Source organism: Streptomyces sp. NPDC088746 (assembly GCF_044751065.1).
Lineage (GTDB): Bacteria > Actinomycetota > Actinomycetes > Streptomycetales > Streptomycetaceae > Streptomyces.
In genome coordinates this window covers 164,777-222,447 of sequence record NZ_JBIVLA010000004.1, presented here as the reverse complement: position 1 = coordinate 222,447, position 57,671 = coordinate 164,777, and the positions used below count along the sequence as shown (strand labels likewise).

Here is a 57,671-nt window from a genome sequence, read left to right as displayed (position 1 = left end):
CACATGCTTCTCCCGGCTTGGTGGGTACGGGGTGTCGCAGTGGTGCAGGCCGAGCAGCGGCCCCCCGGGCCCGCGGTGAGGAGCGCAGCGTGGGACGCGCACATCCGCGGAGCTGGATCACAGTCGCGGACGCGAACCGGAGCCGACGGCGGTGAAGTCTATGATCACTCCGGGAAAGCTTCAACAGGCACGTGTGTCACGCGTGTTACCGATTCCCGGGACCGGGCCCCGCCGTGATCACGGCACCCCCGCCTCGTCCTACTCGTGGCCGGGGGACCGGGTGGCGTCGGTGACGCGGTCGAGCCGGTAGTAGTCGGCGACGCACCCCCCGGGCCAGTACGAGCGCCCCTGTCGGCTGAAGGGCTCCAGCATCTGACTGATCACGAGCCGTTCGTACGGGAGGACCCTGGCGCCGGCGCGCGCTCCCTCGCGCAGTCGCCGGTCCTGGGCGTCCCACTCCTCGGCCCGGGCACGCATGTTCGTGTCGAGGTCGAGCAGAGCCACGGCCGGCCCGAAGCAGACCAGGACGCAGAGCACCGCGCACGCCGCCTGAAGGGGGCCGGTCCTCCGCGCCCGCTGCCGGGCCGCCAGCCCCAGGAGCGCACCGGCAGCGACGAGCAGCGCCACGTAGACCAAGAGGTAGTCGTTCCAGAGCCGGTTGGCGCTCGGATCGCTCACCCGGTCCTGGAACACCGGATAGGTCACGACCGTGCAGAGGAAGCCGGACACGAGAAGCGCGGCCACCGCCGCACAGCCCGTCAGGAGCCGGTGAGCGGGCGGGCGGGGCGGGCTCCCGTCCGGGCGACGGCACAACAGCCCCAGGAGCATCCCCACCGCGACCGCGCCGACGTACTGCCATGTGGTGGCCACGGTCAGCGCGATCTCCGCGAACCCGCGCAACGAGGCGCCGAGCGACTCCGGCGCGACCATGGACGTCGTACCCGCACCGAACCGGTCACGCCGGGTGTTCGAGCCGGGTGAGGTGATCAGCACGAGGGCCCCGGCGACGACCCCGGTGATGCCCGCCGCGCACCCGAGGCGGAGGAAGCGCCGGAAAGGGCCGGCGGCAGCACGGCCGCTGAGGACGAGGACGGTGACCAGCAGCACCGTCACGACGATCGCCGTCTCCTCCGAGAGCGTGCCGACCGCCAGGCCTGCGACGAGGGCGACGGCGAGGGCCGCACCCCTGCCACGGGGCGAACGGGCCACCAGGAACGGGAGCAGCGCGGCACAGGCCAGCACCGGTGGCATCGTGTGCGAGACGGACGCGGCCGGCCAGTAGAACGTCTTGTACGTGTTGGGCGTGACGAACAGGAAGAGCGCGGTCGCCATGGCCGCGACCAGCAACGGCAGCCCGCGCGGCACGGTGAGCCGGAGACGCCGCAGCGCGAGGACCGCCGCAGCCCAAAGCACCGCCAGTGTCAGCACGCCGGTGACCAGGCCGAACCACTGGTGGCCCGCGACCTGGAACTTCGCATAGGCGCCGACCAGTACGGCGTTGGCGACCCGCCCGTTGTCGTCGAAGTAGAACCGGCCGATCAGGCCGGTGACGCCGTGGTCCCGCACCGTGGGCAGGAAGCACCAGTCGTCCGCGCCGGGCCGGACCGACCGCCCGAACCACGCTGCCGCGGCGAGCAGGGCCAGGGGCGGGAGTGAGAGGGCGGTCAGCCAGAGCGAGGCCCGCGAGCCGTCCTGCGGACGCCGGGCCGGGCCCCCGGGGTCGTGCACCGTGGCATCCGGCCGGTCAGGGGCCGTCGACTCCGGTGTGCTGTCGGACATCCGCGATCACCGGTCCTCGGAGGCGCGGAGGGGGAGGTCGGGGACCGGCGCGCCCACGGGCGGCTCGGGCTGCTGGGCGGACCGGCCGGCCGGAGCGGGGGCCTCGCGGCGGCCCGACATGATCGCCCACCGGGCCAGCAGGAAGGAGACCGGGGTGACGAGGACACCGGCGACGAGCGCGGCCAGGTTCTTGTCCATACCGAGGCCGCTGACCGCCCCGTAGAGCAGAGCGCCCGAAGCGACGAGGTTCACCAGGCTCGACACGGGATAGCGCACGAAGGCGCGCCATGTCGGCTTCGTACGGCAGGTGACGTAGGAGTTGAGCAGGAACGAGCACACGATGCTGACCGCGTATCCGAGGACATGGGCGACCAGGTAGGGGATCCATCGGTTCAGGACGGCGTAGACACCCAGGTAGACAGCTGTGTTCACGCATCCCACCAGGACGAAACTGGCGAACTGGCGTGCGGTGCGGCCCCGGGGGGAGTCGGTCGCGGTCATGGCGGGCGGAGTGCGGTCCGACGGCGCCGGACAGCTCTCGTCGGTCTCACGCACCACATAGGGCGGCCGGTGTTTGGCCTCGTGGTAGATGCGCCCCACGTACTCGCCGATGACTCCGAGGGTCACCAGCTGGATGCCGCTGAGGGCCACCACCGCCGTGAGCAGCGTGGCATAGCCCGGTGTGTCCGCGCCGTGCAGCACCACGGTCACCACCGTCCACACCGCGTAGGCCAAAGCCGAGAGGAAGACCCAGAAGCCGGTGTAGATGGCCAGACGGAGCGGGCGGTTGTTGAAGGACAGGAGTCCGTCGATGCCGTAGTTCAGCAGCCGCCGGCTGCCCCACTTCGAGCGGCCTGCCACGCGTTCGCTGTTCCGGTAGCGGAAGCTGACGGTGTCGAAGCCGATCCAGGAGAAGATCCCCTTCGAGAAACGGTTGCTCTCCGGCATGGACAGGACACTCTCCACCGCCCGCCGCGACAGCAGCCGGAAGTCCCCGGTCCCGTCGAGGAGCTCCACGTCCACACAGCGGCGCACGACCGCGTAGTAGGCGTGGCTGAGCGTGCTGCGCACCATGCCCTCGCCCGAGCGGTCGCGACGCGGGATGACCTGGTCGTAACCGTGCCGGTGCAGTTCGAGCATCCGGGGGATGAGCTCGGGAGGGTGCTGGAGATCGGCGTCCATGATCACCACGGCGGCGCCCCGCGACATGCGGAGCCCCGCGAGCATGGCGGCCTCCTTGCCGAAGTTCCGGCTGAACGCCGTGTAACGGGTCCTCTCGTCCTGGGCGGCGAACGCGTTGAGCAGCAGCCGTGTGCGGTCCTTGCTGCCGTCGTCCACGTAACAGATCTCGAAGGTCTCCTCGAGCCCTTCCAGGACGCCGATCAGCGCCGCGTGGAAGGCACCGATGCCCTCGGCCTCGTTGAAGCAGGGCACGACGACCGACAGCTGAAGGCCGGTCACGCGACACCTCCGGACGTGCGGGGACCCGGAGCGGCAGGTTCGGCGCGCTCCGTCCCGCAACAGTCGCGCATCCGGTGGAGAAGTCCTCCTCCTACCGCTCCGGACGCGCGAGCCGTCGGCCTCTTTCGCACGAACGGCGCATGGCCGGGCGGGCTACGTGGCGTCCGGCGGCCGGATCACCGGTGGCCCACGACGTTGACGACGCGGCCGTTGGGGTCACGGACGAAGAACCGGCGCACACCCCACTCCTCGTCCTGGAGGGGATGCACGATCTCGGCGCCGTTCGCCCGCATCACCGCGTAGGCCGCGTCCACGTCGTCCACCTCCACGCTCACGTCGGGCACCACCGGTGCCGCCTTGTCGTGGCTCATGAAGGTGATCTGTGCCGTGGGGTTCGAAGGAGAGGCGAGCGTCATGACCCACCCCAGGTTCATGACCTCCTCGAACCCCAGGAGTCCGTAGAACCCCCGGCTCTCCTCCATGGCCTCTGAACGGATGTCCGGCACGACGCGGCGGATGGACACGGTGGACTCCTGCTGACGGACGGCGGCGGATGTGCCTCCTATTCTGTCGGCGAATCCGATACCAGGTGTCGAAGAGGATCCGTCCCTGCGGGTTCCGGCGTGTCAGACCGCTTGTCGCAGCCCCGCCACCAGGAGCCCGACCAGTTGACGTGCGTCGTAGCCGCGGTTGCCTCCGGCGCCCGCGCAGAGACCCCCGACGCCACGCATGAGGGAGTAGGCGTCCATGCCCGGACGGATCTCACCCGAAGCGGCCGCTGCCGCGAGCAGTTGGCCGCACACGGGTACGAGCCGCTCGACGAAGTAGGAGTGCAGGGGGTCGAAGCAGGGGTCGTCGGACTGCAGCACGGTGGCCAGTCCCTGCTTCGTGACCACGAAATCTACGAAGAGGTCGATCCACCGCCCGAGCGCGTCGTACGGGGACGGGCCGGTGGCGAGGAGGGAGGGGCCGGCCTCGGCGAGCGCCTCGACCTGGTGGCGGTAGACGGCGACGATGAGGTCCGCCCGCGTGGGGAAGTGGCGGTAGATCGTGGCTGTCCCCACGCCTGCCTGGGCGGCGATGTCGCGGATCGGCGCCTCCACGCCCGAGGTGACGAAGACCGACGCGGCCGCGTCGAGCAGGACCCCCTCGTTGCGCCGCGCGTCCGCCCGCTTCGGCTTGGACGCACCACCGGTGCCCTGCTGGCTGCCGCCCACCACACTCGCTCCTCCGCTGTCGCTCGCTAAACGGGACAGTGTCCCGTATGTTTTATCCGGGACGTTGTCCCGTTTTCCATGATGGCAGATCCGATCGAAGGAAGACCATTCCATGGCTGCTTCAGACATGGCGACGACCGCCGACGCGTCCACACCCGTCATCTCCGTGAAGCCGGTGGTGCTGGAAGCGCCGGGGCGGGGTGAAGACCTGCGGGTGAGGGTCTCGGCGCCGGCGACCGGCAGCGCACTGCCGGTCATCGTCTTCGCCCACGGCTTCGGTTCGTCACTCGACGGCTACGGCCCCTTGACCGACTTCTGGGCCGCTCACGGCTTCGTGGTGATCCAGCCCACCCACCTCGATTCCAGGACGGTCGGCTTGTCCCAGGACGATCCCCGTATACCGCGGCTCTGGCGCTTCCGTGTCGAGGACATGAAGCGCGTCCTCGACGGACTCGACGTGCTGGAGGCCGCCGTACCCGGCCTCGGCGGCCGCCTCGACCGCAGCCGGATCGCCGCGGCGGGCCACTCGTTCGGCGGCCAGACGGCGGGCAACCTGCTGGGCCTGCGCGTCCTCGACCCGGTGAGCAAGCAGGAGGAGGACCTGTCCGACGCGCGGATCGGAGCGGGGGTGCTCCTCGCCACCGCAGGGAAGGGCGGCGCCGACCTGACGCCGTACGCGGCCGAGCACTTCCCGTTCATGAATCCGAGCTTCGCGAACATGATCACGCCGACCCTGGTGGTCGCGGGCGATCAGGATGACCTCCCCCTGTCCGTCAGGGGGCCGGAGTGGCTTGCCGATCCCTACTTCCTGAGCCCGGGGGAGAAGAGCCTGCTCACCCTGTTCGGGGGTGAGCACTCGCTCGGCGGGATCACCGGGTACGAGGCCAGGGAGACGACGGACGAGGACCCGGGACGCGTGTCCTTGATCCAGCGGGTCACCTGGGCCTACCTCCGTCACGCGCTCGACGTCGAGCACGCGAGCTGGGAGGCGGTGCGGAAGGCTCTGGCGGAGAGCGCCGATCCCATAGGGCGGATCGAGTCGAAGTCCTGAGAGGGGAACGCCCGACGCCGGCGAGCGCCCGGTCCAAGCCGTACCCCAGGGCCGCTACGGCAACCCGGCGGAGCGAGGCTCACCTGCTGAGCAACGGGGCCTCATGGGACGTTCGTTGAGGGGCCGGCGCCCGGTCCCATGCCGCGCGCTATCGACAGCTCCGGAAGATGAGCTTAGGCTCACCTAAATTGCAGCGGGCCGCTCCGTCCGGTGTGCCCGGCCCTCGGCACCCCGCGCCTTCGGGCGGTTTCCCCGCACGATGGGAGTGACATGTCACAGGTTCGGCCTGGCGGCGCACCACAGGTCCACGACCTCATCGGCATCGGTTTCGGACCGTCCAACGTGGCGATGGCGATCGCCGTCGGCGAGCACAACGCGGGGACGGGCGCGCACGAGCCGGTCACCGCCCGCTTCTTCGAGCAGCAGCCGCGCTTCGGCTGGCACCGCGGAATGCTGATCGACGACGCGACCATGCAGGTGTCCTTCCTCAAGGACCTGGTGACGCTCCGGAACCCGGCCAGCGAGTACAGCTTTCTCTGCTACCTCAAGAGCAGGGGCCGGCTCGTCGACTTCATCAACCACAAGAACCTCTTCCCCCTCCGGGTCGAGTTCCACGACTACTTCGAGTGGGCCGCGGCCAAGGTCGACGCCATGGTCTCCTACGGCCATGAGGTCGTCGGCGTCACGCCCGTCGTGGGCGACGGCACCGTGGAGTACCTTGACGTGACGGTCCGCTCGGCCGGGGAGCTCGTGGCCCACCGGGCCCGCAACGTGGTCATCGGGACCGGGCTGCGGCCGCTCATGCCCGAAGGGGTGGAGCGCGGTGACCGTGTCTGGCACAACTCCGACCTGCTGGCGAAGGTGGACGGCCTGAAGGGCACCTCGCCCTCCCGGTTCGTCGTCGTGGGCGCCGGGCAGAGCGCGGCCGAGAACGTGGCCTACCTGCACCGCCGCTTCCCGGAGGCCGAGGTCTGCGCGGTCTTCTCGCGCTACGGCTACAGCCCCGCCGACGACAGCGCGTTCGCCAACCGGATCTTCGACCCCGGGGCCGTCGACGACTACTTCGCCGCACCCGGGAGCGTCAAGCGCAGACTGATGGACTACCACGGCAACACCAACTACTCCGTGGTGGACATCGACCTGATCGACGACCTGTACCGGAAGACGTACCAGGAGAAGGTCCTCGGCACCGAGCGGCTGCGCTTCCTCAACGTCTCCCGGCTCGCCGCCGTCGAGGAGGGGACGGACACGGTCCGTGCCACGGTGAAGTCCCTCGTCACAGGCGAGGAGACCGTCCTGGACGCCGATGTCGTGGTGTTCGCCACGGGCTACAGCCCCGTCGATCCCCTCGGCCTGCTCGGCGAGGTCGCGGACCGCTGCCTCCTGGACGCGGACGGGCGTGTCCGCGTCGAGCGCGACTACCGCATCGCGACCGGTCCCGGCCTGAACTGCGGCATCTATCTGCAGGGTGGCACCGAGCACACGCACGGCATCACGTCGGCCCTGCTCTCCAACACGGCGATACGGGTCGGCGAGATCCTGGACTCGCTGCTCGGCCGGGGCGTCAAGGAAGCACCCGACGAGGCCCGGCTGGTCGCGGAGGCTGCCGGGGGCACCACCCGCTAGACCGCACGCATTCACCTCCCGGCCCGCGCCGGGCGCCCAACTGCCCACGCGTACCGCGTAGATCAAAGGGATATCGTACGTCGCCATGAGCACGACTGCAGTGGAGCGGCCCGCTCCCAGGGGCACGACAGAGGCCCGCCGAAGACGGGTGGTGGGCTTGGCCGCTCTGGTGGCGATCCTCGTGATCGGGTTCGCCGCGTCGCTGGCCGTCGGGGCGCGGTCGCTGAGCCCCGCGGAGGTGTGGCACGGGCTGTTCGCCGCGCCCGACCCCGACCAGCGCCTCACCGAGATCAGGCTCATCGTGCGCACCGTGCGGGTCCCCCGGACGGTGCTCGCGATCGTCGCCGGCGTCGCGCTGGGCATCGGCGGGGCGCTGATCCAGGGGTACACCCGCAACCCGATCGCGGACACGGGGTTGCTGGGCGTGAACTCCGGGGCCTCGTTCGCCGTGGTGACCGTGATCGCCGTCTTCGGCTTCGCCGACCCGTTCCAGTACGTCTGGTTCGCCTTCCTCGGCGCGGCGGTCGCCGGTGTCGTCGTGTTCGGGCTGTCCGGTATCGGCCGGGGGGCCGGCAATCCGCTGACGCTCGCGCTGGCGGGCCAGGGGGTCACGGTGTTCCTCGCGGCGATGACCACGGCGGTCGCGCTGTCGGACCTGAAGTCGCTGAACGCGCTGCGGTTCTGGAACGCGGGCTCCGTGGCCGGCGTCGGCTTCGAAGTGATCTGGCCGGTCGCGGCGTTCGTCGCGGTCGGCGTGGTGCTGGCCCTGACCACGCTGCCCTCCCTCAACCTGCTCAACCTGGGGGACGACGTGGCGCGGGGGCTGGGCGTGAACATCGCGCTGAGCAGGACCGTCGGCATCGTCGCCATCACCCTGCTCGCGGGAGCGGCGACGGCGGCATGCGGCCCCATCGCCTTTCTCGGGCTGATGGTGGCCCACGTCGCCCGGTATCTGACCGGGCCGGACTATCGCTGGCTGGTGCCGTACGCGGGTCTCCTCGGAGCGGTGGTCCTTCTGGTCTGCGACATCGTGGGACGCGTGGTGGTGCGGCCGGGCGAGTTGGACGCGGGTATCGTCGTGGCCCTTCTCGGCGCCCCGTTCTTCGCGGTTCTCGTGTGGCGAGGAAAGTTCAGGAGCACATGAACGGGACCGATGTGGAGCGGCGGGTGACGCCCGGCGTGCGGCTCGGCCAGGTGTCGTTCGTCTGGCGGCCCTGGATGGTGAGCGTCACCCTGCTGCTGGCGGCGGTCACCTTCCTGGTGTTCTGTCTGTCCATCGGGATCGGCGACTTCCCCATAGGCCTCTCCCGGGTGATCGCCACGATCCTGGGCCGGGGCGAGCAGGTGGACGAGTTCGTGATCATGGACCTGCGGATGCCGCGCGCCCTGGCGGGGCTCCTCGTGGGAATCGCTCTGGGGGTGTCCGGCGCCATTACACAGTCCGTGGCCCGTAACCCACTGGCCAGCCCCGACATTCTGGGGATCACCGGGGGAGCCAGTGCCGTCGCGGTGTTCCTGGTGACCGTGTCGGGAGGGACCGCCGCCGCGGTCGTGAGCACCGTGGGCCTGTCGGCGGCGGCGCTGGCGGGCGGCCTCTGCACGGGGCTGCTGGTCTACTTCCTGGCGTGGCGGCGCGGGATCGACGGCTTCCGGCTCATCCTCATCGGCATCTCGGTGACCGCCATGACGGAGGCGATCACCACCTGGCTTTTGACCGCGGCGGACATCAGGGACGTGGCGCGGGCACAGGCGTGGCTGGTCGGGTCGCTGGACAACCGGTCATGGGACGAAATCCGGGTGGTCTTCTGGTGCACGCTCGTCCTCCTGACGGTCGTCGCGGCCGCCGCGTTCCAGTTCAAGCCCATGCACCTCGGCGACGAGGTCGCCGCGGGGCTCGGCGTCCGCTTCTCGAGGGTGCGGGCGGTCCTGCTCCTGTGCGCCGTGCTGCTGGCCGCCGCCGCGGTGAGCGCCGCCGGCCCGGTCCCCTTCGTGGCCCTGGTGGCGCCGCAGGTCGCCATGCGCCTGACCAGATGCCCGACACCTCCACTGGTCGCCTCCGGCCTGGTGGGCGCGTTGCTGCTCATCGGCTCGGACCTGGCCGCCCGCTCGGCGCTGCCGGTCACCCTCCCGGTCGGCGTGGTCACGGCCGCGATCGGCGGGCCCTTCCTTGTATATCTGCTGGTGCGGGCGAACCTCAGATGACCGACGAACACGACCGGACGAACCGGGCAACGGGGGGACCTGTGGGTACTGAGCACATGACGAGGACCGATTCGGCGGTCGGCGACGTCCCGCGGCTGGCGGCGAGGAGCATCACGGTCGGCTACGGCGGCCGGACCGTCATCGACGGGCTCGACGTGACGGTCCCGCCCGGACTGATCACCACGATCATCGGCCCCAACGGCTGCGGGAAGTCGACCCTGTTGCGCACCCTCACGCGGCTGCTCAAGCCGACAGCGGGTGCGGTCGTGCTGGACGGCGAGGACATCGCCAAGCTCAGGACCAGGGACGTCGCGAAGAAGCTCGGTCTTCTGCCGCAGGCCCCGGTCGCGCCGGAAGGGCTCACGGTGGCCGACCTGGTGGCCAGGGGGCGCCACCCGCACCAGAGCTGGCTGCGGCAGTGGTCGTCCGACGACGCCTCCGTCGTGGAGCGCGCGCTGGCCATGACCGGTGTCTCCGAACTGGCCGACCGCCCCGTCGACTCGCTGTCCGGCGGGCAGCGCCAGCGCGTGTGGATATCGATGACGCTGGCTCAGGGCACCGACCTGCTCCTGCTGGACGAGCCGACCACGTACCTGGACCTCGCCCACGCGATCGACGTGCTCGATCTGGTGGACGACCTCCACGAGTCGGGCCGTACGGTGGTCATGGTGCTGCACGACCTCAATCTGGCCACCCGTTACAGCGACAATCTGGTCGTCATGCGGGACGGGGCGATCCTGGCGCAGGGTCACCCGCGTGACGTGATCACGGCGGATCTGCTGCGGGAGGCGTTCGGGCTGCGGGCCAAGGTGATCGACGACCCGGTGGGGGACCGCCCGCTCATCGTGCCCATCGGTCGCACGCACGTGCAGCTCAACTGAGGTTCCCGCCAAGGAAATACGTCAGTTAGGCTAGGCTAACCTCACCTCGTATGGATAAGGTTTGCCTGCCCTTGTACGGGGTGAAGCGGACAGCGCGAAAGCAGGGGATTCTCGGATGCTCTTCCACAGATCGACGTTTCGGAAGCCATGGCGGCGGCTGGCGGCGACCCTCACCGCCGTGACGCTCGGCGTCGGCCTCCTCGCGGCATGCGGTTCCGACTCGGAGGAAGGGACGAGCGACAAGGCTCCGGCCGCCGCCGGCGGTGCGTTCCCGGTGACGGTGGAGCACGCGTTCGGGTCCACGAAGATCGACAAGGCTCCTGAGCGGGTGGTCACCGTCGGCTACACGGACGACCAGGCGGTCCTGGCCTTCGGCATCAAGCCGGTGGGCATGGTCGACCAGTACCCGAACCCGGCGGGCGAGTCCCCCGACATCAACACCCAGTGGCCCTGGGTGAAGGACAAGTGGGGCGACGCCCGCCCCGAGGTCGTCATGAAGAACGGCGACGCGGGCCCCAACTACGAGAAGATCGCGGCTCTTCGGCCCGACCTGATCATCGCCGTCTACTCCGAGATCGACGAGGCCGCCTACGGCAAGCTCTCCAAGATCGCTCCCACCGTGGGCCGCACCAAGGGCGAGAAGGATCTGTTCAGCGCTCCGTGGCAGGACAACGCGGTCCACATCGCCAAGGCGCTCGGCAAGGAGGACGAGGGCACCGAGCTGGTCAAGGGCATCCAGGACAAGCTCGACGCCGCGCGTGAGGCGAACCCGGAGTTCGGGAAGGAGACCGCCGTCGCGGTGTCCTGGTACAAGGACTCGATCTCGGCCTTCACCACCACCGACGTACGCGGACGGCTGCTGACGGGAATCGGCTACAAGGGCGCGACCCAGATCGACGAGGTCGCCGGCGGCCAGTTCTCCACCGAACTCTCGCCCGAGCGCGTCGACCTGATCGACGTCGACCGCATCTTCGTCATCAACGACAAGGCGGACACGGAAGCGCTGAAGAAGTTCGAGCTGTTCAACAACCTGTCCGCGGTCAAGGACGGCAAGGTCTCCTACCTCCTGGACAGCGAGGGCCCGGCGGTCGGTGCGGCTCTCTCCCAGGGCACCCTGCTCTCCCTGCCGTACGCGATCGACGAGCTCGTCAAGTCGGCCGGCCGGTGACACACGCCGCCCGGCCCCGTCGGCGCCCCGGACCGGTGCCGGGGTGAGCGCCACCACCACTCGCGTCACCCCGGCGGCCACCCTGCGCACGGCGGCCGGGGGCGAGTCCACCCGCTGGGTCGCCGCGCGCTGCCGAGAAGTGCCGTGGCTGACGGCCGCCACCGTGCTCACCACGGTGGCCGGGGCGGCGCTCCAGGTGCTCCCGGTGCTCCTGCTCGGCCGGGTGGTCGACGGCGTGGTCGAGGGCGACGGACGCTCGGTCCTGGTCACGATCGGGGTCCTCATGGGAGCCGCCGCGCTGCTCGGCGCGGCGGTCACCGCCGTCTCGACCTATCTGATCGGGCGGCTGGGCGCGGACCTCCTCGCGCGGCTGCGGGAAGCCGCCGTGCGGGCGGTACTGGGGATGCCCAGCGCACGGATCGAGCAGGTCGGCCGGGGCGACGTGCTGTCCCGGGTCGGCGACGACGTCGCCGTGCTGTCCAGGGGCATCCGTACGGCCGTCCCCACGGTGTTCTCGGCCGGCGTGCTGGTCGCCATCGCCACGGTCGGGATGTTCGGGCTCGACTGGAGGCTCGGCCTGGCGGGCGCAGGCGCGCTGCCCGCGTACGCGCTGGCGCTGCGCTGGTATCTGCCCCGGTCCGCCCCGCTGTACCAGCAGCAGCGAGCGGCGCAGGCCGACCGTGCGCAGGCGCTGATCAGCGGACTGAACGGGATCGACACCGTACGGGCGTACCGCCTCGAGGGTGCCTTCCGCGAGCAGGTCACCGTCAAGTCCTGGCGCGTACGGGACCTCGGCATCGACGTCTTCCGGATCTTCGGCCGGTTCGTCGGCCGGGAGAACCGTGCCGAGTTCATCGGGCTGGTCCTGATCCTCGTGGTGGGGTACGCCCTCCTGGAGGCCGACGCCGCGAGCCTGGGCGAGGTGTCGGCGGCGCCGCTTATGTTCCACCGGCTGTTCACGCCCCTGGGCGCCATCATGTTCACGTTCGACGAGGCGCAGAAGTCGGGCGCGAGCCTCACCAGGCTGGTCGGGGTGCTGGGGGAGTCCACCGAGGACCGGCTGGTGGGCGATGCCTCCGTGGCGTCGGCGGACGCCGCTGATCACCCGGTGACGGTGGAGGGACTGACCTTCACCTATCCCGGTGCCGAGGAGCCGGTCCTGCGGGACGTCAGCCTGACGATCCCGGCAGGTGGCTCCCTCGCCCTGGTGGGGGCCACAGGAGCGGGCAAGTCGACCCTCGCCGCCCTGATCGCCGGCATCGGGAGCCCGCAGGCCGGTTCGGTGCGCGTCGGGACGCACGACCTCTCCGGTATGGACGAGGCGGGAGCGCGCGCCCTGGTCAGCATTCTGACGCAGGAGACGCACGTGTTCTCCGGCCCGCTCGCGGAGGACCTGCGGCTGGCCGCCCCCCGAGCGACCGACGGGGAGCTGATGAACGCCCTGCGCACCGTCGGCGCCGAACCCTGGGTCTCCGCCCTCCCCGACGGGCTGGACACCACGGTCGGCGAGGGCGGCGAGCGCCTGGACGTCACGAAGGTCGCCCAGATCGCCCTGGCCCGGCTGGTGCTGAACCGGGCACCGGTCGTCGTGCTCGACGAGTCGACCGCGGAGGCGGGCAGCGAGGGTGCCGCCGAGCTGGAGAGGTCCGTACGGGCCGCCTGCGCGGGCAGGACCACGCTGTACGTGGCGCACCGGCTGACCCAGGCGATGGCCGCGGACCGGATCGCCGTGCTGGACGAGGGGCGCGTGGTGGAGCAGGGGACCCATGAGGAGCTCGTGGCCCTGGGCGGACGGTACGCACGACTGTGGCGGGCCTGGCGCGAAGGCAGTTGAACCATCCCTGAGTTGAGTTGGTCCCACTTTCATACGCTGGAAGGACGATGGGTCTTCGATGACGGATCCCACAGCTCGCCCCGTGTCGCTCTCCCCGACGAGCCTGGACGGCGTACGCCGGCGAACCGGTGACCATTCCGACAGGACCATCACCGAGGCCTGCGCCATCGGTCTGTCGTACTGGGCGACGGGCCGCAGCCCCGACGGCATCGATCTCACCCCGGGCACCCTCTTCCCCGACGTCCTCCGGTGGGTCGACAACGGGGGTTCCGCACCCGTCGGCTGGGAGGTGGGCGCCGACGGCCGGAGCATCCACGTCCCCGCAGGCGTCGCGCCCGGCGACGCACAGCTCGCGCTGGACGACCTGGCCGACTTCCCGGACCGGCCCCTCGGCACCATCGGCCCCTTCGGCCCGGCGGCGAGGATCAAGGCCCTGACCGAGTGGAACGACACCGAGGCCGACCGGATCCGCCCGACCGTCGTCGAGATGTTCCGCGAGCAGGCACGGGCCAGGCCGGACGCCGTCGCGATCGTCGACGAGCACCGGTCACTGACGTACCGTGAGACGGCCGAGCTCTCGGGCCGGCTGGCCCACCATCTGATCGGACGCGGGCTCACCGCCGAGCAGGTCGTCGGCATCTCGCTGGGCCGCTCGGCCGACATGGTGATCGGCCTGCTCGGCGTGCTCCAGGCCGGGTGCGCGTTCGTGCCGCTCGACCCGCAGTGGCCGGCCGAGCGCCGGGCCGTCGTCATCGAGGACGCCCGGGTCGTGCTGCAGCTCAACGACTCCGGTGAGTCCCCGGCGGGCGAACCCGCGGCCGTGGCCGTCTCCATCGGGGCCTGGCGCTTCGGATCCGGTCCCGCCCAGGGGCCCGAGGTCACCGTCCCCGGGGCCGCTCTGGCGTACGTCATCTTCACGTCCGGTTCCACAGGCCGGCCCAAGGGGGCCATGATCCGCCACGAGGCGATCAGCGAACGTCTGCTGTGGCAGTCCAGGGAGATCCTGGGCTTCGGCCACGACGACGCGTCACTCTTCAAGGCGCCACTGTCCTTCGACATCTCCATCAACGAGATCTTCCTGCCCCTGGTGTGCGGCGCCAGACTCGTGGTCCTGCGGCCCGGCGGCGAACGCGATCCCCACCATCTGCTGAGTGTGCTGTCCGAACAGCGCGTCACCTTCACCTATCTGGTGTCGTCCATGCTCGACGTGCTGCTGGAGATGGAAGGCGGCTCCGGGCAGCTGGACAGCCTGCGGCACGTGTGGTGCGGCGGCGAGGTGCTGACCCCGGAGCTCTACGAGCGTTTCCGTACCCGGCTCGGCATCCCCATGTACCACGGGTACGGCCCGGCCGAGACGACGATCGGCGTCTCGCACGTCATCTACCGCGGCGCGGCCGAGCGCCTGTCGACATCGATCGGCAAGGCGAACCCCAACACCCAGCTGTACGTGCTCGACGACGAGCTGCGCCCGGTCCCGGTCGGGGTCGGCGGCGAGCTGTACGCCGGAGGACTTTTGCTGGGACGCGGGTACGTCAACGCGCCCGGCCTGACCGCGTCCCGCTTCGTCGCGAACCCCTTCGCCTCGGACGGATCCCGGCTGTACCGCACCGGTGACCTCGCGCGCTTCGCCCCGGACGGTTCGCTGGACTTCCTCGGCCGGGCCGACAACCAGATCAAGATCCGCGGCATGCGGCTGGAGATCGAGGATGTCGAACTGGGCCTCGCGGAACATCCTTCCGTACGGCACACCTGCGTCGTCGCGAAGAAGAACACGGCGGGCGGCACCTATCTGGTGGCCTACGTCATCGCTTCCACCGGCGGCGAGGAGCTGCACGCCGACGAGGTCAGGGCGTGGGCCGAAGAGCACATGGTGGAGTACATGGTGCCCGCCCATGTCGTCGTCCTGGAGGCGTTCCCGCTCACCGCGAACGGCAAGGTCGACCGGGCCGCGTTGCCGGACCCCGTCACAGCGACCGGCTCGGTCGTGGCGCCCGTCACCGTCAGCGAGCGTCTGGTGTGCGCGGCGGTCGCGTCGGTCCTGGGTCTCGACGAGGTCGGCGTCGACCAGGACTTCTTCCGGCTCGGAGGGGACAGCATCCTGGCGATCTCGCTGCTGCGTGCCCTGCGCGCCGCCGGTCTCCACGTCACGGCCGGGCAGATCTTCACCCACAGCGTCGTGGGCGCGCTGGCGGCGGTCGTGAGCGGTGAGGACGTCTTCCGCGCGGAGGACGGGGACGAGGCGACCGGCTCCGTCGTCGGTTCACCCGTCGTGCAGTGGCTCGGCCGGACGACGGACGCGATCGACGGCTTCGTCCAGTCGGTCGTGCTGAACACCCCCGCGGGCCTCACCCCCGGCGCCCTCGACACGATCCTCACCGCCGTGGCCCGGCGCCACGACATGCTGCGCGCCCGACTGGTGCGCGGCGACCGCTGGGGATTCGACATCCCGGAGGCGGACGGAGCCGTCGTGGGATGGCGGGAGAGCGACCTGCCGGCGGACGCCTGTGCGGCGCTCGCGGCGGAGGGGCTCGGCCCGGACCACGGTGCGATGCTGAGCGCCGTCTGGCGCCGCGAGGCACGGCAACTGGTCGTGGCCGTCCACCACGTGGTCGTCGACGGCGTGTCCTGGCGGATCCTCATGGAGGACCTGGCCACCGCATGGCGGCAGTTCACCTCAGGCAGGCCCGTCGAGCTGCCCCCGGTGGGCACCTCGTTCCGGCGCTGGACGCAGCTGCTGGCGGGTGCCGATTTCGAACGGGACCGCGCTGCCTTCCGGCGCTCCCTCCCGGGCCCGGACGGACCGCTGGGCAGGCGGCCGCTGGCCGAGACCGACACCGTCGCCCGGGAACGGAGCCGGACGGTGTCGGTGGGCGCCGGGGCCACGGCCGCGCTGCTGGGGGAGATACCCGCGAGGTTCCACGCCGGCGTCAACGACGTACTGCTCACGGCCCTCGCCGTCGCCCTCGCCCGGTGGCGCCGCGACCTCGGGCAGGACCAGTCGTTCGCGCACATCGAACTGGAGGGTCACGGCCGCGAGGGCCGGTTCGTGGCGGAGACCGCCGGCTTCGAGCCGGACCTCTCCCGGACAGTGGGCTGGTTCACCACCCTGTTCCCGGTGGTCGTGGACCCCGGTGCGGCGATCGACCCGACCGCCCCCGCGTATCTGTCCGCCGCGCTCAAGGCGGTGAAGGACGACCTCCGCCGGGTCCCCGCCAACGGGCTCTCCTACGGCGTCCTGCGGTACCTCACCGACACCGGCCTCGACACCCCGGCACCGCAGGTGCTGTTCAACTATCTCGGCCGCCTCGACTCGGGCACCACCGGTGACTGGCGGTTCGCCGGGGCCGCAGGGCAGTTGGGCGAGAAGCGCGACCCGAGGATGCGCCTGCCGCGCGCCCTGGAGTTCAACGCGGTCGCCGAACCCGCCTCGAACGGCGAGTACGAGCTGGTGACCACCCTCTCCTGGCCCGACGGGATGTTCACCGACGACGACACCGCCACCATCGGCGCATATCTTCGCGAGGCCCTGACCGGGCTCGCCGCCCTCGGCCACGGTGGTCACTCTCCCGGCGACTTCGCCCCCGTGCCGCTCACCCAGGCCGACGTCGACGCCCTGGACGGACCGGCGCTGCGGGACATCCTGCCCCTGACCCCGCTGCAGGAGGGCCTCTACTTCCACTCGGTCTTCGACGACGACGCCGCGGGCAGCTACGTCGAGCAGCAACTGCTCACCCTGGAAGGCGAGGTGGACGCGGACCGGCTGGCATCGGCGGCGACGCGTCTGCTCGCCCTGTACCCGAATCTGGCCGCACGGTTCGTGGCCCTCGCCGACGGCCGGGTGGTCTCCGTCCTGGAGAGCGGGGTGGAGGTCCCCTTCACCACGCTGGACCGCCCCGGCATCACCGACGCCGAGATCCGCGACCACGCCGAACGGGACCGGCGCGCGGGATTCGGCCTGTCCACCGGTCCGTTGATGCGGTACACGCTCATCCGCGCGGGCTCCGGCAGGAACGTGCTGGTGCAGACCGTCCACCACATCGTCGCCGACGGCTGGTCGGTGCCGCCCATGCTCCGCGCGCTGCTGGCCGAGTACCACGCGCCGGGCTCCCGGTACCCGCTCGGCGGCTTCCCCGATCACGCACGCCGGATCGCCACGGCAGACGACGACGAGAGCGACCGGGTCTGGCGCGACCAGCTCACCGGCCTCCCCGGCCCCTCCCTGGTCGCCGAGGGGCACACCCCCTCCGACCGCTTCGCCGACGCCACAGCGGAGCCCGAGGAAGACATCGACGCGGCCGTACGGGCGGCGGGCATCCCGCTGAGCGTGGCGGTGCACAGCGCCTGGGCCGTGACACTGGGCGGCATCCTGCGGAGCAGGGACGTGGTCTTCGGCTCCACGGTGTCCGGCCGCGACGCCGAGGTGCCCGGTATCGAGGACATGGTGGGCCTGTTCATCAACACGATTCCGCTGCGCGCCCGTTGGGACGGGGACAGCACGGCCCGCGACCTGCTCGCCTCCGTGCGGGAACACCAGGGAGCCGTGCTGGCGCACCAGCACGGCTCGCTGGCGCGGATCGGCCGCCAGGCCGGCGGCGGCGCCCTGTTCGACACCCTCGTGGTCTTCGACGTGGCGACCGACATCGGGACACTGCGGCGTCCCGGCGACGAGCTGGTCATCACCGGCATCGTCAACGAGGGCGCCCCCCACTACCCGCTGACCCTGGTCGTGGAACGCACACCCGCCGGGCGCCCCCGCTTCAACCTGATCCACGACAGGGGACTGCTCCGCGAGGAGAGCGTCCAGGCGATCCTTCGTACGTTCACCGCGACGCTCACCGGCCTGCTCACCCGGCCGGACGCCCTGGTCGACGAGCTGGCGCCCGAAGGGTCCCGGCGCCCCGCGCGGATCGCGCCGACCACCCTTGGCCAACTGTTCGACGCGGCCGCGAGCCGTGCCCCGGAGGCCACCGCGGTCACCCACTGCGCACTCGACGGCGAAACCAGGTCCCTGACGTACGGTGAACTGGCCGGCGCCAAGAACGCGCTGGCCTCGGCCCTGCGCGCTGCCGGTGTCGCGCCGGGCACGCGAGTCGCCGTGGCCCTCCCGCGCTCCGTGGAGCAGGTCGTCGCCCTGGTGGCGATCGTCACCGCGGGCGGCGCGTACGTACCCCTGGACCTGGCCTACCCGGACGAACGGCTGGAGTACATCGTCACCGACGCCGCTCCGCAGGCCGTCCTCGTGGACCGTGAGCGGCGGGACCGCTTCACGGAACTGCTGAGCCGGGGACCGGGCGTGCCGCCCCGCGTCATCGTGCTGGGGGAGGAGCTACCGGAGGAGCCCGCGCCCGTCACCGCCCGGGCCGGATGGCACGACCCCGCGTACGTGATCTACACGTCCGGCTCGACCGGCAGACCCAAGGGTGTCGTCGTCCCGCACTCCAGCGTGGTGACGCTGCTCGCGAACACCCGGCCCGTCATGGACTTCGGCCCCCAGGACGTGTGGGTCCAGTTCCACTCGTACTCCTTCGACTTCGCGGTCTGGGAGCTGTGGGGCGCGCTCGCGCACGGCGGTGAACTGCTGGTGCCCGATCACGGGCTCACCCGCTCCCCGGTGGACTTCCACCGGCTGGTCCGAGAGCGCGGAGTGACCGTGCTCAACCAGACCCCCTCGGCCTTCTACCGGTTCGTCGAGGCGGACCGGCATGCGGCCGAGCCCCTGCCCGCCCTGCGCCGGATCATCTTCGGCGGCGAAGCGCTCGATCCCGCGCGGCTGCGCGGCTGGGTGGAGCGGCACGGCACCGGCTCGCCCGAGCTGGTCAACATGTACGGCATCACCGAGACCACGGTCCACGTCACCCACCGGGTGCTCACCGACGAGGACTTCGAGGCGGACGTCAGCCCCATCGGCGGCCCGGTCCCCGGGCTAACCGCCTACCTCCTCGACGACCGGCTCCGCCCCGTGCCGCCGGGCAGGGTGGGTGCCATCTACGTGGCCGGTGACCAGGTGTCGCTCGGCTACCTGGGCAGACCGGGTCTGACGGCGGGCCGGTTCGTGGCGAACCCCTTCGCGGACGACGGCTCCCGGATGTACCACACGGGCGACCTGGCCCGCCGCATCCTCGACGGGGAGCTGGAGTTCGCCGGGCGCGCCGACGACCAGGTGCAGCTCAACGGTTTCCGTATCGAGCTCGGCGAGGTGGAGGCCGCCGTCAGGGCGCTGGACGGAGTGGTCGACGTGGCCGTCACCGTGGCCGGCAGCGGTGACCACCTGGTCGCGCACGTGGTGGGTGAGGTGCCGGGCGACCTCACCGGCCGCCTGTCCGCGAAGCTGCCCGCGCACATGGTTCCGGGCCGGGTCCTCCGGGCCGACGCCCTGCCGCTGACGGTCAACGGCAAGCTGGACCGGAAGGCCCTGACCGAACGCGCCGCGGAGGATGCCCCCGGGGTGGCCGCGAGCGGCTCCGCGCCCGCCGCGACCGGTTCCGCGCTCGCCGCGCTGGTGCAGATCTTCGCGGAGACGCTGCCCGGCTCCCTGGCCGTGGACGGGGATACCGACTTCTTCTCCGCCGGGGGCGACAGCATCGTCGCCATCACCGTGATCAACCGTGCGAGGGCGCTCGGCCTGTCGATCGCGCCACGGGACGTGTTCCTCCTCAGGACACCCCGCGCGCTCGCCGAGCACCTCAAAACGCATACACAGCCGGCCGTGGTACCCGCCCCCGCCCTCCGAGCGGACGGTCCGCTGACACCCACACCGGTCATCCTGCGCCAGCGGGAACTGGGTGGCTCACTCGCCCGGTTCGCCCAGGCCAGGACGGTGGTGGCGACCGAAGGCACCGGGTTCGCCGACGCCGAGGCCGCGGCGAACGCGGTCGTGGCCGCCCACCCGGCGCTCAGACTGCGGCTCCACGTGGAGCACGGCGTGTGGGCGCTGCGTACCGAGCCCGCCCGCGACATCACCGTCGTCCGGACGGACACCGCGGACGCGACGGCGGCGGCGGAGGAGGCCGCCGGGCGCCTCGATCCCGAGGCCGGTGAGGTCATCGCGTTCTCCTGGCTGGAACCGAGCCGGACCCTGGTGGTCACCGTCCACCACCTCGCCGTCGACGCCGTGTCCTGGCTGGTCCTGCTGGACGACCTGGCCACCGTCATGCGCGGGCAGACGCTGCCACCGCCGACCACCCCCTACGCCGAGTACGCCGAAGCCCTGAGCGCCGGGTCCGCCCGGGTCACCGGCGGTCTGGGCCACTGGATCACCACGCTCCAGGCGCCCCCGCTGCTGCCCGCCGCCGAACGGTTGCGGCACACGACGGTCGTCCTCGCGCCCGGGGCGAGCGACCGGGTGACGCGCACCGCGCCCGCCGCGCTCGGCGTGGGCCTGACCGAGTTGCTGTGCGGCGCGCTCCGGACCGCGCTGACACACGTACAGCCGACGCCCACCGACCTCGCGGTCGACCTGGAACGGCACGGCCGGGTACCGGCGCTGGAACACCACGACTACACCCGCACGGTCGGCTGGTTCACCTCCATCGCCCCCGTACGGCTGACCGCGCACACCGACCCCGTGGCGGCGGCCCGCGAGGTGGCCGAACGCCAGCCCGACGCGTACGGACACGTCGCCTACGGCCAGCTCCGGTATCTCAACCCGCAGACGGCCCCGTTGCTGAGGGCCCGCCCCCAGGTGCTGTTCAACTACCTCGGCCGGGGGAGCGAGTCCCAGGTACCGCACATCACCGGCGGAGACCAGGGCAGCCCGTACGCCGTCGAGGTCAACGCCTGGACCGACGAGGCGAGCGGAAGCCTGCACGCGGCCTTCACCCTTGCCGACGGCATTCCCGACGAGCTGACCGGGCACTGGCTCGACGCACTCGAACGCCTCGCGGACGCCTCCGCCACGGCCGAGCGCACGGCACCGGTCACCCCGCTCCAACGAGGCCTCTTCTTCCAGGCCCAGATGGCCGGCCCGGCCGGACACTACGTCGCGCAGAGCTACTTCGGCTTCGACCGGCGCCTGGACACCGACGCGCTGTCCGAGGCGATGGCGCACGTCATCGCGCGGCACCCCGGCGTGGGCGCCGGCTTCACCACCGACGACGACGGCGACCCCGTCCAGGTACTCGCCGCGGGCCGGCGTGTCGACGTCCGTACGGCCGAGCTGCTGACGGACGCGGACGTCGAAGCCCTGTGTGCGCGGGACCGCGACACGGGATTCGACCCCGGCGAGCCGCCGCTGATCCGGATGACGGTCGTACGTCTGCCCGGCGGGCGCGACGGCCTGCTGCTGAGCTACCACCTGCTGCTGTGGGACGGTTGGTCCCGGGAGATCCTGCTGCGGGACCTGTTCGACGCCTACCAGGCGGTCCTCGCGGGCGAGGAACCGGACTCGGCCCCGGCAGCGCCGAGCTTCGAGGACCACGCCCGGGCCCTCGCCGCCCGGGACCCCGAGGTCTCGGAGCGCTTCTGGGCGGAGCACCTGGCCGGACTGACCGGTCCGACGCTCCTCGCAGGCCCGGACCCGTCCCTCCCGGACACCCTGCCGCGCGCCCTCGTACACACCTTGTCCGACGGGGAGTCGGACCTCCTCCGGGAGACGGCGAAGACGTACGGCGTCACGCTGAACACGGTGCTGACCGGGGCGTTCGGCCTCCTGCTCGGCGCGCACACGGGCCGGAGCGACGCGGTGTTCGGCGTCACCGTCTCCGGCCGCGAGGGCGAGGGGCTCTCCGGCATCGTGGGCGTGCTCCTCAACACCGTTCCCCTGTGGACACGGGCACGGCCCCAGGACACGGTCGAGCAGTACCTCTCGGGCGTCCAGGCGGCCAGGGTCGAGGCGATGGAGCACGAGCACCTGGGGCTCGGGGAGATCCAGCGGGCCAGTGGGCACGGGAACCTGTTCGACAACCTGTTCGTGCTCCAGAACTTCCTGGACATGGACGCGTTCGCCGCGATGAACGCCCGGCACGGCATCACGTCGGTGAAGGCCGACGACTCGACGCACTATCCGTTCACCTGGGTCGTCACACCCGGGGAGCGGCTCACGGTCAAACTGGAGCACCGGGACGAGGACACCGGGAGAGCCCGGCGTCTCCTCGACGACTACGTACGCCTGCTGGACGACCTGGCGCGGCAGACCGGACCGATCGGCGCGCTGCGCGGCCCCGGCCCCGAACCCGAGCCCGCCGGACGCACCGACATCGGCACGGACACCGTCGTCGACCGGTTCGACCGGGCGGCGGGCCGGGATCCGCAACGGGTCGCCCTCGTCGCCCACGGTTCGGCCATGACCTTCGCCCAACTCCGCGACCGCAGCCGCGCGGTGGCCGGGGTGCTCGTCCGGCGGGGCATCGGCCCGGAGACGACGGTGGGCCTCGCCGTCCCGCGCTCCCTCGACTCGATCGTGGCACTCTTCGCCGTACTGCGGACCGGAGCGGCCTACGTGCCGCTGGAGCTCGACCACCCGGACGAACGGATCGCCGCGATCGTCGACGCCGCACGCCCGGATGTGATCCTCACGGTCGGTGCCGTGTCGTCACGGCTGACCGGTGACCTGATCGAACTCGACCGGCCCCTGCCCGACTCGGAGCCGTACGTGACGTTCGCGCCGGACGACCCGGACCGCCTGCGGCACCCCGCGTACACGATCTACACCTCCGGATCGACCGGGAAGCCCAAGGGCGTGGTGACCGAGTACGCAGGGCTGACCAACATGCTGATCAACCATCAGCGCCGCATCTTCGAACCGGTGCTCGCCGAGCACGGGCACCGGACCTTCCGGATCGCGCACACCGTGTCGTTCGCGTTCGACATGTCCTGGGAAGAGCTGCTGTGGCTCGCCGACGGCCACGAGGTGCACATCTGCGACGAGGAACTGCGGCGTGACGCGCCCCGGCTGGTCGAGTACTGCGCGGAGCACGGGATCGACGTCATCAACGTGACCCCGACCTACGCACAGCAACTGGTCGCCGAGGGCCTGCTCGACGATCCCGCGCGGCGCCCGGCGCTGGTGCTGCTGGGCGGGGAGGCCGTCACCCCCACCCTGTGGCAGCGGCTCGCGGAGACCGAGGGGACGGCCGGCTACAACCTGTACGGACCCACCGAGTACACCATCAACACCCTGGGCGTCGGCACCTTCGAGTGCCAGGACCCGGTGGTGGGCGTGGCGATCGACAACACCGACGTGTACGTTCTGGACCCCTGGCTGCGGCCGCTGCCGGACGGAGTGCCGGGTGAGCTGTACGTGTCGGGCATCGGTATCGCGCGCGGGTATCTCGGGCAGCCCGCCCAGACCGCGGACCGGTTCGTCGCGTGCCCCTTCGGCGAACCCGGCGAGCGCATGTACCGCACCGGGGACCTGGTCTCCCGACGACCCGACGGGAATCTGATGTACCTCGGCCGGACCGACCAGCAGGTCAAGATCCGGGGCCATCGGGTCGAACCGGGCGAGGTCGAGGCCGTGTTCGCGGCTCACCCGGCGGTGCGGTTCGTCGCCGCGGTCGCGCAGCCCGACCCGCAGGTCGACGGCGCCTACCGGCTGGCCGCCTACCTCGTGCTGAGCGGCTCCGACCTGGCCGCGGTCGCCGCCGAGGCCGGCGCAGGACTGCCGGACTTCCTGCGCCCCACGCACTACGCCCAGGTCGACGCCATCCCGCTGACCGTGAACGGGAAGGCCGACACCAAGGCCCTGCCGGAGGCCAAGCCGCTCGGCGTGCTGACCACGGGAGGCGAGCGCGCGCCGGAGACGGAGACCGAGACACTGGTCTGCGCGTTCTTCGCCGAGGCGCTGGACCTGGACGACGACGAGGTCAGCGCGGTGAGCGACTTCGTCTCCCTGGGCGGGCACTCCATGCTGGCGGTGCGGCTGATCGGGCTGCTCCGCCGGGAGTACGGTCCTGTGATCACGATCCGTGATCTGCTCACCCTTCGAACCCCGGAAGCGATTGCCCGCCACCTTGATGACAACACCTGACGTGCGCCGCCCCCGCCCGGGCGCCGACATCCTCCGGACCGCCCTGCGCCGCAACGCAGGCGCGGTGGTCCGCGGCACCGTCCTCATGGGCCTGTACCAGGCGGGCGAGACCGCCTTCCCGATCGCGCTCGGCCTGATCGTCGAGCACACGATGCGGGACCGGAGCCCCGGCTCGCTCGGCCTGTCGATCGCCGCACTGGCCGTGATCATCACGACCGTCTCGCTGTCGTGGCGGTTCGGGATGCGTGTCCTGCAGAAGGCCAACACGACCGAGGCACACCGCTGGCGGGTGCGGGTGGCGGCCTGCGGCCTCCAGCCGGTGGCCAGGGACGTCGGCCTGAGGTCCGGCGAGGTACTGACCATCGCCACGGAGGACGCCGACCAGACGGCCGACATCGTGGAGGTGGTGCCGCTGCTGGTCAGCTCGCTGGTCGCGGTGGTCGTCGCCTCGGTCGCGCTGGGCCTGGCCGACCTCCGGCTCGGTCTGCTGGTGGTCGTGGGGACGGTCGCGATCCTGTCGGTCCTGAGCGTCATGTCCAAGCGGATCGGCGCGAGCACCCGCGAACAGCAGGCCCGGGTGGCCCGGGCGGGCGCCAAGGTCGCCGACCTGATCACCGGCCTGCGCCCGCTGCACGGCTTCGGCGGCAACCACGCGGCGTTCCGGTCCTACCGGAAGGTCAGCACGGAGGCGAGGCGCCAGGCGGTCACGGTGGCCAAGGTCAACGGCGTGTACGCGGGTACCGCGCTGGCCCTCAACGCGGTCCTCGCCGCCGCCGTCACCCTGACGGCGGGCTGGCTGGCGTACGGAGGCCGCATCACCGTCGGGGAACTCGTCATGGCCGTGGGACTGGCGCAGTTCGTGATGGAGCCGCTGAAGATGTTCTCGGAGATGCCGAAGTACGTGATGATGGCGCGCGCCTCGGCCGAGCGGATGGCGCTGGTGCTCGCCGCGCCGCCGCTGACGGCCCCGGGCCGGGGCAGCCCGGCCACCGGCGGGGACCTCGAGGTCGACGGCGTGCGCCACGGGTCTCTGCACGGGCTCACGTTCCGGGTGCGCGCCGGAGAGTTCGTCGCCATCGCCCCCTACCAGCCGCGTGCGGCCGCCGATCTCGCCTCGGTCCTGGGGGCGAACGTCCCGCCCCAGGCGTACGAGGGCGCGGTGCGGGTCGGCGGGCGGGAGATCGCGGAGCTGTCCGTCGAGGCCCTGCGCGAGCACATGCTGGTGAACCCGTACGACGGCGAGATCTTCGCGGGCAGCCTCCGCACGAACATCGACCCGTCGGGCACCAGCCGGATGGTTCCCGAGGCCGTGGAGGCGTCGCTCCTGACCGACGTCGTGGCCCTGCACCGCGAGGGGCTCGACCACGGGGTACGTGACCGCGGCGCGAACCTCTCCGGGGGGCAGCGCCAGAGGCTGTCCCTGGCGCGTGCCCTCGCCGCCGATTCCGACGTACTGGTTCTGCACGACCCGACGACAGCGGTCGACGCTGTCACCGAACAGCTGATCGCCCGTAACATCGCGAAACTGCGCAAGGGCCGCACCACCGTCGTGATCACCAGCAGCCCCGCTCTCCTGGACGCCGCCGACCGGGTGCTGGTCCTGGACGACGGTGCCGTCACGGCCGACGACACCCATCGCCGCCTCCTGGCCACCGACGAGGCCTACTGCAGGGCCGTGGCCCGGTGACCGCTACCGGGCGAGCGCCCAGGCGACATCCCTGACGAGGGCGTGCCGCCAGCCCGCCCGGTCGTGTCCCGAGGCCGACCGTGAGACGCGTACCGCCGCACCGGCCTGCTCGGTCAGGGTCTCGGCGAGCTCGCAGTGGGGGAGCATCCCGGCCTCGTGTTCTCCCACGTCGAACGCGACCCTCAGCCCGGACAGGTCGGGGCGCTCCCGGAGCCGCGCGGCGATGGCGCCGCCCACGGGGCCCTCCATGAGGTCCGTCCGGTCCAGGGCCCCGGGCGCCCACCAGAACGACGGGGACTGGCAGGCGAGGCGGGACACCAGGCCGGGGAACTCCAGCGCCGCGTACATCGCGCTGAGCCCGCCGAGGCTCTGTCCGGCGACCACCAGCCGGTCCCAGTCGGCGGGCACACCGGATTCCGCCACCAGCCGGGGCAGTTCGTCCCGGACCGCCTCCCACAGCCCGGGGCTGCACTGGAACTCGGCTGCCCTGTCCTTGGCGGGCAGGAAGACCAGGGTGACAGCCGGCATCTCGCCGGCTTCGAAGGCCGAGTCGAACGCGGTCATGGCCGGGTGGAGATACAGCCAGTCGTCGCCGTCGAGCAGCAGGACCACCGGACCGCCGCCGCCCACCGGGTGGACCCGCACGGTACGGCGTCCGCCGAGCCGTCCGCCTGCCCAGCGGATACGGGCCTTCGGCACGGGCAGGACGTCGTCGGCCCCCACGGCGGGCCAGTGCGGGTGGTGAGGGGCGTCCGGCGTCGCGGCGATGGACCGGTCACCGCCCGCCCCGACCGGGTTCAACGGATCGGCGTACACCGCGTCGTCCACGAGGAACCGATAGGTCACCCGCAGCCGCGGGGGCATGCGCACCTCGGCGTACCAGCAGTCGGTGTCGCCCCATCGGCGCAGGGGGAGGGGCTTCGACCAGCTCTCGAAGACGATGGTCGCGGGCGACCGGCGCCACAGGAACAACGTCACCCAGCCGCCGTCGTCGCCCGGTACCGACGAGGGCGACCGCGCGGCCGCCCAGAACGCGTCGGAACCAGGGCTGCCGGACAGTCCGAACGCGCCGAACGCGCTCTCCGAGCCGGCCGCGAGGGAGGACGCGGGCTCGCTCATGGCCGGCCCGCCGGAGCAGCTGTGGGGCATGAACGTCTCCTTGGGAGAGGGAAGTTGCGGAGATGAGCCCGCAATGATTAGGTGAGCCTAACCTAATCATTGCCTTCGCTTCCATCCTCCGTCCACCTCCGAACGGTCCCGCCATGTCCTGTCGAGCAATCCGTCCGCGACCGGTAGGGGAGCGGCTTTGATCACGGTCACGCCGCGCTCTCCCGCCTTGCCGCATGAGCTGCGTGCGACGCGGCCCCGCCTGCGCTCCGGCCTTGGGGCGGACGCAGCCGCACTCGCGGACCTGGCCAGGCCGTTCGTGCACTCGGGGGCCTTGCGTGAGCGGCCCGTCGCGCTCTACGCGGCCCGCGCGGCGGACTTCCTGGTGGCGGAGGGCGCCGGAGGCTCCCTCGAAGGCTGCGTCGGGCTGCGGGTGTACCCGGACGACGCGGGGGGCCAGGGCCCTGCGGGCGTGCTGTACAACTTCTGCGTGGCCGGGCACCGGCAGGGCCGAGGGGTGGGAGCCGGCCTCCTGCGTGCCGTGCTGGCCCGGTCGCACGGCCAGGGCGTCGGAGCCCTGTTCACCGCGACGACCGGTGACGGCGCGCTCTTCCTGCGCCACGGGTTCACGCCCGCTGCCGCGCGTTCCGCACCTCGGCCGTGGGTGAAGTCGCTGGATCCCGGGCGCAACGCGCAAGTGCTCGCGCTCACTTGGTGAGCGCGAGCCGTCAACTCCGGTCGGTGGCAGGGATGGACTGTACAACCCGGGCCGGCCACGCGGTGTTGTTCCCGTCGGGTGCGGCCGTGGCCATCGGCCCGGTCGCGTGGGGTACGACCGTGGTCCTCGGTTCGGCGCTGTCCGGTACGACGACCGTGGTCCTCGGTTCGGCGCTGTCTGGTACGACCGTGGTCCCGGGGCTGGTCGCGTCGAGCGCGCCCCGCAGCACCGCGTGCGGCACGCGGCCGTCGAGCACGTGCGCGCTGCGCACGCCGCCGCGGACGGCACGCAGGCAGCCTTCCATCTTGGGCAGCATTCCGCTCGCCAGCCCCGGCAGCAGTTCGTGCAGTGCGTCGGCGGTCACCCGCGCGATCACCTCGGAGCTCTCCGGCCAGTTCGCGTAGAGCCCTTCCACGTCGGTGAGTATCACCAGCCGCTCGGCGTCGAGGGCGACCGCCAGGGCCGACGCCGCGAGATCGGCGTTGACGTTGTAGACGTGCCCGCCCTCACCGCGTGCGACGGGGGAGACCACCGGGATGTGTCCCTGGTCCAGAAGTGTGCGCAGCATGCCCGGGTTCACGTCCACGACGTCACCGACGAGACCGATGTCCACGGGCAGGCCGTCCACCCATGCCGGCCGCCGGACTGCCGTCATGGTGTGTGCGTCCTCGCCCGTCATGCCGACGGCGAACGGACCGTGGGCGTTGATGTGGCCCACCAGCTCCCGCTGCACCCCGCCCGTCAGCACCATGCGCACCACCTGCATGGTCTCCGGCGTGGTCACCCGCAGACCGGCCTCGAAGCGCGTCTCGAGGCCGAGGCGGTCCAGCATCGCGTTGATCTGCGGCCCGCCCCCGTGCACGACGACGGGGCGCAGCCCGGCGCGCCACAGCTCCACCACGTCGTGTGCGAAGGACCGTTGGAGGTCCGCGTCCACCATGGCGTTGCCGCCGAACTTGACGACGACCACGTCCATGGGTGAGCTGCCTCCGTCGTTGGCACACGCGTCCCTGGGAAATCCAAGGATTAGATAGCTTAGCCTAACCTAATCTGCTGCGTCGGTTCTCGGTTCTGCTCAGGTGGCCGGCAGAACCGAACTGTGGGGCGTGAGTGGGTCGGCGAGCGACCTCCTCTGACGGCCGGTCAGCAGCTCGACGGCGTGCGTCGCATCTCGTACCAGCCGTTGCGGCGGTGACCTCTGTGGAACTCCGGGCGAATCGGGTGTCGGTGACGGGCGGCGCCGGATGTCGCAGGGCTCGCCCGTGGCGGGCGGGACCACCCGCCCGCCACGCACGTTCACCGGGCGGCGATACGCAGCACCCCGGTCACCGTGCCCTGGAGGTAGGCGCCGTCCGGCGCGATCGTGCCCGCCATTTGAAGGGTGTCGTACAGCGATCCCACCCCGACCTTCGTGGAGCGGGTGATCTGTCCGCTGGCCGGGTCGATCTGCACGTAGCGGTACGGGTCGAGCAGGCTCGTTCCCTTGGTGCCGGGGATCAGCGGGTCGCGCACCACCGTGTGGAGCAGCCCGTCGGCCGTCGACAGCTTCGGCACGGCTGCCGACCGCAGCGCGTTGTCCCACGCGAGCGAGCAGCCCGAGCCGTCGGCCCGTACGTCCACCCGGGTCAGGCCGCCCGCGAAGTCCGCGGAGGTGGGCACGCTGGCGCCCGCGCCCTCGGGGACGGCGGGGTACGGGTATCCGTAGGTGCCCGCGACGAAGACGCTGCGACCGGCGCCCACCGGGGAGTTCTCGCTCCCGGGGCCGTTCGCGGCCCTGAGCACCGGGACCGAGCAGACGTCGGAGCCGTCGGCGGTGCGGTACACCTTCAGGTTGGCCGCTGTATCGGCGTTGTCGACGACGGCGACGTATTCGGTTCCCTCAGCCGGACCGAAGAACGTGGGGGTCGACCCGCTGCCCCAGCTCAGCAGGCCGGGCTTACGGGCGGAACCGCGGTCGTACTCCTTGCGCCAGCGGATCGTCGGCGTACCACCCTCCGCGGTCAGCAGATAGGTGGCATGGGTGGTGGTGACCGCGGTGCCCTGCGGGGCCGTGGAGATGCTGTTGGCCACGCGCTCGCCCGCAGGGAGGGAGAGGGCCTTCACCGTGCCGGTGGTGTCGTCGGCCGTGCCCACCACTCCGCCGCCGGTGGCGAACCAGACGCGGCCGTCCCAGTCGGGCGACAGACCGGTGACCGCGTCGTCCTCGGGTATGACGGAGGCCAGCGACAGGCTCCGGTCGATCCTCAGACTCCAGGCACCGTCGTCGTCCCGGTGGTGTCCGACCCGGAGCAGGCTGCGGCTGCCGTCGGCGACGACCAGCCGGTCCTGGTGGTCGATGTAGGCGTAGACGCCACCCAGCAGCGATCCCTTGGTCAGCTTCAGCGACGCCAGGGAGGACCCGTCGTCCGGATCGAGCAGATGGACCGTCGGCACCTGGCCGAAGATCGGGGTGCAGAGCGCGACGGGGTAGCCGTCGGCCCCGACCAGGACGGTCGGGCAGGCCGAGGCCAGGGCGGTGCGGGAGGACGTGAGGGTGCCGGCACCGGGCCCGGCCAGCGGCGTCGTGTCGGAGGAACCCGTGTCCCCGTGCATGGTGGCGGTGCCGTCGGGGCCCGCGTAGGGGTTGTGAGGAGGCGTCGGGCCGAAGGGTGCGGCGGAGGCGGCCGAGGCGGGGACGGCGCAGCCGAGGGCGAGGGCCGCGAGCAGGGCGCCGAGAGGCCTCCGGCGGGAGGCCCGGCGGGGAGCGGGGGAGAGGGACACGGCGGGACGGTCCTTTCCGGTTCGGATGTGGCCTGGGGCAGGGGGAATCGGCGCGAGATGCCGACCGTGCTGTGTGCAGGGCGCGTCGGGAGTCCCACGGGCAGGACCGGGGGCGTCGGATACGACGACGCGGCGGGCCGGGAGGAGCCCTCACGGACCGCGGCAGCGTCGGAAGTGGCTCCACGGAGCCGCGCGGTGGATCAGGCGATGGACGGGTGCGGAGACAGCAACCCGCCAGCGGTGTCAGCCGACGCGCAGACAGAGCGCGCCGGCGGTTCGCACGAGATCGACATGGCGTCGTCGCGTGAACTCCTGGCAGCGCTTCATGCAGGTGATCCAAGCAGCACGGCCGGCGCCCGGTCAAGAGCAGCTGGAATGCGCGGACTTGGTTGTCACCGTGATCCCGCCAGGCGGTGTGGAGTGGATCGACGCCCGCGTGGACAGGCTCGCGAGCGGGAACCGGCGCCCTCCCGGGTCCGCGTCGTCGACGGCGACGGCCCTATCTCGACGTCGGTTGCGCCACCGTCCGCACGGCCCGAATCATGGGTGCCGGGCGCCGCACCACGAACACGGCCCCTGTGACACGACCGAGAGGACCCCGTGGCCGACCCCAGGAGCTACATCATCGAGTCATTGGACACAGGGCTGCGTCTGATGCGTCTCTTCCTCACCCACGACACGCTGTCGGTCACCGATGCCGCCAGAGAGCTGGAAGTGGCCCGCTCCACCGCGCACCGGGTGCTCAGCACTCTTGAGTCGCGAGGCTTCGCCACCCGTGACACCTCGGGCCGGGGCTACTCCGCGGGGCCCGAACTCGTCGCCCTGGGCCGCCCGGCCGGCTACGGCCCCGGGATCCGGGCCCGCCTGCAAGTGGTGCTGGACGCGGCCGCCGCCGCCACCGGGGAGACGATCAGTACCGCCGCCCTGATCGGCGACCAGGTGATCATCACCGATGGCCGGGAATCGCCGCACCCCGTGCGTGCCGTCCTGGAGACCGGCCGTGCCCACCCCGCACACGCCACCTCGGCGGGCAAGGTGCTCCTTGCCCAGCTGACCACCGAACAGGTCTGCGCCCTCTACCCGGAGGAGCACCTCCCCGGTGCCGCCGGCCACGCCCCCGTCGCCCGTGACGCCCTGCTCTCGGAGCTGGCCGGTATCCGTACCCTCGGCCGTGCCGACAGTGCCGGGGAGTGGGTGCCGGGGATGAGCGCGGTCGCCGTGCCTCTGGCGGGCAGCAGCTGGCGCGACCGGCTCGCGCTGATGGCCTCCATGCCGGCGGACCGCGGCGGCGAACCCGAGCTGGCCCGGCACGCCGTGGAACTGCGGCGTGCGGCGGGACTGCTGCCGCCGTCCTCCTCCTGACCCGGCCGCCTTCCGAGGGGGCAACTGACGGGAAAAAGCGACACCTTCACCTTGCGCAAGAATCTGAAAGAGCTTGCAGAATTCCTTGACGGCGGTACGGACGGAGCGGCAGGCTCCGACACGTTCCCCCCACGGCAGCCTGGCGCGTGGCTGTCTTCGAGGGCACATCCGTGCCCTGTCGTCGAAGGAGCCGCACATGCAGCACCCATTCCGCCTGGTCGGCGGAACGCTGGCCGGAGTCATGACCGTCGCCGGTCTCACCCTGCTCGCCCCCTGGCAGTCGCAGGCGACACCGCCCGGCGCGAAGACCGTCACCGTCACCATGTTCGAACGGCCGTACGCGGACGTGGCATCCGCCTGCACCGACCAGCTCGGCCCCGCCGGATACGGCTACGTCCAGGTGTCACCCGCCACCGAGCACATCCAGGGCGACCAGTGGTGGACCTCGTACCAGCCGGTCAGCTACAGGATCGCGGGCCGCCTGGGAGACCGCGACGCCTTCGCCGCCATGGTGGAGGCCTGTCACACCGCCGGGGTCAAGGTCGTCGCCGACGCCGTGGTCAACCACATGGCCGCCGGCTCCGGGACGGGCACGGGAGGAACGGCCTACACGAAGTACGGCTACCCCGGCTACTTCGAGGATGCCGACTTCCACGCCTGCCGCACCGCCGTCAAGGACTACACCAGCCGTGGCGACGTGCAGAACTGTGAACTGGTGGGACTGGCCGATCTCGACACCGGCAAGGAGGACGTCCGCTCCACCATCGCCGCGTACCTCGACGACCTGCGGTCGATGGGTGTCGACGGCTTCCGCATCGACGCGGCCAAGCACATGGCGGCCGATGACGTCGCAGCCATCAAGGCGAAGATGAGCGATCCCGGGTTCTGGGTCTCCGAGGTCATCCACGGCGGCGGGGAGGCCGTGCAGCCCGAGGAGTACGCCGGGATCGGCGACGTCGACGAATTCCGTTACGGAGGCCACCTCAAGAGCGCCTTCCAGGGGGGCGGCCTCGCCCAGCTGAAGTCCGTCGCCGACGGAAAGCTGAGCAGCGGCTCCGCCCGTACGTTCGTCGACAACTGGGACACCGAGCGCAACGGCTCGACCCTGACCTACAAGGACGGCGCGGTCTACACGCTCGCCAACGTCTTCATGCTCGCCTCACCGTACGGTTCACCGAACGTCTACTCCGGCTACGAGTGGTCGGACAAGGACGCCGGCCCGCCGAGCGGCGGCGACGGCTGGACGGACACCCACACCCAGCAGGCCGTCACCGGCATGGTCGGCTTCCGTAACGAGGTGGGTTCCGCCGAGCTGACCGACTGGTGGGACAACGGCAGCAGCGCGATTGCGTTCGGCCGGGGAGACAAGGGGTTCGTCGCCCTCAACAACGCGGACGGTGCCCTGGAGGAGACCTTCACGACTTCTCTGCCCGGCGGCACGTACTGCAACGTCGCCGCCGCCTCGCCCGACGACTGCGACGGCAACACCGTCACGGTCGGCGACGACGGCACCGTCAAGGCCACGGTGCCGGCCCGCGGGGCACTTGCGTTGCACACCGGAGCCCGGGCGGGCTGACCGGGAACGCGACACGGACCCAAGACGCGCAGGACGGAGCCCGCTCCGTCCTGCGCGTCGTGGGCCGACCGGACCGAACGGCGACACCATGAGCGAATCCCCTGAAGCGAGAGGCACGACCACCTTCATGCACAAGCGGACCGACGTTCTCGTCCTGGGCGGCGCGGGCGTGGACACCATCGTCCATGTCCCTGAACTCCCGCTCCCCTTCGCGGACAGTTACATGATCCGGCCGGGCATCGAGACCCGCGCGGGACAGAGCGGGGACTTCGTCGCCCTCGGTCTGCACGCCCTCGGTCTGCGTACCCACCACCTCGACGTGATCGGCGACGACCACGAGGGAGACCTGGTCCGCGCCCTCCACCGCGACCGGGGCATCCCGCTCACCGAGGCGCCCCTGCCGGGAGGTACCAAACGCGCCGTCAACCTCGTCGGCCCGGACGGGCGGAGGCTCTCCCTGTACGACGCCGCACGCTCGCAGGAATCGGACCGGTTCGAGGAAGCGACCGTCCGCGAACTCGTCGCCGCCGCCCGCCACGCCCACGTCGTCATTACGCATCCGTGCGCCTTCACGCTGCCCGTGCTCCGTGAGGCCGGTGTGACCGTCTCCACCGATCTGCACAACTGGGACGGCGTCGACACCTACCACGAGCCGTTCGCCCTCCAGGCGGACCATGTGTTCCTGTCCACCACCGCTCTGACCGACCCGGAGCGCACCATGCGTGACATCGCCGACCGGGGCAGGGCCCGGACCGTGGTCGCGACCGCGGGGGCCGACGGGTCGTACCTGCTGTACGACGGCGAGCTGACGCACACCCCCGCCGTCGCTCCGCCCGCTCCGGTGGTGGATTCCAACGGCGCCGGTGACGCCTTCGCCTCCGGGTTCCTGTTCGGCCTGCTGAACGGCGAACACCCCCGGCGCTGCGCCCTGTACGGGACCGTGGCCGGCGCCTACGCCTGCACCGTCCCCTCCACGCGCACCGATGCCATCGGCCTGGAGGAGCTTCTCGCCCAGGTCGCCATACATGATCATGACGACGGAGGGCTGTGAGAGCAGCGAGGGCTCCAGCATCTCGGTGAGCTGACCCCCTGAGCCGCCCCGGCCGGGCACGGCGCCTCTCGGTCACCGTTCCCCCGGCCCCGGCGGTCTCAGGCGAGGAACGGGCGCACCAGGTCAAGGAGTGCCTGGGGCCGGTGCAGCGGAATCATATGACCGCAGTCCTCGACGACGTGACCGGTGAGATCGTCCGCGACCGGGCGCAACTGCCGTTCCAGCGAACGCCCCACCGGCCGGGCGCCGACGGCCATCGTGGGCACCGTCAGCCGGCCGGTCTCCACGGCCTTCCGGATCTGCCCGCCGCTCGTGGGCATGGCGCGGTAGTGGGCGAACGCGCACCGCAGGGCCTCGGGGCCGGTGTACGCGCTGACGAAGGCGTCCCGGATCTCCGGCGCGATCCCTTCGCCCAGGGTGCCCTGGCCGAGGAACCAGTCGATGTACGCCGCCTCGTTGCCCGGCAGCACGGTCTCCGCGAGGCCCGGGACCGAGTGGAAGCCGAACCACCACGGGGCGCCTCCCGCCAGGAACTCTTCCGCACCGGGAAGCGGGCCCAGTAGTGACTCCATGAGAACCAGCCGCCTGACGCGCTCGGGGCTGCGCATGGCCATCAGGAACGCGGGCGGGGTGCCGGCGTCGATGCCGATCACGGCCGCGGACCTCTCGCCGCACGCGTCCAGGAGCGCCAGGAAGTCCCCGGCGAGCGTCCCGGCGTCGTAACCGTCCGCAGCGCGCGAACTCGCGCCGAGGCCCCGGAGATCGGGGGCGATCACCCGGTGCTGTCCGGCCAGGCCGCCCATCACCCCGGTCCACAGCCGCCAGGTATGGGGGAACCCGTGGAGCAGCAGGACGGCGGGCCCCGTGCCGGTGGTCGCCACATTGAGTTCCACGCCGTTGACGGAGACGCGACGGAGTTCGGTTCCCGGTACCCGGCCGGGCTGCGTGGGGTTCGGTGAGACGGGCACGGTGGCTCTCCCTCGGTTACCAATGGTGACAAGAAAACGATAGGTAACTACCCTGGAGCCGCCAAGACCGTACTTTCATCCCAGGTGGTGAGCTCCAGGTGACCCCTCGGACCACGCGTCCGCCCGTAGGCGCCCGCGGTGATCTGTTCGACCCGCTGTGCCCGACCCGGCGGCTCCTCGACCGGATCGGCGGCAAGTGGACCTCGATGGCCGTCAAGGTGCTGGCGGAAGCCTCCCCCGACGAGGTGCGCTTCGCCGAGCTGCAGCGGCGCATGGCCGGCGTCTCGCAGAAGATGCTCTCCGTCACGCTGCAGGCCCTGTGCCGTGACGGCCTCGTCAGCCGGCGGGTGGAGTCGAGCGTGCCGCCGCGCGTGTACTACGGCCTCACCGATCTCGGAGTGTCGCTGGAGGTCCCGCTGGCCGCTGTCCGTCAGTGGGCCGAGGAACACATGGCCGAGATCGACCGGGCCCAGCAGCTGGCGGACGAGGGTGCCGCCGATTCCTGAGGAACGGCCGCCCACGGTCGTCGCTGCCCGGTGCGCGGCCGGAAGTCGCGGTGACAGAGGATGGGCAGATCCTCCTCAGGACCCCGACACCTGGAGACACGTGTGGCCGGTCGTACCCTTCCCCCGCTCTTCCGTCGCAAGCGCGCCTCCGCCGTGGCAGCGGGCCTTGCCTCCGCCCTCGGAGCATGTGTGCTGATGGGGTGCTCCGCCGCGAGCGGCTCACCCGCCGGTGACGGATCCGAGCAGCCGAAGCCCGCCGACGTGGCACTGCCGGCCGCCGGCATGGAGTTCGACTACCAGATCGGCGGGGGCTACACGCCGCCCGAAGGGGTGCGCGCCGTATCGCGGGACCGTGAGGACGATCCGGCCCCCGGCCTGTACAACGTCTGCTACGTCAACGCCTTCCAGACGCAGCCCGGCGCGCTGAAGTGGTGGCAGGACACCCACCCCGGCCTGCTGCTGCGTGACGACGACGGAGAGCCGATCATCGACGAGGGCTGGGACGAAGTGCTTCTGGACACCTCGACGGAGACCGGGCGGGCCGAGCTCGCCGAGATCGTCGGTGAATGGATCGACGGCTGCGCGGACAGCGGCTTCCAGGCGGTGGAGCCGGACAACCTCGACTCCTTCGAACGCTCGAAGGGGAAGCTGACGGCGGATCACAACGCCGCCTTCGCCGAAGTGCTGGCGGAACGGGCCCACAGCGACGGCCTCGCGATCGGGCAGAAGAACACCACCGACCTGCTCGACCGGCACGCCACGATCGGATTCGACTTCGCGGTGACGGAGGAATGCGCCCAGTTCGACGAATGCGGTGCCTACGCCGAAGCGTACGACGGCCGTGTCTTCGCGATCGAGTACGAGGGCGAGGGCGACGTGAGCTTCGACGAGAGCTGCTCGGCATGGGGCGACAGGGTCTCCCTCGTCCTGCGGGACCTCGATGTGCTGCCCGCGGGCGAGAAGGGGTACGTGTACCGGACCTGCTGAGCTCCGGACGCGCGCCGGGATCACTCGGCCGGGCCGGACGGCCTCGCTGTCAGCCGGTTGCGGGGCGGCCCGCGGCGCGGGCCCACAGGTAGAGCGGGATCTGGAGCGGGAGCCGGCCGTAGGCGAGCGCGCGCGCCGGTGCCGGGCGGTCACGCCAGTCGTACGCCATCTTGACGTTGGCGGGGAAGACGCCGACGAAGAGGAGCGCGGAGGCACGGGCGCTGAGGCGCCGGGTGCGAGGCACGGCCAGTCCCGCCGCCAGCATCAGCTCCACGGCCCCACTGGCCCGGGTCCAGCTCCTGGGGCTGCCGGGGAGGGCCCGCGGCACGATCGCGTCGAACGGCTCGGGAACGGCGAAGTGCGCGACCCCGGCCGCGGCCAGGAGGCCGGCCAGCAGCAGGGGCGAGGGGGTGCGGGGGACGCGTGCCATGAGGGCTCCTGGGTGCTCGGCCGGCGGCGGGCACCCGAAGGTTACTCCACGGTAAGGCCCGCCGGGCCGAGCGGGTACCGCCGGGCGACGGCGGAGGAACAGGCCGGCACGGCCCGGCGCTCAGAAGGCCACCGGCTCGCGGATGAGCGGGCAGGTCATGCAGTGCCCGCCGCCCCGGCCACGGCCCAGCTCGCCACCGACGATGGTGATGACCTCGACTCCCGCCGCGCGCAGCAGATCGTTGGTCTGGGTGTTGCGGTCGTAGGTGAAGACGACCCCCGGTTCGAGGGCGACGGCGTTGTTTCCGCTGTCCCACTGCTGGCGCTCGGAGGCGTACACGTCGCCGCCCGTCCCGATCACCCGCAGGGCGGGCAGGCCCAGGCTCCTGGCGACGACATCGGTGAACGGACGCGATCCCTCGTCGATGACCTCGACGCCGGGTGAACGGTCGCTCGGGCGGAGGGAGAAGGTGTGGACCGCGTCCATGATCTTCGGATAGACGGTGACGATGTCGCGGTCGGCGAAGGTGAAGACGGTGTCCAGGTGCATGGCGGCCCTCAGCTTCGGCATGGCCGCCACCACGACGTGTTCGGCGGCCCCTTGGCCGAACAGGGAGGCCGCGACCTGGGTGATGGCCTGTCGTGAGGTGCGTTCGCTCATTCCCATGAGGACGACACCGTTGCCGACCGGCATGATGTCACCGCCCTCGAAGGTGGCCCGGCCCCAGTCGGCCTCGGGATCGCCCCACCAGACCTTGGCGTCGGAGAAGTCCGGATGGAACCGGTAGACCGCCTTCATCAGCAGCGTCTCGTCGTGACGCGCGGGCCAGTACAGGGGGTTGAGCGTCACCCCTCCGTACAGCCAGCAGGTGGTGTCGCGGGTGTAGAGCGTGTTCGGCAGAGGCGGCATCAGGTACTCGCGCGCCCCGGCCGACTCGCGGGCGAGCGCCAGGTAGCCGGACCGGTACGCGTCGGGCAGGTCCGCGGTGGCCATGCCGCCGATCAGGTACTCCGCGAGCCCGTGCGGCTCCAGCGACTCCAGAAAGGCGCGGGTCGGATCGACGAGTCCCGGGCCGACCTCGTTGGGGGTGATCTTGCGGTCGAGCAGCCACGCCTTGGCCACGGGATCCGAAAGTGTCGCGGCCAGCAGGTCGTGCAGCTCGACCACCTCGACGCCCGCCTGCTGGAGCTTGCCGACGAAATCGGCGTGGTCACGCTGTGCGTTGTCCACCCACATCACGTCGTCGAAGAGCAGGTCGTCGGCGTTGCTCGGGGTGAGCCGGCGGTGCGCGAGGCCGGGCGCGCAGACCAGCACCTTGCGCAGCTTGCCGACTTCGGAGTGGACGCCGTGCGCGAGGCCGGGGTCCACGGCGGATGCGTTCGTCATGTGGGCTGCCTTTCGGTCGGGGGCCACTGCGCCCGCGAGGGCCGGGCGGGACGGGCGGAACGGGTGGGACCTCAGAGGCTGATCCAGCCGGAGGCCAGAGCGGCCACGCCGATCACGGCCCCGGCGACCGAGACCACGCAGATGACGAGCTCGGCGGGGGAGAAGACCCGGCGGCCCTGTTCCCTGCGGGCCATCGCGAAGAGGATCGTGGCGGGGGCGTAGACGATGAAGGAGACCAGGACGAACTTCAGCCCGGCCGCGAACAGGAGGAAGGCGGTGTAGACCGTCGCCACGATGCTCACGGCGAGGTAGCGCCCCTGGCTCCGGCCCCTGGTCAGCTCGTCCGGGCGCACCATGATCTTGACGGCGAACGCCGCGGCGAGGAGGAACGGGATCAGGGACAGGGCACTGGTGAGATCGAGGGCGAAGTTGAACGCGTCGTCCGAGAAGAGGGTGATGATCAGGACGACCTGGGACAGCAGGGTCGTCATCAGCAGCGCCGGCACAGGCACGTCGGCGGAGTTGGAGCGGCGCAGGAAGCGCGGCATGTCGTCGTCCTCGGCCGCGACGAAGAGGACTTCGGCGGCCATCAGGGTCCAGGCGAGATAGGCGCCGAGCACGGACACGATCAGGCCCACGCTCACGAAGACCTGCCCCCAGGTCCCGACCGCCTCCTCCAGGACCGCCGCCATGGAGGGCTGACGGAGCTCGGCGATGTCGGCCATCGGCATGATGCCGTACGACACGATGGTGACGGACGCGAAGACGGCGAAGACGCTGAGGAACCCCAGGACGGTGGCTCTCCCGATGTCCTCCCGGCGCTTCGCGTGGCGCGAGTAGACGCTGGCGCCCTCCACCCCGAGGAAGACGAACACCGTGGCCAGCATGGTGCCGCGCACCTGGTTGAACAGGGAGCCCGCGTAGTCCGCTCCGCCGAAGTTGTCGGCGAAGACCTTCGCGTCGAAGAAGAAGAGGGCGAGGATGACGAAGACGATGATCGGGACCACCTTGGCCACGGTCACCACCCTGTTGATGGCCGCGGCCTCCTTCACGCCCCGGCGGATGAGGAGGTAGAAGGCCCACAGACCGGCCGTGGACACGATGACGGCCAGTACGGTGTCGCCGTCGCCCATGGCCGGCCAGACGGCTCCGATCGTCGACGTGATCAGCACCCAGTACGTCACGTTGCCGACGCAGGCGCTGGCCCAGTAGCCGAAGGCGGAGAAGAAGCCGAGGTACTCGCCGAATCCCGCCTTGGCGTAGGCGTAGACACCGGCATCGAGATCGGGCCGGCGTACGGCGAGTGTCTGGAAGACGAACGCGAGCATCAGCATGCCCGTGCCGGCGATCGCCCAGGCGATCAGCGCCCCGGCGACACCCGTCTCCTGCGCGAAGCGTGACGGGAGGGAGAACACCCCGGCGCCCACCATCGAGCCCACCACCATGGTGGTGAGCGTGAGCAGCGTCATCTTCGCCGCAGTGGTGGGGCCTTCGGGGACGTCGGTCCCTGTCCGGGAGCTGGTCATCCTGTCCCCTCGTGTGATGCAGTTACGAGGGAACTTTAACGGCAAACAGGACCTGGCATCCGATAAGGGGCATAGGTGGCGGCGGGTCGGGTGGTGCCGCCGGGCGGTCGGGCGCTCGCGCGGCACCGCTGACGGCCCGTCACCCGGTGGCGTCGGCGGGCCGGGACTTCGGCGCCGAACCGGCGCCGCCAGGACCGGAGGCGCGGCGCCAGGCCGATTCGCGCAGCAGCCGGAGGCCGTTCAGGCCGACGATGACGGTGGAGCCCTCGTGCCCCAGGACGCCCAGCGGGAGCGGCAGATGGCCGACGAGATCCCAGACGACCAGGCCGGAGATGAACACACCGGCGACGACCAGATTCTGCACGACCAGTCGGCGGGTCGCCCGGGACAGGGCCACCACCGTGGGCACGGTCGCCAGTTCGTCACGGATGATGACGGCGTCCGCGGTCTCCAGTGCGAGGTCGGAGCCCGCGCGTCCCATCGCGATCCCGATGTGCGCGGCAGCCAGCGCGGGCGCGTCGTTGACGCCGTCACCCACGACCAGCACCTTGCGCCCGGCGCGCTCCAGCTCGCGGACGGCCGCCGCCTTGTCCTGGGGCAGGAGTCCCGCCCGGACGTCGGTGATGCCGGCCTCGGAGGCCAGCCGTGCGGCGGAGCGCGGATGGTCGCCGGTCAGCAGCACCGGGGACCCGTCGGTCAGCCGGGCCAGAGCGGCGACCGTCGCGGAGGCGTCGCTCCGGATGCGGTCGGCGATCCCGAGCACCCCGACCGGCAGGCCGTCACGCACGACGAGCACCGCCGTGCATCCCGTCTCCTCCAGGGCGGCGGCCGACGCGGCGGCCCCGGCCGTCCCGGGGGACGCGGAGTCGCGCAGGAGGCGCGCGGGGGAGCCGACCGCGATCCGGTGGCCGCCGACATCGGCCGCGACGCCGGTTCCCGGTGCCGAGGTGAAGTCCGAGGCGGAGGGCAGGGGAAGGCGTCGCTCCCGGGCGGCGTGCACGACGGCACGGGCCAGCGGGTGCTCGCTGGGATGCTCGGCGGCGGCGGCCAGGGTCAGCAGCGTGTCCGCGGTCAGCCCGGACCCGGGGAGCGGGTGGACGCCGGTGACGCGCGGAGCGCCCTCCGTGAGGGTGCCGGTCTTGTCCAGGGCCACCGCGTCGGTCTGCCCGAGGCGCTCCATGACGACGGCGGACTTGACCAGGACGCCGTGCCGCCCCGCGTTGGCCATGGCGGAGAGCAGGGGCGGCATGGTCGCCAGGACCACGGCGCAGGGGGAGGCCACGATCATGAACGTCATGGCGCGCAGCAGACTGCCCGTCACGTCGTCACCGAAGGCGAGCGGTACGAGGAAGACGGCCAGGGTGGCGGCCACCATGCCGAGCGAGTAGCGCTGCTCGACCTTCTCGATGAACAGCTGGGTGGGGGCCTTCGTCCGGGACGCCTCCTCGGTCATCGTCACGATCCGGGCGATCACCGATTCGGAGGCGTCCCGCTCGACGGCGACCTTCAGCGTGCCCGTGCCGTTCAGCGTCCCGGCGAACACCTCGTCCCCGGGCTCCTTCGCCGTGGGCAGCGGCTCGCCGGTGATGGTGGCCTGGTCGACCTCGCTCGCCCCGTCGAGGACCCGCCCGTCGGCACCGACGCGCTCCCCGGGCCGGATCCGGATGACGTCGCCGACCACGAGCTCCCCGGTGGTGACGCTCTCCTCGCCACCGTTCGCGGTGATGCGGGAGGCGGTGGCCGGAGCCAGATCCAGGAGCCCGCGGACCGCGTCCTGGGTGCGCGCGGTGGCCAGTGCCTCCAGTGCGCCGGAGGTCGCGAAGATGACGATCAGCAGGGCCCCGTCCATCACCTGTCCGATCGAGGCGGCGCCGAGCGCGGCCACGATCATCAGCAGGTCCACGTCCAGGACCTTCTCGCGGAGCTCCCGCAGTCCCGACAGCGCCGGCTCCCACCCGCCCGCGGCGTACACCAGGGCGTACAGAGGGCCCCATGTCCAGCCCGGGGCGCCGGTGAGCTCCAGGGGGAGTGCGAGCAGGAAGAGCACCAGAGCCGCCCCCGCCCAGCGGGCCTCGGCCAGCGCGAGGACGCGCGTGCGACGCCGGGGGACCGCGTCGGCGCGGGCGGCGGCCCGTGAGGGGCGCGGGAGGACATCAGCGGGCATGACGGAACGACCCCTCATGGGCGGCGGGACGACGACGCCCTCACCGTACAGGAATATATGAACAGGTCTTCATGTGTCATCCGTAGAATGGTCGGCATGGGTCACGGACGCGACGAGCAGACGACCGCCACCACCCGCGAGCGCCTGGACGCCGTAGGGGCGGCGGGTGTCGCCGCGACCCTCCAGGCGCTGGCCACGCCCTCCCGGCTGCGCATCCTGGCGCGCCTCCAGGAAGGCCCCTGCGCCGTCGGTGATCTCGCCGAAGCGGTGGAAATGGAACCTTCCGCCTGCTCCCACCAGCTCCGTCTCCTGCGGAACCTCGGGCTCGTCGCGGGGGAGCGCCAGGGGCGCTCCATCGTGTACGCCCTGTACGACCACCACGTCGCCGAACTCCTCGACCAGGCCCTCTACCACGTGGAGCATCTGCGCCTCGGGCTCCGTGACGCGCCCGCCGAGATCGCCGCCGCGGCGTCGCGCCGCTGACCACGCGACCTCTTCGCGGTGCTGAGCGTGCGGCCGCGTCGCGGTGCCGGCCGTGCGGTGGACGGGAATCCCGGCGCGCCGAGGGCGTTGAACCATGCGTGAGCTCTTCCATCGCATCGACCCGGTTCTCCTTCCTCGACCGCTCCCGCACCCGCGAGGGGCACGATGCCGCGCAGGCGCTGCGGGACACCGTCACGCTGGCGGGCACCGCGGAGGCCCTCGGCTACCACCGCTTCTGGGTGTCCGAGCACCACAGCGTGCCCGGTGTGGCCGGTTCGGCGCCGACGGTGCTGGCCGCCGCCGTGGCCGCGGCGACCTCGGCCATCAGGGTGGGAACCGGTGGCGTGATGCTTCCGAACCATCAGCCCCTCGTCGTGGCCGAGCAGTTCGGGGTGCTCGCCTCGCTCTTCCCCGGCCGCATCGACATGGGCCTCGGGCGTTCCGTCGGCTTCACCGACGGGATCCGCAGAGCGCTCGGCCGGGACAAGGAGGACGCCGGCGCCTTCGCCGCGCAGCTTGACGAGCTTCTCGGATGGCTGGACGGCAGTCAGCAGGCCCATCCTCAGGTCCACGCCCGTCCGGCCGAGGGGCTGCGCATTCCTCCGTACGTCCTGGCCACCGGTGAGGGTGCCGCCATCGCCGCGGCTGCCGGCCTGCCTCTCGTCGTCGGCGACCTCCGCGGCCGCGACAAGCTGGTGAGGGCGGTCGAGGACTACCGCGCCCGCTTCCGCCCTTCCGCGTGGGCCCGGGAGCCCTATGTGATCGTGGCGGGCACCGTCGCGGTGGCCGGCACCGAGCAGGAGGCGCGGCGGCTGCTGGTCCCCGAGGCCTGGTCCATGGCGTACTCCCGCACCCACGGGTCCTTCCCGCCGCTGGCGCCGGCCGAGCGGATCGAGGCGCTGGCCATGACGGAGAAGGAACGGGGCCTCTTCGAGAACGGACTGCGCGGCCACCTGGCCGGCACCGAGGAGACCGTGGCCGCCGGGCTGGAACTGGTGATCAAGGAGACCGGTGCGGACGAGGTGCTGGTCACCACGAGCACGTACGACCGTGAGGCGCTGGTGCAGTCGATGCGGCGGCTCGCACGGATCGCGGGCCTGGGCTGAGGGTCAGCCGCCGGCGGGGTGACCGAACAAGAGGTCGTACCCCGGGGGGAGTTGCAGCAGTACGCGCTGGAGCAGTTCCTCACCGGCGGCATCGGCCACCACGCTGAGCACGGCGCTCGTGTCCCAGGCCGCCGTCTGCTCGTTGGCGCCCTCGATCCAGGCGGAGACCGCCCGTACGAACCGCTGGGAGCTGAGCGGTTCGGCGGCCTGAAGTGGGTTCAGGAGAATGAGCGCGAACGTCTCCGGCAGCCGGGCGGCCAGCTCGTTGCGCTCCTCCCCGACCAGATGGGCCCCCAGGAGGGCCAGCACCACACGGGACGCCCGCTCCGCCTCCAGGCCCGATGGATAATCGCCGCGTTCCTGGACGGCCTCCAGGAACGGCTGCCACCTCATGTACGTCACCGGTTCCCCTTCGCGGAGCGCGGGCGGAGAGCGGGGCGGGGGAGGGGAAGCCCGTGCCCCGCCCTCCGCGTATCCACCGCATGTCACCTCAGTTCCGGAGTAACACGTGGTCCCGGTGGTGGCAAGCGGAGCCCGGACCCGCAGCCGCGCGAGCCGCGACAGCGGACTACTCCATGGGGTAGATGTCCCCGCTCGCCATGCCGCTGACCTGCACGCTCTGTGATTCGAGCCGGTGCGCCTCGTCCTGGAGGCGCCGGCGTTCCGCGGGATCGGTGGCCTGCTCGGCGGCCTTCTCGAGATCCTCGGCCCGGCCGCGCATCTGCTGGAGACGGCCGCGTACGTTCTCTGACTCGCTCATGATCACTCCCTGGCGCTGGGCGGAGCGGACTCCTCCACCGAACCAGGCACCCGGGGGTGCGCGCATCTCAGCGGGGGTGCCGGAAGCGCGGAGTGACCGTGCGCGCGGTGCGCTACTCGAACCGCGAGACGTCCCCGGCTCCCCGGCGTACGACCTCCAGCTCGCCCCCGGAGAAGTCGATGACGGTGGTCGGCTCGGTCCCGCAGTCGCCGGAGTCGAGCACGATGTCCACGACGTGGTCGAGGCGCTCCTTGATCTCCCAGCCCTGCGTCAGCGGCTCCTCCTCGTCCGGCAGGAGCAGCGTGCTGGAGAGCAGCGGCTCACCGAGCTCGGCCAGGAGGGCCTGCGTGACCGTGTGATCCGGGATCCGGACGCCGACGGTCTTCTTCTTGGGGTGCAGCAACTGCCGCGGCACCTCCTTGGTGGCGGGGAGGATGAAGGTGTAACTCCCGGGCGTCGCCGCCTTGATCGCGCGGAACACGTCGTTGTCGACCTGCACGAACTGGCCGAGCTGCGCGAAGTTCTGGCACACCAGGGTGAAGTGATGGCGGTCGTCGAGATTCCGGATGGACCGGATGCGGTCGATCCCGTCGCGGCTGCCCAACTGGCAGCCCAGGGCGTAACAGGAATCGGTCGGATACGCGACGAGGGCGCCGGACCGGATGCTCTCGGCCACGTTGGTGATGGTGCGGCGCTGGGGGTTCTCGGGGTGCACGTCGAAGTACTTGGCCATCCGGCGAGTCTACGGCCTCGGGGCGGACACGTTCCGCTTACGGCGTGCGGGGCGCAGGGCCGAGCGGATCCGCACCCGGACCGGCCGGCCGAGGCGCGGACACGCGCAGGCGTCGCGGGAGCCCTGCGCCGACCCCGGCCGGTCAGTTTCCCCGCCGGGGGGACGACGAACGACCCCCTCCAGGACCATCTGCACGAAGCGGGCCACTCGCCGTCACCTCCGGGGTGTACGGACTGGTGCACGCGCCGAACCACTGCTGCCCGGCGCCGTCTTCGCCGACCGGGAACGGGCGGGAGCCCTCGCGGGCCTGCTCCTGCCTGCCGCGGTGCTCACCGGCCTCCTCGCCACCGCACCGGCGGGGCACGCGGACATCACGCAGGTGTTCCGCAGACCGCACTCACCATCGGCGGTTCGGTCGGACTTGCTCTGCTGCTCGTCCCGTCCACCGGCGCCGGCCCGCCCCGGTGTGGGAGCGCTGTTCCGCCCCGGACAGCGCCGCGCCCCTGGTGCCCCGTCGACGGGGCACCAGGGGCGCGGGGCGGCTCGCCGGCTGTCAGGCTCCGGAGGCGTCCAGCATGGCCGCACGCTCGACGACCTTGACGCGCTCGCGGCCCTGTTCGGCGCCGAGCGCCTGCTCGTGGGCGTCCAGGCGGTGCCAGCCCTCCTTGGTGGTGTACCGGACACCGCGCTGCTCCAGGAAGTCGACGATCGCGTCGGGCCCCGGCTGCGTGGGGACGGGCAGCCGCCCGGCGGCGTGGTCCTCCAGCAGGCAGGCCACCGTCTCGTTGGCGTCACCCTTGGTGTGCCCGATCAGGCCGATCGGACCGCGCTTGATCCACCCGGTGACGTACACCGAGGGCATCGGCTCCTCGCCTGCCAGTACGCGTCCGGCCGCGTGCGGGACGGTGCCGGAGGCCACGTCGAAGGGCAGCTTCGCGAGCTCCTCCGAGTAGTAGCCGACCGCGCGGTAGACGCTCTGCACGTCCCAGTCCGTATGACGGCCCGTGCCCTTCACGTTGCCCGTGCCGTCGAGCTCCGTGCGCTCGGTGCGCAGGGCCACGACGCGGCCGTCCTCGCCGACGACCTCGACCGGGGACTCGAAGAAGTGCAGGAAAAGCTTGTGGGGGCGGTCGCCCACGTCCCGGATCGCCCAGTTCTCCAGCGTGGAGGCGACCATGTTGGCCTGCTTGTTCTCCCGCCGGGTGGCGATCGAACCCTCGTCGTAGTCGATGTCCTCGGGGTTGACGATGACCTCGATGTTCGGCGAGTGGTCCAGCTCGCGCAGCTCCATCGGGCTGAACTTCGCCTGGGCCGGCCCGCGCCGTCCGAAGACGTGCACCTCGAGCGCCTTGTTCGCCTTGAGCCCGTCGTAGACGTTCGCGGGGATCTCGGTCGGGAGCAGCTCGTCCGCCGTCTTCGCGAGGATGCGCGCGACGTCCAGGGCCACGTTGCCGACACCGAGCACGGCGACCTTCTCGGCCTCCAGCGGCCAGGTGCGCGGGACCTCGGGGTGCCCGTCGTACCAGGCAACGAAGTCGGCGGCACCGTAGGAACCCTCGAGCTCGATCCCGGGTATGTCCAGGGCGCGGTCGGCGTCGGCGCCGGTGGAGAAGATCACGGCGTCGTAGAAGGAGCGCAGATCGTCCAGGCCGATGTCGTTCGGATAGTCGACGTTGCCGAACAGCCGCAGCTGCGGCTTGTCCAGGACCTGGTGCAGCGCCTTGACGATGCCCTTGATCCGCGGGTGGTCCGGGGCCACTCCGTACCGGATCAGGCCGAAGGGCGCGGGCATGCGCTCGAACAGGTCGATCGATACGCCCGGCTCCTGGGCGGCCTCGGACTTGAGAAGCGCGTCCGCTGCGTAGATTCCGGCGGGACCGGCTCCGACGATGGCGACGCGGACGGGGCGTGTCATGGAGTGATGTTCCTTAGGGCGGGCGAGCACGGGCAGAGTGCAGCGGGGTAAGGCATGGCTTACTCCGCTGCCCCCACGGTACGGCCTGCCCCCGGAAGCCCCTGGATCGGGGCGAGTGCATATTTCGGAAATAAAGGGACGTATCAGCATCAAGAGGCCCGGATTCTGTGAGCGGATTCCTCCTCCGCCGTCTCACGGGGTTCCAGAGAATGAGACAGCAGCCGACGGGCAGGCTGTACGCCGGTGTCCCTGCGCGCCGCCGGTCCATGGCGGAGCCATGATGGGCACACGATCACAGCACTCCGACGAGAGGACACGTGTCATGCCGATCGAGGGCGAGTACGAGCCGAGCCCGACGACGTGGGTCCGTGAGCAGGTCGAGCTCATCGAGAGCTCCGGCGGAACCCAGGGGACCACCTTGCACGGCAGGCCCGTCATCCTCCTGACCACGCTCGGCGCCAAGAGCGGCAAGCTCCGCAAGACCCCGCTGATGCGGGTCGAGCACGACGGGGAGTACGCCGTGGTCGCCTCCCTGGGAGGCGCCCCGAAGCACCCCGTCTGGTATTACAACGTGCAGTCCCACCCCGAGGTGGAGCTGCGGGACGGGACCGTGAAGCAGGACATGGTCGCCCGCGAGGTCACGGGGGAGGAGAAGGCCCTGTGGTGGGACCGCGCCGTCGAGGCGTTCCCCGACTACGCCGACTACCAGACCAAGACCGACCGGGAGATCCCGGTGTTCGTCCTCTCCCCGGCGGGGAAGAGCTGAGGCTCCGGCCGACGAGCTGACCGGCCCGGGCCCCCGGGCGCGCCTTCCTCCGAAACCGCCGGCACCACGAGGGCGGGCTCGGGTTCCTGGAGCGCGCTCAGGGCCCGGCCGGCGCCCACGTGTGCGGAACGGGGGATCCGAAGCAGGCCTGACCGTCACCAGCGGATCCGCGCCGGAGGACGGTCCGGCGCCGCCTCAGGCCGGCGCCTCCGCGGGCTGCTGCGGACGTTCCGGCGCCCAGCCGGGTGCGTTGCCGTGCAGCGCGCCGTAGTACGGGTCGCCGGGTCCGATCTCGCCCGCCCGTACGGTGCCCCCGGTGAAGGCCGCCTTGTAGAGCGCGGCGACCAGCTCCAGGCTCTTCCGGCCGTCCGCGCCGCTGCTCCGCGGCCTGCGCCCGGCCCGCAGGTCCTCCAGCAGCCCCTTGAGCTGTGCCTCGTGCGAGCTCGGCACATCGGGCCCGAAGTCCCGCCAGGCATCCGCCACTTCGGAGGTGACTCCGGGAGCGGGTGTGATCCGCCAGTCCGCGTTGCGGTGTCCGTACAGATGAGTGAGTTCGACCGTCGCGCGTTCGCAGTCGATCCGTATCCTGCTGACCTCGTCCGGGCTGAGCACGCTGTTCACCACGGTGGCCACCGCACCGCTCTCGAAACGTACGAGCGCGGTGGAGACGTCCTCCGTCTCCACGTCGTGCACGAGCCGCCCCGCCATCGCGCGGATCTCCGCCCACGGGCCCAGCAGGTCGAGCAGCAGGTCCATCTGGTGGATGCCGTGCCCCATCGTGGGCCCGCCGCCCTCGCTGCTCCAGCTGCCCCGCCAGGGAACGGCGTAGTACGCCTCGTCCCGGTACCAGGTCGTCTGGCAGTGAGCCACCAGCGGCCGCCCCATGGCCTGGCGGTCGAGCAGCTCCCGGACGTGCCGGGCACCCGAGCCGAAGCGGTGCTGGAACACGATCGCGGCGTACGGGCCGTCACCATCCGCGCCCTCCGCCGCCTCCATCGCGTCGAAGTCCTCCAGCGACGGGCACGGCGGCTTCTCGCACCACACCCACGCCCCGGCGCGCAGCGCCGCCACCGTCTGGTCGCGGTGGAACCGGGGCGGGGTGGCGAGCGTGACCAGGTCCGGACGCTGCTCGGCCAGCATCCGGTCGAGGTCGGTGTACGGGTGGGCTATTGCCGCCTCGACGCAGAACGCCTCGACCGAGGCCGGGTCGACATCGACCGCGGCGACGATCTCCAACGGCTGGCCGGCGGCGAGCGCGGTCAGCGCGGGCAGATGGCTGCCCCGCGCGATCGCGCCCGTGCCGACGATCGCGACCCGCACCGGCTTCCGGTGCGAAGGATTGCTGGTCGTGACAAACACCCCTTCAGGCGGAGAGAGAGGCGCTCACCCGGTAGTAAGCGCTTTCCACCCGGGAACCTAGGCTCCGCGCACGGGGCGGGTCAAGAGGTGCGGGCCGCGTGCCTCCTCAGGCCTTCAGCAGCCGCGGAAGCCGCGCGAGCTGTACGGCGTGCTGGAAGGGGCCGCCGCCCTCGTGGTCGTTGAAGTCGTAGACCTCGATCTCCTTCGTGGCGTGCGCGTACGCGTTGAACGCGGCGAACACCGTGGACGGCGGGCAGGTCAGGTCCTCCATGGCCACGGAGAACAGTGCGGGTGCCCGCCCGCGTGCGGCGAAGTGGACCCCGTCGAAGTAGGCGAGGGTCCTGGCGGTCTGCTCGGCCCGGCCCCGGTGCGTCTTGAGGTAGTCACCGATCTCTCGGTAGGGCTTGCGGTCGGTCATCCGGGTCGCCCGGGGGAAGTCGCAGAGGAACGGTACGTCGGGTGCGACGGCCGCCAGGTCCGGCACCAGCCCGCCGACGGCGAGGGCGAGGCCGCCGCCCTGGCTCGCGCCGATCGCCGCGGTGCGGGACGCGTCGGCCAGCGGATGCGAGCGGGCCGCCTCCACCGCGCGTACGGCGTCCGTGATCACTCTGCGGTAGTAGTACGTGGCCGGGTCCTCGATGCCCTGGGTCATGAACCCGGGCAGGGACGGGCCGGAGCCCACCGGGTCGGCGGTGTCGCCCGGGGCCCAGCCGCTGCCCTGGCCCCGGGTGTCCATCACGAAGTGGGCCATGCCGGCCGAGGCCCACAGCAGGTGGGTGTGGGGGAGGCTCCGGCCCCCGCCGTACCCGATGAACTCCACGACCACGGGCAGGGGTTCGGTGGTCCCGGCCGGTATGACGAACCATCCCTTGACGGGGTGGCCGCCGAAGCCCGAGAACGTGACGTCGTACACGTCGACCGTGACGAGGCCGAGGTCCGTACGCGGCTCGAAGCGGGCGTCCAGATCTTGGGTTCTCGCCTCGTCGAGCGTGGCCGACCAGAACGCGTCGAAGTCCTCGGGCTCCACCGACCGGCTGCGGTAGGCGTGCAGTTCATCGAGAGGGAGATCGAACAGGGCCATGCGGGACCGCCTCATGTCGTCAGGGTGCATGAATGGTCACACCTTACGAGGGTCCGCCCGAACGTCAACAAGCTCTCGAACTGTGGGAAAAGGCGTTGCCCGTCCTGCGGGCTCCTGCGAGGCTTCCGGCATGTCCGATACGGAACCCCGAGGTTCGCACCAGGTGGCCGCACTCTTCTCGGGCGGGCGCCTTACGGCGATCCCCCGGAAGCCCGCCCGCCGCGAGCAGTTGCTGGTGCACCTCGCGCACACACTCTTCGAGCGGGACCGCGTCTACACCGAACGCGAGGTCAACGACGCGCTGCTCACGGTGCACGAGGACTGCTCCGCCCTCCGCCGCTACCTCGTGGTGGCCGGCCTGCTCGAGCGGCCCAGCGACGGCAGCAGCTACCGCCGGGGACGGTAGTCGGCGGGCCCGTCTCCGTGTATGCGGAACGCGGCCGGGCGGCGCACGGCGCCTGCCCGGGCCCGATCGTTCCACGGCCCGGGCGGGCCGCCGCCGCGGCTCAGTTGAGTGTGTCGGGGTCCGGGCCCGTGCGCATGCCCCGGTCCAGGCCCGCGATCGCGTCCATGTCCGCGGCCGACAGTTCGAAGTCGAAGACGTCGATGTTCTGCTGGATGCGTACGGGCGTGACCGACTTGGGGATCACGACGTTGCCGAGCTGGAGGTGCCAGCGAAGGACCACCTGGGCCGGCGTCTTCCCGTGGCGTTCGGCGAGGGAGACGATCGCCTCGTCCTTGAGCAGCGCGCCCTGGGCCAGCGGGCTCCAGGCCTCGGTGGCGATCCCGTACTCCGCGTGCACGGCCCGCAGTTCGCTCTGCTGGAGCCCGGGGTGCAGTTCGATCTGGTTGACCGCCGGGACCAGGGAGCTCTCCTCGCGCAGGCGGCGCAGGTGAGCGGGCTGGAAGTTGGAGACGCCGGCGGCCCGGATCCGGCCGTCGGCCAGCAGCTTCTCCAGTGCGCGCCAGGTCTCGACGTAGAGGCCGCGGGCCGGGGTGGGCCAGTGGATGAGGTAGAGGTCCACATGGTCGAGGCCGAGCTTGGCCAGGCTCGTGTCGAAGGCGGCGAGTGCGGCGTCGTAGCCCTGGTCCGCGTTCCAGAGCTTCGTCGTCACGAACAGCTCCTCGCGGGCGAGCCCGGACTCTGCCAGGGCGCGGCCCACGCCCGCCTCGTTGCCGTAGACGGCCGCGGTGTCGATGGAGCGGTAGCCGGCCTCCAGTGCCGCTGTGACCGCGGCGGTGGTCTCGTCGTCGGGGACCTGGAAGACGCCGAAGCCGAGCTGCGGAATCGGGACGCCGTTGTTGAGTGTGACAGTGGGGACCGTGGACATGGTGGGGCCTCTCGTGATGTCGGACCGAGCCGACCTGCGTACGATGATTACTGGCGTAAACAATAATTGCACACGCGGGTTAATGGCAAACGCTGGCAAAGCTGGTGATGCCTGTCAGGCGCCCGCGGCGGAATCTCAGGCATCCGGCGATCGTTCGAACCGCACCTGGTCGCGCCCCACCCCCTGCGCGTCCGCGCCCATCGACCGGCGCAGCCCGTCCAGAACCGCGACCCCTACGGCGTCGTGCTGCGGCAGCTCGCTGAACACCTGCTTCAGCGGGGCTCCCGACAGGCGCCCACGCGTCCATGCGCCGCGCCGGACCGCCCACGGTGCCGTCCTCGCCCGCACCGCCTCCTCGATGGCGTGCGTGACGAGCGGCACGGTCTTCCTCACCCTCGACCGGAGGTTGAGGGATTCTTTCTGGAGGCGCTCGCGCACCACCGGGTCCACGGCTCCGAACGGCTCTTCCATCAGCAGGACGGGCGGGTCCGCGGCCAGGGCCCGCGTCAGCCCCGCCCGCCGGTGCCTCCCGCCGGAGAGCTGGACCGGATGGCGCGGGCCGTAGGTCTGCTGGTCGAGCCCCACCGGATCCAGCGGCCCGGACGCCCGCTCCCGCGCTCTGGCGCGCTGCCGGCCGGCCAGGGCCGGGACGGTCGCCGTGTTGTCCAGCACGGTCCGGTGCGGGAAAAGCCCCACCTGCCGGTTCACCGTCATCATCGTGGGGGACTTCCCGCAGCCGGAAGGCCCGACGAGCATGACCGGTTCCCCCTCGCCGACCTCGAAGGACAGGCCGTTAACAGCGGTCGTGCGGTCCGGGTAGACCTTGCTGACCTGTTCGAACCGGATCATGAGTGCACGGTAGGAGCCGCCGGGGCGGGCCGCACACGGGCCGCGACCGACCGGGTCACGGCCGTGTGCTGAACTGTCCGGGAAACACCGGATACAGGAGTCCCCTTGAACAGCTACCGCCAGCCCGGCATCGTCCTCACCGACCGACGCTTCACGGTCCCCCTCGACCACGACGAGCCGGGCGGCGAGACGATCGAGATCTTCGCCCGTGAAGCCGTTGCGAGCGGGAAGGCGGCCGAGCACCTGCCGTGGCTGGTCTACCTGGAAGGCGGTCCCGGCTTCGGTGCCCGCCGCTTCGTGGGCACGGAGGCCTGGCTGGGGCGGGCGGTCCGGGAGTTCCGCGTGCTGCTCCTGGACCAGCGCGGCACCGGCCTGTCCACCCCGGCCAACCGGCAGACCCTGCCGAAGCGCGGCGGCGCCCGCGAACAGGCCGACTACCTCGCCCACTTCCGCGCCGACAGCATCGTCCGCGACTGCGAACTGATCCGCCCGGTGCTCACGGGCGGTGCGCCCTGGACCGTCCTGGGGCAGTCCTTCGGCGGCTTCTGCGCCGTCCGCTACCTGTCGGCCGCTCCGGAGGGCCTCGAGGCCGTCCTCATCACCGGCGGCCTGCCCTCCCTCGACGCGCACGCCGACGACGTCTACCGCGCCGGCTACCCGCGGATCGAGCGCAAGGTGGCGGCGCACTACGCCCGCTACCCCCAGGACGTCGCCCGCGCCCGTGCGATCGCCGCGTATCTCGCCGAGCACCGTCCGGACAGCGCCGGACACACGCTGACACCCGAGGGGTTCCAGTCCCTCGGCATCCTGCTCGGCGGCGGCAACGGCAGCCACCAGCTGCACTACCTCCTGGAGAACGCCTTCGTCGAAGGCCCGAACGGCACCGAGCTGTCCGACGCCTTCCAGGAGGCCGTGCGCACCGCCACCTCGTTCGCCGGCCACCCGCTGTACGCCCTCATGCACGAGGCGATCTACGGCCAGGGCGCGCGGCCCACCGACTGGGCCGCCGAACGCGTCCGCGCCGAGTTCCCGCAGTTCGACGCCGCCGCAGCACTGGCCGGCGACGGCCCCGTGCTCTTCACCGGCGAGAGCATCCACCCCTGGCACTTCGACGTCGATCCCGCGCTGCGCCCCCTGCGCGAGACCGCGGAGCTGCTCGCCGCCCGCACCGACTGGCCCGTCCTGTACGACGCGGAGCGGCTCGCGGCCAACGAGGTCCCGGTGGCCGCGGCCGTCTACCACGACGACATGTACGTGGACACGGACCACGCGCTCCGCACCGCGTCCTCGATCCGCGGCCTGCGTACGTGGGTGACCAGCGAGTACGAGCACGACGGCGTGCGCGCGGGCGGCCCCCGCGTGCTGGACCGGCTGCTCGAACTCGTCCGGGGCGAGGCCGACCGCTAGGGTCTTTCGTTTGGATCAGGCTGGATCAGGGAGCGGGGTCTGGTGCCGTGCATCGCAAGGCGGAGGAGGGAGTCAACGCCGAGCGATTGGGGCCTCCCCGGCTCGAGCGAAGCCGAGAGCTTGGGGAACGACTGACGACAACGCCGCGAGGTGCGGTGCCAGGGCGCGCGAGCCCAGCATGATCCAAACGAGAGGCCCTAGGGGGTCAGCCCTGCAGGGCGTCGAGCGTGGCGTCCAAGCCGGCCGCCGCGTGCGGCGCGCGGTTGTACGGGAGCTTCGAGAGGGCGGCGGCCATGCCGCAGGTGTTGCTCACCGCGGAGTAGACGAGCCCGGCGCCGATGCCCGCCGACAGCCACCGCGCCGCCGGGAAGCGGCGGCCCGCGACGAGGCCGGCCACGACCAGTGAACCTGCGGCGAGGCGCACCTGACGCTCCATCGGCCAGGTCGCCCGGGCGCCCACCGGACGGTCGAGCCCGCGCCCGTCGCCCTCCCAGGCGGACGTCCCGCCGGTCAGGGTGGCCGCGTCGATGTCCGCGTCGGCGAGGATCTCGCACGCCCTGGTGGACCGCACGCCCGAGGCGCACACCACCAGCAGTGAGCCGCGGGCGGAGGCCGACTTCAGGGCGGGCACCGCCTCGGTGAGCCGGTCGAGCGGAACGTTCAGAGCACCGGGCACGTGCCCGGAGGCGTACTCACCGGGGGCCCGGACGTCGATGACGGTGAACTCCTCCAGCCGGGCTGCGGCCTCGGAGGGGGAGAGGGAGGCGGGGCTGATCACGAGCGGGGTCCTTTCGGTCGCCGGAGCGGGGGCGGTGCGGGGCCTGCTCACCCCGGCGCCCCGGAAGGCAATAATACCCCTAGGGGTATTCCGCTCCGGCTCTGCGCGGCTGGTCCTACGGCGCGTCCGGCCGGAGCGGCTCCTTGCTCCCTGCCCTGAACCGCTTCCGGAATGCGCGCATCCGTCACCTTCCGCTGGATAGCCTGCCGGGTATGACGGAGCAGCTGGAACCCATGCCCACGGACTGGCGCCGCGCCCTGGCCGTGGTCGCCCACCCCGACGACCTGGAATACGGCTGCGCCGCCGCCGTGGCCGGCTGGACCGACGAGGGGCGTGAGGTCACCTACCTCCTGGCGACCCGCGGAGAGGCCGGGATCGATACGATCGCCCCTGCTGAGTGCGCTCCGCTGCGCGAGCGGGAACAACGCGAGAGTGCCGCGGCCGTCGGTGTCGCCGCCGTGGAGTTCCTCGATCACCAGGACGGCGTCATCGAGTACGGCACGGCTCTGCGACGTGACATCGCCGCGGCCGTGCGCCGTCACCGTCCCGAGCTGCTCATCACCCTCAACCACCGGGACACCTGGGGCGGCGTCGCGTGGAACACCCCGGACCACCGCGCGGTCGGCCGGGCCACCCTGGACGCCGCAGGCGACGCGGGAAACCGCTGGATCTTCCCCGAGCTGCGTGAGCAGGGGCTGGAGCCGTGGGACGGGGTGCGCTGGGTCGCCGTCGCGGGCACCGACCGGCCCACCCACGCGGTCGACGCGACGCCGGGGTTCGAGCGCTCCGTCCGGTCGCTGCTGGCCCACCGCACGTACATCGAGGTGCTGACGGACGAGGACCCGGAGGCGTACTGCCGTAGGTTCCTCACCGGCACCACGGGAGCGGCTGCCGAGCGATTCGGTGGCCGACCGGCCGTCACCTTCGAACTCTTCGCACGCTGACCCGTCCGGCGCGAGCGGCCAGGGGGTGCCTGATTGACAAACGAGGTTGCTGATTCTGCAATGGGGTCATGAGTGAACAGAATCAGGGCGACCCCGAACTCGACGCCGTGCTCACCGGGGTGGGTCCACGGCTGAGGCGGTTGCGCAAGGACCGCGGTGTCACGCTGACGGGGCTCTCCGAGGTCACCGGAATCTCCGTCTCCACCCTGTCCAGGCTCGAATCCGGTGGCCGGCGCCCCAGCCTGGAGCTGCTGCTCCCCATCGCCCGGGCCCACGAGGTGCCGCTCGACGACCTCGTCGGGGCGCCGCCGGTCGGCGATCCGAGGGTCAGGGCGAAGCCGATCGTGCACGGCACGAAGACGTCCCTGCCGCTCACCGCCCGGCCGGGGGGCCTCCAGGCGTACAAGGTCATACAGGAGGCGCCGTGCACGGAGGCGCCCGAACAGCGCACCCACGAGGGGTACGAGTGGCTGTACGTGCTCAACGGCCGGCTGCGCCTCAAGCTCGCCGAGCACGATCTGGTCCTGGCCCCTGGTGAGGCCGCCGAGTTCGACACCCGGCTTCCGCACTGGTTCGGCCCGGCGGGCGACGAGCCGGTCGAATTCCTCAGCCTGTTCGGGCCGCAAGGGGAGCGGATGCATGTGAGGGCCAAGCCGAAGCGGTCGTGAACGGGTCCGGGCCCGGTGGCCGCGAGGTGTTCCCAGACGGGCAAGCGACCGCTTAGTATGCGGCGGAGCAGTGGTAATGCCGACAGTGTTGTGGAGGCCCCTCATGCAGGCATGGCGAGTGCACCGGAACGGCGAGCCGAGCGAGGTGATGGAGCTCGAGGAGACGGACCGGCCGACCCCCGGAGAGGGGCAGGTGCTGCTCGAAGTGCGAGCGGCGAACATCAACTTCCCCGACGCGCTGCTCTGCCGCGGCCAGTACCAGGTCAGGCCCCCGCTGCCCTTCACCCCCGGTGTGGAGATCTGCGGGGTGACGGAGGACGGACGGCGCGTGCTCGCCACCCCCGCGCTCCCGGAGGGCGGTTTCGCCGAGTACGTCGTGGCGGACGAGGCGTCCCTGCTGCCGGCTCCCGACGCCCTGGACGACGCGGAGGCCGCCGCACTGCACATCGGCTACCAGACCGGCTGGTTCGGGCTGCACCGCCGCGCACACCTCCAGGCCGGTGAGACGCTGCTGGTGCACGCGGCCGCAGGCGGGGTCGGAAGCGCGGCCGTCCAGCTCGGCAAGGCCGCCGGCGCCACCGTCATCGGGGTCGTCGGCGGGCCCGAGAAGGCCCGGATCGCCCGCGAACTGGGCTGTGACCTGGTCGTCGACCGCCGGAGCGAGGACATCGTCGCGGCGGTGAAGGAGGCCACGGGCGGGCGCGGCGCGGACGTCGTCTACGACCCGGTCGGCGGAGACGCCTACGCCAAGTCCGTCAAGTGCATCGCCTTCGAGGGCCGTGTCGTCGTCGTCGGCTTCGCGAGCGGGTCCATCCCCACACCCGGCCTCAACCACGCCCTGGTGAAGAACTACTCGATCGCCGGACTCCACTGGGGCCTGTACAACACCAAGGACCCTGCAGCCGTCCGCGCCTGCCACGACGAGCTCACCAAGCTCGCGGCGCAGGGCGTCATCAAGCCGCTGATCAGCGAGCGCGTCCCCATGGCCGACGCGGCACGGGCCGTCCAGCGGGTCGCCGACGGCACCAGCACCGGCCGCATCGTCGTCCTGCCGTCAGGAGGCACCCGATGAGCACCA

46 protein-coding genes and 1 pseudogene (2 of these 47 running past the window's edge) are annotated in these 57,671 nt (G+C 71.5%); 24 read left to right on the top strand and 23 right to left on the bottom strand.

Going from position 1 to position 57,671, the window contains the following annotated elements; all coding sequences use genetic code 11:
• The 5 genes from ACIP63_RS19980 to ACIP63_RS19960 all read right to left on the bottom strand — a co-directional run.
• On the bottom strand, positions 1-3 hold the 5' portion of the coding sequence (locus ACIP63_RS19980; protein ID WP_401517276.1) for a CocE/NonD family hydrolase. It extends 1,875 nt beyond the left edge of the window; only the first 3 of its 1,878 coding nucleotides appear in the window; it begins with the start codon at positions 1-3; its stop codon lies off the left edge, out of view.
• A 255-nt stretch (positions 4-258) separates the two neighbouring features.
• Positions 259-1,779: a DUF6056 family protein gene (locus ACIP63_RS19975; RefSeq protein ID WP_401517275.1), complete on the bottom strand. Its 1,521-nt coding sequence runs from the start codon at positions 1,777-1,779 to the stop codon at positions 259-261.
• 6 nt (positions 1,780-1,785) lie between these two features.
• Positions 1,786-3,240 carry a glycosyltransferase gene (locus ACIP63_RS19970; protein ID WP_401517273.1) on the bottom strand — a complete coding sequence of 485 codons (1,455 nt, stop codon included), beginning with the start codon at positions 3,238-3,240 and terminating at the stop codon, positions 1,786-1,788.
• Between the two features lie 176 nt (positions 3,241-3,416).
• Complete coding sequence (locus ACIP63_RS19965) at positions 3,417-3,764, bottom strand: VOC family protein (protein ID WP_401517272.1); 348 nt, start codon at positions 3,762-3,764, stop codon at positions 3,417-3,419.
• Between the two features lie 102 nt (positions 3,765-3,866).
• Positions 3,867-4,457, bottom strand: coding sequence for a TetR/AcrR family transcriptional regulator (locus tag ACIP63_RS19960; RefSeq protein ID WP_401517270.1), 591 nt, complete (start codon positions 4,455-4,457; stop codon positions 3,867-3,869).
• Between the two features lie 112 nt (positions 4,458-4,569).
• On the opposite strand from ACIP63_RS19960, the gene ACIP63_RS19955 reads away from it, so the two are divergent.
• The 9 genes from ACIP63_RS19955 (at position 4,570) to ACIP63_RS19915 (ending at position 25,872) form a co-directional block, all read left to right on the top strand.
• Entirely contained in the window at positions 4,570-5,508 is a 939-nt protein-coding gene (locus tag ACIP63_RS19955; RefSeq protein WP_401517268.1) for an alpha/beta hydrolase family protein, read from the top strand.
• Between the two features lie 270 nt (positions 5,509-5,778).
• Positions 5,779-7,134, top strand: a complete 1,356-nt coding sequence (locus tag ACIP63_RS19950; RefSeq protein WP_401517267.1) for a lysine N(6)-hydroxylase/L-ornithine N(5)-oxygenase family protein — start codon at positions 5,779-5,781, stop codon at positions 7,132-7,134.
• Positions 7,135-7,219: 85 nt separating this feature from the next.
• Entirely contained in the window at positions 7,220-8,278 is a 1,059-nt protein-coding gene (locus tag ACIP63_RS19945; RefSeq protein ID WP_401517265.1) for a FecCD family ABC transporter permease, read from the top strand.
• A complete protein-coding gene (locus ACIP63_RS19940; RefSeq protein WP_401517263.1) occupies positions 8,275-9,336 on the top strand; it encodes a FecCD family ABC transporter permease in 1,062 nt (353 codons plus the stop codon). Before ACIP63_RS19945 ends, ACIP63_RS19940 begins: the two co-directional genes overlap by 4 nt.
• A gap of 56 nt (positions 9,337-9,392) precedes the next feature.
• Positions 9,393-10,217, top strand: coding sequence for an ABC transporter ATP-binding protein (locus ACIP63_RS19935; RefSeq protein ID WP_401517261.1), 825 nt, complete (start codon positions 9,393-9,395; stop codon positions 10,215-10,217).
• Between the two features lie 115 nt (positions 10,218-10,332).
• Positions 10,333-11,385, top strand: a complete 1,053-nt coding sequence (locus tag ACIP63_RS19930; RefSeq protein ID WP_401517259.1) for an iron-siderophore ABC transporter substrate-binding protein — start codon at positions 10,333-10,335, stop codon at positions 11,383-11,385.
• A gap of 43 nt (positions 11,386-11,428) precedes the next feature.
• A complete protein-coding gene (locus tag ACIP63_RS19925) occupies positions 11,429-13,219 on the top strand; it encodes an ABC transporter ATP-binding protein (protein WP_401517257.1) in 1,791 nt (596 codons plus the stop codon).
• A 58-nt stretch (positions 13,220-13,277) separates the two neighbouring features.
• Positions 13,278-24,185 (top strand): amino acid adenylation domain-containing protein, encoded by a 10,908-nt coding sequence (locus ACIP63_RS19920; protein ID WP_401517255.1) that lies wholly within the window; start codon positions 13,278-13,280, stop codon positions 24,183-24,185.
• Positions 24,172-25,872 (top strand): ABC transporter ATP-binding protein, encoded by a 1,701-nt coding sequence (locus ACIP63_RS19915; protein ID WP_401517254.1) that lies wholly within the window; start codon positions 24,172-24,174, stop codon positions 25,870-25,872. The genes ACIP63_RS19920 and ACIP63_RS19915 overlap by 14 nt, the downstream gene beginning before the upstream one ends.
• A gap of 3 nt (positions 25,873-25,875) precedes the next feature.
• Here the strand turns inward: ACIP63_RS19915 and ACIP63_RS19910 are convergent, their stop codons facing one another.
• Positions 25,876-26,991 (bottom strand): alpha/beta hydrolase-fold protein, encoded by a 1,116-nt coding sequence (locus tag ACIP63_RS19910; protein WP_401518269.1) that lies wholly within the window; start codon positions 26,989-26,991, stop codon positions 25,876-25,878.
• A 187-nt stretch (positions 26,992-27,178) separates the two neighbouring features.
• Between ACIP63_RS19910 and ACIP63_RS19905 the strand changes: the two genes are divergently transcribed.
• On the top strand, positions 27,179-27,697 hold the full coding sequence (locus ACIP63_RS19905; RefSeq protein WP_401517253.1) for a GNAT family N-acetyltransferase: 519 nt from the start codon (positions 27,179-27,181) through the stop codon (positions 27,695-27,697).
• 175 nt (positions 27,698-27,872) lie between these two features.
• Here ACIP63_RS19905 and argB read toward each other — a convergent pair.
• The 3 genes and pseudogenes from argB to ACIP63_RS19890 form a co-directional block, all read right to left on the bottom strand.
• A pseudogene (gene argB / locus ACIP63_RS19900) lies at positions 27,873-28,673 on the bottom strand (acetylglutamate kinase); the annotation flags it as partial.
• 320 nt (positions 28,674-28,993) lie between these two features.
• The gene (locus tag ACIP63_RS19895) at positions 28,994-30,457 is read right to left on the bottom strand and encodes a hypothetical protein (protein WP_401517251.1); all 1,464 of its coding nucleotides are present in this window, start codon (positions 30,455-30,457) and stop codon (positions 28,994-28,996) included.
• A 243-nt stretch (positions 30,458-30,700) separates the two neighbouring features.
• Positions 30,701-30,784 (bottom strand): putative leader peptide, encoded by an 84-nt coding sequence (locus ACIP63_RS19890; protein WP_401518266.1) that lies wholly within the window; start codon positions 30,782-30,784, stop codon positions 30,701-30,703.
• 273 nt (positions 30,785-31,057) lie between these two features.
• On the opposite strand from ACIP63_RS19890, the gene ACIP63_RS19885 reads away from it, so the two are divergent.
• The 3 genes from ACIP63_RS19885 to ACIP63_RS19875 all read left to right on the top strand — a co-directional run bounded on the left by ACIP63_RS19885 (position 31,058) and on the right by ACIP63_RS19875 (position 34,446).
• Positions 31,058-31,819, top strand: coding sequence for an IclR family transcriptional regulator (locus ACIP63_RS19885; protein WP_401517249.1), 762 nt, complete (start codon positions 31,058-31,060; stop codon positions 31,817-31,819).
• Positions 31,820-32,015: 196 nt separating this feature from the next.
• Entirely contained in the window at positions 32,016-33,395 is a 1,380-nt protein-coding gene (locus ACIP63_RS19880) for an alpha-amylase family protein (protein ID WP_401517247.1), read from the top strand.
• A 127-nt stretch (positions 33,396-33,522) separates the two neighbouring features.
• Positions 33,523-34,446 carry an adenosine kinase gene (locus ACIP63_RS19875; RefSeq protein WP_401518264.1) on the top strand — a complete coding sequence of 308 codons (924 nt, stop codon included), beginning with the start codon at positions 33,523-33,525 and terminating at the stop codon, positions 34,444-34,446.
• Positions 34,447-34,544: 98 nt separating this feature from the next.
• Here ACIP63_RS19875 and ACIP63_RS19870 read toward each other — a convergent pair whose 3' ends face one another.
• Positions 34,545-35,414: an alpha/beta fold hydrolase gene (locus ACIP63_RS19870; protein ID WP_401517245.1), complete on the bottom strand. Its 870-nt coding sequence runs from the start codon at positions 35,412-35,414 to the stop codon at positions 34,545-34,547.
• A 98-nt stretch (positions 35,415-35,512) separates the two neighbouring features.
• Between ACIP63_RS19870 and ACIP63_RS19865 the strand changes: the two genes are divergently transcribed.
• Together ACIP63_RS19865 and ACIP63_RS19860 are read left to right on the top strand one after the other, a co-directional pair.
• Positions 35,513-35,920, top strand: coding sequence for a winged helix-turn-helix transcriptional regulator (locus ACIP63_RS19865; RefSeq protein WP_401517244.1), 408 nt, complete (start codon positions 35,513-35,515; stop codon positions 35,918-35,920).
• 102 nt (positions 35,921-36,022) lie between these two features.
• Positions 36,023-36,907 carry an endo alpha-1,4 polygalactosaminidase gene (locus ACIP63_RS19860; protein WP_401517243.1) on the top strand — a complete coding sequence of 295 codons (885 nt, stop codon included), beginning with the start codon at positions 36,023-36,025 and terminating at the stop codon, positions 36,905-36,907.
• Positions 36,908-36,956: 49 nt separating this feature from the next.
• Here the strand turns inward: ACIP63_RS19860 and ACIP63_RS19855 are convergent, their stop codons facing one another.
• From ACIP63_RS19855 to ACIP63_RS19840, 4 genes are all read right to left on the bottom strand, one after another.
• Positions 36,957-37,337 carry a DoxX family protein gene (locus tag ACIP63_RS19855; RefSeq protein ID WP_401517242.1) on the bottom strand — a complete coding sequence of 127 codons (381 nt, stop codon included), beginning with the start codon at positions 37,335-37,337 and terminating at the stop codon, positions 36,957-36,959.
• A gap of 120 nt (positions 37,338-37,457) precedes the next feature.
• Positions 37,458-38,723, bottom strand: a complete 1,266-nt coding sequence (locus ACIP63_RS19850; RefSeq protein ID WP_401517241.1) for an arginine deiminase — start codon at positions 38,721-38,723, stop codon at positions 37,458-37,460.
• Positions 38,724-38,794: 71 nt separating this feature from the next.
• Positions 38,795-40,249 carry a basic amino acid/polyamine antiporter gene (locus tag ACIP63_RS19845; RefSeq protein WP_401517240.1) on the bottom strand — a complete coding sequence of 485 codons (1,455 nt, stop codon included), beginning with the start codon at positions 40,247-40,249 and terminating at the stop codon, positions 38,795-38,797.
• A gap of 139 nt (positions 40,250-40,388) precedes the next feature.
• The gene (locus tag ACIP63_RS19840; RefSeq protein ID WP_401517238.1) at positions 40,389-42,413 is read right to left on the bottom strand and encodes a heavy metal translocating P-type ATPase; all 2,025 of its coding nucleotides are present in this window, start codon (positions 42,411-42,413) and stop codon (positions 40,389-40,391) included.
• A gap of 96 nt (positions 42,414-42,509) precedes the next feature.
• Between ACIP63_RS19840 and ACIP63_RS19835 the strand changes: the two genes are divergently transcribed.
• Positions 42,510-42,896 (top strand): ArsR/SmtB family transcription factor, encoded by a 387-nt coding sequence (locus ACIP63_RS19835; protein ID WP_393760357.1) that lies wholly within the window; start codon positions 42,510-42,512, stop codon positions 42,894-42,896.
• 98 nt (positions 42,897-42,994) lie between these two features.
• The gene (locus ACIP63_RS19830; protein ID WP_401517236.1) at positions 42,995-44,002 is read left to right on the top strand and encodes an MsnO8 family LLM class oxidoreductase; all 1,008 of its coding nucleotides are present in this window, start codon (positions 42,995-42,997) and stop codon (positions 44,000-44,002) included.
• 3 nt (positions 44,003-44,005) lie between these two features.
• On the opposite strand, the gene ACIP63_RS19825 is transcribed toward ACIP63_RS19830, so the two are convergent.
• From ACIP63_RS19825 to ACIP63_RS19810, 4 genes are all read right to left on the bottom strand, one after another.
• Positions 44,006-44,395 (bottom strand): DUF2267 domain-containing protein, encoded by a 390-nt coding sequence (locus ACIP63_RS19825; protein WP_401518262.1) that lies wholly within the window; start codon positions 44,393-44,395, stop codon positions 44,006-44,008.
• 175 nt (positions 44,396-44,570) lie between these two features.
• Positions 44,571-44,762, bottom strand: a complete 192-nt coding sequence (locus ACIP63_RS19820; protein WP_401517234.1) for a DUF6381 family protein — start codon at positions 44,760-44,762, stop codon at positions 44,571-44,573.
• A gap of 112 nt (positions 44,763-44,874) precedes the next feature.
• Complete coding sequence (locus ACIP63_RS19815; protein WP_362930291.1) at positions 44,875-45,495, bottom strand: L-threonylcarbamoyladenylate synthase; 621 nt, start codon at positions 45,493-45,495, stop codon at positions 44,875-44,877.
• Between the two features lie 553 nt (positions 45,496-46,048).
• Entirely contained in the window at positions 46,049-47,410 is a 1,362-nt protein-coding gene (locus tag ACIP63_RS19810) for an FAD-dependent oxidoreductase (protein ID WP_401517233.1), read from the bottom strand.
• 322 nt (positions 47,411-47,732) lie between these two features.
• On the opposite strand from ACIP63_RS19810, the gene ACIP63_RS19805 reads away from it, so the two are divergent.
• Positions 47,733-48,176 carry a nitroreductase family deazaflavin-dependent oxidoreductase gene (locus ACIP63_RS19805; protein ID WP_401517232.1) on the top strand — a complete coding sequence of 148 codons (444 nt, stop codon included), beginning with the start codon at positions 47,733-47,735 and terminating at the stop codon, positions 48,174-48,176.
• A gap of 195 nt (positions 48,177-48,371) precedes the next feature.
• On the opposite strand, the gene ACIP63_RS19800 is transcribed toward ACIP63_RS19805, so the two are convergent.
• Positions 48,372-49,535, bottom strand: a complete 1,164-nt coding sequence (locus ACIP63_RS19800) for a Gfo/Idh/MocA family protein (RefSeq protein WP_401517231.1) — start codon at positions 49,533-49,535, stop codon at positions 48,372-48,374.
• 106 nt (positions 49,536-49,641) lie between these two features.
• Positions 49,642-50,616 carry an acetylxylan esterase gene (locus ACIP63_RS19795; RefSeq protein WP_401518259.1) on the bottom strand — a complete coding sequence of 325 codons (975 nt, stop codon included), beginning with the start codon at positions 50,614-50,616 and terminating at the stop codon, positions 49,642-49,644.
• A gap of 130 nt (positions 50,617-50,746) precedes the next feature.
• Between ACIP63_RS19795 and ACIP63_RS19790 the strand changes: the two genes are divergently transcribed.
• Positions 50,747-51,022 carry a DUF2087 domain-containing protein gene (locus ACIP63_RS19790; protein ID WP_401517229.1) on the top strand — a complete coding sequence of 92 codons (276 nt, stop codon included), beginning with the start codon at positions 50,747-50,749 and terminating at the stop codon, positions 51,020-51,022.
• A gap of 100 nt (positions 51,023-51,122) precedes the next feature.
• On the opposite strand, the gene ACIP63_RS19785 is transcribed toward ACIP63_RS19790, so the two are convergent.
• Both ACIP63_RS19785 and ACIP63_RS19780 read right to left on the bottom strand, forming a co-directional pair.
• The gene (locus ACIP63_RS19785; protein WP_401517227.1) at positions 51,123-51,947 is read right to left on the bottom strand and encodes an aldo/keto reductase; all 825 of its coding nucleotides are present in this window, start codon (positions 51,945-51,947) and stop codon (positions 51,123-51,125) included.
• 135 nt (positions 51,948-52,082) lie between these two features.
• The gene (locus ACIP63_RS19780) at positions 52,083-52,796 is read right to left on the bottom strand and encodes an ATP-binding cassette domain-containing protein (protein WP_401517225.1); all 714 of its coding nucleotides are present in this window, start codon (positions 52,794-52,796) and stop codon (positions 52,083-52,085) included.
• A 105-nt stretch (positions 52,797-52,901) separates the two neighbouring features.
• Here ACIP63_RS19780 and ACIP63_RS19775 point away from each other — a divergent pair, with 105 nt between their 5' ends.
• On the top strand, positions 52,902-54,203 hold the full coding sequence (locus ACIP63_RS19775; RefSeq protein WP_401517223.1) for an alpha/beta fold hydrolase: 1,302 nt from the start codon (positions 52,902-52,904) through the stop codon (positions 54,201-54,203).
• Between the two features lie 205 nt (positions 54,204-54,408).
• Here ACIP63_RS19775 and ACIP63_RS19770 read toward each other — a convergent pair whose 3' ends face one another.
• The gene (locus tag ACIP63_RS19770) at positions 54,409-54,981 is read right to left on the bottom strand and encodes a rhodanese-like domain-containing protein (RefSeq protein WP_401517221.1); all 573 of its coding nucleotides are present in this window, start codon (positions 54,979-54,981) and stop codon (positions 54,409-54,411) included.
• 212 nt (positions 54,982-55,193) lie between these two features.
• Here ACIP63_RS19770 and ACIP63_RS19765 point away from each other — a divergent pair, with 212 nt between their 5' ends.
• From ACIP63_RS19765 to ACIP63_RS19750, 4 genes are all read left to right on the top strand, one after another.
• The gene (locus tag ACIP63_RS19765) at positions 55,194-55,925 is read left to right on the top strand and encodes a PIG-L deacetylase family protein (protein WP_401517219.1); all 732 of its coding nucleotides are present in this window, start codon (positions 55,194-55,196) and stop codon (positions 55,923-55,925) included.
• 68 nt (positions 55,926-55,993) lie between these two features.
• On the top strand, positions 55,994-56,593 hold the full coding sequence (locus ACIP63_RS19760) for a helix-turn-helix domain-containing protein (protein WP_393760329.1): 600 nt from the start codon (positions 55,994-55,996) through the stop codon (positions 56,591-56,593).
• Between the two features lie 103 nt (positions 56,594-56,696).
• Complete coding sequence (locus tag ACIP63_RS19755) at positions 56,697-57,665, top strand: NADPH:quinone oxidoreductase family protein (protein ID WP_401517218.1); 969 nt, start codon at positions 56,697-56,699, stop codon at positions 57,663-57,665.
• Positions 57,662-57,671: the beginning of an acyl-CoA dehydrogenase family protein gene (locus ACIP63_RS19750; protein WP_401517216.1), read on the top strand. Its footprint extends 1,181 nt past the window's final position; only the first 10 of its 1,191 coding nucleotides appear in the window; its start codon is at positions 57,662-57,664; its stop codon lies beyond the right edge, outside the window. The genes ACIP63_RS19755 and ACIP63_RS19750 overlap by 4 nt, the downstream gene beginning before the upstream one ends.

What these genes read in the sequence shown, in the direction of transcription:
- ACIP63_RS19975 (WP_401517275.1), bottom strand. Translation starts at nt 1,779, where the DNA reads ATGTCCGACAGCACACCGGAGTCGACGGCCCCTGACCGGCCGGATGCC.
- ACIP63_RS19955 (WP_401517268.1), top strand. Translation starts at nt 4,570, where the DNA reads ATGGCTGCTTCAGACATGGCGACGACCGCCGACGCGTCCACACCCGTC.
- ACIP63_RS19950 (WP_401517267.1), top strand. Translation starts at nt 5,779, where the DNA reads ATGTCACAGGTTCGGCCTGGCGGCGCACCACAGGTCCACGACCTCATC.
- ACIP63_RS19945 (WP_401517265.1), top strand. Translation starts at nt 7,220, where the DNA reads ATGAGCACGACTGCAGTGGAGCGGCCCGCTCCCAGGGGCACGACAGAG.
- ACIP63_RS19940 (WP_401517263.1), top strand. Translation starts at nt 8,275, where the DNA reads ATGAACGGGACCGATGTGGAGCGGCGGGTGACGCCCGGCGTGCGGCTC.
- ACIP63_RS19935 (WP_401517261.1), top strand. Translation starts at nt 9,393, where the DNA reads ATGACGAGGACCGATTCGGCGGTCGGCGACGTCCCGCGGCTGGCGGCG.
- ACIP63_RS19930 (WP_401517259.1), top strand. Translation starts at nt 10,333, where the DNA reads ATGCTCTTCCACAGATCGACGTTTCGGAAGCCATGGCGGCGGCTGGCG.
- ACIP63_RS19920 (WP_401517255.1), top strand. Translation starts at nt 13,278, where the DNA reads ATGACGGATCCCACAGCTCGCCCCGTGTCGCTCTCCCCGACGAGCCTG.
- ACIP63_RS19915 (WP_401517254.1), top strand. Translation starts at nt 24,172, where the DNA reads ATGACAACACCTGACGTGCGCCGCCCCCGCCCGGGCGCCGACATCCTC.
- ACIP63_RS19910 (WP_401518269.1), bottom strand. Translation starts at nt 26,991, where the DNA reads ATGAGCGAGCCCGCGTCCTCCCTCGCGGCCGGCTCGGAGAGCGCGTTC.
- ACIP63_RS19890 (WP_401518266.1), bottom strand. Translation starts at nt 30,784, where the DNA reads ATGAAGCGCTGCCAGGAGTTCACGCGACGACGCCATGTCGATCTCGTG.
- ACIP63_RS19880 (WP_401517247.1), top strand. Translation starts at nt 32,016, where the DNA reads ATGCAGCACCCATTCCGCCTGGTCGGCGGAACGCTGGCCGGAGTCATG.
- ACIP63_RS19875 (WP_401518264.1), top strand. Translation starts at nt 33,523, where the DNA reads ATGCACAAGCGGACCGACGTTCTCGTCCTGGGCGGCGCGGGCGTGGAC.
- ACIP63_RS19855 (WP_401517242.1), bottom strand. Translation starts at nt 37,337, where the DNA reads ATGGCACGCGTCCCCCGCACCCCCTCGCCCCTGCTGCTGGCCGGCCTC.
- ACIP63_RS19850 (WP_401517241.1), bottom strand. Translation starts at nt 38,723, where the DNA reads ATGACGAACGCATCCGCCGTGGACCCCGGCCTCGCGCACGGCGTCCAC.
- ACIP63_RS19845 (WP_401517240.1), bottom strand. Translation starts at nt 40,249, where the DNA reads ATGACCAGCTCCCGGACAGGGACCGACGTCCCCGAAGGCCCCACCACT.
- ACIP63_RS19840 (WP_401517238.1), bottom strand. Translation starts at nt 42,413, where the DNA reads ATGCCCGCTGATGTCCTCCCGCGCCCCTCACGGGCCGCCGCCCGCGCC.
- ACIP63_RS19835 (WP_393760357.1), top strand. Translation starts at nt 42,510, where the DNA reads ATGGGTCACGGACGCGACGAGCAGACGACCGCCACCACCCGCGAGCGC.
- ACIP63_RS19825 (WP_401518262.1), bottom strand. Translation starts at nt 44,395, where the DNA reads ATGAGGTGGCAGCCGTTCCTGGAGGCCGTCCAGGAACGCGGCGATTAT.
- ACIP63_RS19820 (WP_401517234.1), bottom strand. Translation starts at nt 44,762, where the DNA reads ATGAGCGAGTCAGAGAACGTACGCGGCCGTCTCCAGCAGATGCGCGGC.
- ACIP63_RS19815 (WP_362930291.1), bottom strand. Translation starts at nt 45,495, where the DNA reads ATGGCCAAGTACTTCGACGTGCACCCCGAGAACCCCCAGCGCCGCACC.
- ACIP63_RS19810 (WP_401517233.1), bottom strand. Translation starts at nt 47,410, where the DNA reads ATGACACGCCCCGTCCGCGTCGCCATCGTCGGAGCCGGTCCCGCCGGA.
- ACIP63_RS19805 (WP_401517232.1), top strand. Translation starts at nt 47,733, where the DNA reads ATGCCGATCGAGGGCGAGTACGAGCCGAGCCCGACGACGTGGGTCCGT.
- ACIP63_RS19795 (WP_401518259.1), bottom strand. Translation starts at nt 50,616, where the DNA reads ATGGCCCTGTTCGATCTCCCTCTCGATGAACTGCACGCCTACCGCAGC.
- ACIP63_RS19790 (WP_401517229.1), top strand. Translation starts at nt 50,747, where the DNA reads ATGTCCGATACGGAACCCCGAGGTTCGCACCAGGTGGCCGCACTCTTC.
- ACIP63_RS19785 (WP_401517227.1), bottom strand. Translation starts at nt 51,947, where the DNA reads ATGTCCACGGTCCCCACTGTCACACTCAACAACGGCGTCCCGATTCCG.
- ACIP63_RS19780 (WP_401517225.1), bottom strand. Translation starts at nt 52,796, where the DNA reads ATGATCCGGTTCGAACAGGTCAGCAAGGTCTACCCGGACCGCACGACC.
- ACIP63_RS19765 (WP_401517219.1), top strand. Translation starts at nt 55,194, where the DNA reads ATGACGGAGCAGCTGGAACCCATGCCCACGGACTGGCGCCGCGCCCTG.
- ACIP63_RS19760 (WP_393760329.1), top strand. Translation starts at nt 55,994, where the DNA reads ATGAGTGAACAGAATCAGGGCGACCCCGAACTCGACGCCGTGCTCACC.
- ACIP63_RS19755 (WP_401517218.1), top strand. Translation starts at nt 56,697, where the DNA reads ATGCAGGCATGGCGAGTGCACCGGAACGGCGAGCCGAGCGAGGTGATG.